The 43,966-nt window shown below is 70.8% G+C and carries 50 protein-coding genes, 3 tRNA genes and 1 pseudogene (1 of these 54 cut by a window edge); 26 read left to right on the top strand and 28 right to left on the bottom strand.

Going from position 1 to position 43,966, the window contains the following annotated elements:
• The first annotated feature begins 345 nt into the window (after positions 1-345).
• A pseudogene (locus Q7L73_RS15065) lies at positions 346-1,027 on the top strand (SDR family NAD(P)-dependent oxidoreductase).
• A gap of 600 nt (positions 1,028-1,627) precedes the next feature.
• The gene (locus tag Q7L73_RS15060; protein WP_304690551.1) at positions 1,628-1,870 is read left to right on the top strand and encodes a CDGSH iron-sulfur domain-containing protein; all 243 of its coding nucleotides are present in this window, start codon (positions 1,628-1,630) and stop codon (positions 1,868-1,870) included.
• Here Q7L73_RS15060 and Q7L73_RS15055 read toward each other — a convergent pair.
• Positions 1,862-2,905 (bottom strand): iron-containing redox enzyme family protein, encoded by a 1,044-nt coding sequence (locus Q7L73_RS15055; RefSeq protein ID WP_304690550.1) that lies wholly within the window; start codon positions 2,903-2,905, stop codon positions 1,862-1,864. The genes Q7L73_RS15060 and Q7L73_RS15055 overlap by 9 nt on opposite strands.
• Positions 2,906-2,987: 82 nt before the next feature.
• On the opposite strand from Q7L73_RS15055, the gene Q7L73_RS15050 reads away from it, so the two are divergent.
• From Q7L73_RS15050 to Q7L73_RS15035, 4 genes are all read left to right on the top strand, one after another.
• Complete coding sequence (locus Q7L73_RS15050) at positions 2,988-4,124, top strand: YbdK family carboxylate-amine ligase (protein WP_304690549.1); 1,137 nt, start codon at positions 2,988-2,990, stop codon at positions 4,122-4,124.
• 39 nt (positions 4,125-4,163) lie between these two features.
• Complete coding sequence (locus tag Q7L73_RS15045) at positions 4,164-5,702, top strand: FAD-dependent oxidoreductase (RefSeq protein ID WP_304690548.1); 1,539 nt, start codon at positions 4,164-4,166, stop codon at positions 5,700-5,702.
• Positions 5,703-5,769: 67 nt separating this feature from the next.
• On the top strand, positions 5,770-5,955 hold the full coding sequence (locus Q7L73_RS15040; RefSeq protein ID WP_304690547.1) for a hypothetical protein: 186 nt from the start codon (positions 5,770-5,772) through the stop codon (positions 5,953-5,955).
• A 281-nt stretch (positions 5,956-6,236) separates the two neighbouring features.
• Positions 6,237-7,274, top strand: a complete 1,038-nt coding sequence (locus Q7L73_RS15035; RefSeq protein WP_304690546.1) for an NAD-dependent epimerase/dehydratase family protein — start codon at positions 6,237-6,239, stop codon at positions 7,272-7,274.
• A gap of 540 nt (positions 7,275-7,814) precedes the next feature.
• On the opposite strand, the gene Q7L73_RS15030 is transcribed toward Q7L73_RS15035, so the two are convergent.
• The 4 genes from Q7L73_RS15030 to Q7L73_RS15015 all read right to left on the bottom strand — a co-directional run bounded on the left by Q7L73_RS15030 (position 7,815) and on the right by Q7L73_RS15015 (position 9,498).
• Positions 7,815-8,048, bottom strand: a complete 234-nt coding sequence (locus tag Q7L73_RS15030; protein ID WP_304690545.1) for a hypothetical protein — start codon at positions 8,046-8,048, stop codon at positions 7,815-7,817.
• Positions 8,049-8,385: 337 nt separating this feature from the next.
• Positions 8,386-8,892 (bottom strand): hypothetical protein, encoded by a 507-nt coding sequence (locus Q7L73_RS15025; protein ID WP_304690544.1) that lies wholly within the window; start codon positions 8,890-8,892, stop codon positions 8,386-8,388.
• Complete coding sequence (locus Q7L73_RS15020) at positions 8,889-9,167, bottom strand: DUF1778 domain-containing protein (RefSeq protein WP_304690543.1); 279 nt, start codon at positions 9,165-9,167, stop codon at positions 8,889-8,891. Before Q7L73_RS15020 ends, Q7L73_RS15025 begins: the two co-directional genes overlap by 4 nt.
• A 262-nt stretch (positions 9,168-9,429) precedes the next feature.
• A tRNA-OTHER gene (locus tag Q7L73_RS15015) sits at positions 9,430-9,498 on the bottom strand.
• A 147-nt stretch (positions 9,499-9,645) separates the two neighbouring features.
• On the opposite strand from Q7L73_RS15015, the gene Q7L73_RS15010 reads away from it, so the two are divergent.
• The 7 genes from Q7L73_RS15010 to Q7L73_RS14980 all read left to right on the top strand — a co-directional run bounded on the left by Q7L73_RS15010 (position 9,646) and on the right by Q7L73_RS14980 (position 15,573).
• Positions 9,646-10,980 carry a tyrosine-type recombinase/integrase gene (locus Q7L73_RS15010; protein ID WP_304690542.1) on the top strand — a complete coding sequence of 445 codons (1,335 nt, stop codon included), beginning with the start codon at positions 9,646-9,648 and terminating at the stop codon, positions 10,978-10,980.
• 72 nt (positions 10,981-11,052) lie between these two features.
• On the top strand, positions 11,053-11,496 hold the full coding sequence (locus tag Q7L73_RS15005; protein WP_304690541.1) for a hypothetical protein: 444 nt from the start codon (positions 11,053-11,055) through the stop codon (positions 11,494-11,496).
• A gap of 109 nt (positions 11,497-11,605) precedes the next feature.
• The gene (locus tag Q7L73_RS15000; protein ID WP_304690540.1) at positions 11,606-12,148 is read left to right on the top strand and encodes a hypothetical protein; all 543 of its coding nucleotides are present in this window, start codon (positions 11,606-11,608) and stop codon (positions 12,146-12,148) included.
• 74 nt (positions 12,149-12,222) lie between these two features.
• Complete coding sequence (locus Q7L73_RS14995) at positions 12,223-13,215, top strand: hypothetical protein (protein ID WP_304690539.1); 993 nt, start codon at positions 12,223-12,225, stop codon at positions 13,213-13,215.
• Complete coding sequence (locus Q7L73_RS14990) at positions 13,206-14,813, top strand: ThiF family adenylyltransferase (protein ID WP_304690538.1); 1,608 nt, start codon at positions 13,206-13,208, stop codon at positions 14,811-14,813. The genes Q7L73_RS14995 and Q7L73_RS14990 overlap by 10 nt, the downstream gene beginning before the upstream one ends.
• An 8-nt stretch (positions 14,814-14,821) precedes the next feature.
• Positions 14,822-15,289: a Mov34/MPN/PAD-1 family protein gene (locus tag Q7L73_RS14985; protein WP_304690537.1), complete on the top strand. Its 468-nt coding sequence runs from the start codon at positions 14,822-14,824 to the stop codon at positions 15,287-15,289.
• A 59-nt stretch (positions 15,290-15,348) separates the two neighbouring features.
• Entirely contained in the window at positions 15,349-15,573 is a 225-nt protein-coding gene (locus Q7L73_RS14980) for a helix-turn-helix domain-containing protein (protein ID WP_304690536.1), read from the top strand.
• Positions 15,574-15,583: 10 nt separating this feature from the next.
• On the opposite strand, the gene Q7L73_RS14975 is transcribed toward Q7L73_RS14980, so the two are convergent.
• Both Q7L73_RS14975 and Q7L73_RS14970 read right to left on the bottom strand, forming a co-directional pair.
• Positions 15,584-15,997, bottom strand: coding sequence for a hypothetical protein (locus tag Q7L73_RS14975; protein WP_304690535.1), 414 nt, complete (start codon positions 15,995-15,997; stop codon positions 15,584-15,586).
• Positions 15,994-16,251 (bottom strand): helix-turn-helix domain-containing protein, encoded by a 258-nt coding sequence (locus tag Q7L73_RS14970; RefSeq protein ID WP_304690534.1) that lies wholly within the window; start codon positions 16,249-16,251, stop codon positions 15,994-15,996. The genes Q7L73_RS14975 and Q7L73_RS14970 overlap by 4 nt, the downstream gene beginning before the upstream one ends.
• Before the next feature lie 98 nt (positions 16,252-16,349).
• On the opposite strand from Q7L73_RS14970, the gene Q7L73_RS14965 reads away from it, so the two are divergent.
• From Q7L73_RS14965 to Q7L73_RS14955, 3 genes are all read left to right on the top strand, one after another.
• Complete coding sequence (locus Q7L73_RS14965; protein WP_304690533.1) at positions 16,350-16,571, top strand: helix-turn-helix domain-containing protein; 222 nt, start codon at positions 16,350-16,352, stop codon at positions 16,569-16,571.
• Between the two features lie 238 nt (positions 16,572-16,809).
• Positions 16,810-17,091 (top strand): hypothetical protein, encoded by a 282-nt coding sequence (locus tag Q7L73_RS14960; protein ID WP_304690532.1) that lies wholly within the window; start codon positions 16,810-16,812, stop codon positions 17,089-17,091.
• On the top strand, positions 17,088-17,525 hold the full coding sequence (locus tag Q7L73_RS14955; protein ID WP_304690531.1) for a helix-turn-helix transcriptional regulator: 438 nt from the start codon (positions 17,088-17,090) through the stop codon (positions 17,523-17,525). The genes Q7L73_RS14960 and Q7L73_RS14955 overlap by 4 nt, the downstream gene beginning before the upstream one ends.
• A 28-nt stretch (positions 17,526-17,553) precedes the next feature.
• On the opposite strand, the gene Q7L73_RS28750 is transcribed toward Q7L73_RS14955, so the two are convergent.
• Together Q7L73_RS28750 and Q7L73_RS14950 are read right to left on the bottom strand one after the other, a co-directional pair.
• Positions 17,554-17,703 (bottom strand): helix-turn-helix domain-containing protein, encoded by a 150-nt coding sequence (locus tag Q7L73_RS28750; RefSeq protein ID WP_370552391.1) that lies wholly within the window; start codon positions 17,701-17,703, stop codon positions 17,554-17,556.
• A gap of 853 nt (positions 17,704-18,556) precedes the next feature.
• Positions 18,557-18,630: transfer RNA gene (locus Q7L73_RS14950), tRNA-Met, on the bottom strand.
• Positions 18,631-18,732: 102 nt separating this feature from the next.
• On the opposite strand from Q7L73_RS14950, the gene Q7L73_RS14945 reads away from it, so the two are divergent.
• Both Q7L73_RS14945 and Q7L73_RS14940 read left to right on the top strand, forming a co-directional pair.
• A complete protein-coding gene (locus Q7L73_RS14945) occupies positions 18,733-19,686 on the top strand; it encodes a D-glycerate dehydrogenase (protein ID WP_304690530.1) in 954 nt (317 codons plus the stop codon).
• Between the two features lie 7 nt (positions 19,687-19,693).
• Positions 19,694-20,629, top strand: a complete 936-nt coding sequence (locus tag Q7L73_RS14940; protein ID WP_304690529.1) for a Ppx/GppA phosphatase family protein — start codon at positions 19,694-19,696, stop codon at positions 20,627-20,629.
• Positions 20,630-21,051: 422 nt separating this feature from the next.
• Here the strand turns inward: Q7L73_RS14940 and Q7L73_RS14935 are convergent, their stop codons facing one another.
• The 3 genes from Q7L73_RS14935 to Q7L73_RS14925 form a co-directional block, all read right to left on the bottom strand.
• Positions 21,052-22,701 (bottom strand): acetolactate synthase, encoded by a 1,650-nt coding sequence (locus Q7L73_RS14935; RefSeq protein ID WP_304690528.1) that lies wholly within the window; start codon positions 22,699-22,701, stop codon positions 21,052-21,054.
• 348 nt (positions 22,702-23,049) lie between these two features.
• Positions 23,050-24,672: an adenylate/guanylate cyclase domain-containing protein gene (locus Q7L73_RS14930; protein WP_304690527.1), complete on the bottom strand. Its 1,623-nt coding sequence runs from the start codon at positions 24,670-24,672 to the stop codon at positions 23,050-23,052.
• Positions 24,673-24,770: 98 nt separating this feature from the next.
• Complete coding sequence (locus Q7L73_RS14925) at positions 24,771-25,421, bottom strand: DsbA family protein (protein ID WP_304690526.1); 651 nt, start codon at positions 25,419-25,421, stop codon at positions 24,771-24,773.
• A 233-nt stretch (positions 25,422-25,654) separates the two neighbouring features.
• On the opposite strand from Q7L73_RS14925, the gene Q7L73_RS14920 reads away from it, so the two are divergent.
• Positions 25,655-26,347, top strand: coding sequence for a helix-turn-helix domain-containing protein (locus tag Q7L73_RS14920; protein ID WP_304690554.1), 693 nt, complete (start codon positions 25,655-25,657; stop codon positions 26,345-26,347).
• Between the two features lie 123 nt (positions 26,348-26,470).
• Here the strand turns inward: Q7L73_RS14920 and Q7L73_RS14915 are convergent, their stop codons facing one another.
• The 4 genes from Q7L73_RS14915 to Q7L73_RS14900 all read right to left on the bottom strand — a co-directional run bounded on the left by Q7L73_RS14915 (position 26,471) and on the right by Q7L73_RS14900 (position 28,917).
• The gene (locus Q7L73_RS14915; protein WP_304690525.1) at positions 26,471-26,737 is read right to left on the bottom strand and encodes a DUF167 domain-containing protein; all 267 of its coding nucleotides are present in this window, start codon (positions 26,735-26,737) and stop codon (positions 26,471-26,473) included.
• 13 nt (positions 26,738-26,750) lie between these two features.
• A tRNA-Leu gene (locus Q7L73_RS14910) sits at positions 26,751-26,834 on the bottom strand.
• A gap of 47 nt (positions 26,835-26,881) precedes the next feature.
• Positions 26,882-27,913, bottom strand: a complete 1,032-nt coding sequence (locus Q7L73_RS14905; RefSeq protein WP_304690524.1) for an alpha-ketoacid dehydrogenase subunit beta — start codon at positions 27,911-27,913, stop codon at positions 26,882-26,884.
• On the bottom strand, positions 27,910-28,917 hold the full coding sequence (locus Q7L73_RS14900; protein ID WP_304690523.1) for a thiamine pyrophosphate-dependent dehydrogenase E1 component subunit alpha: 1,008 nt from the start codon (positions 28,915-28,917) through the stop codon (positions 27,910-27,912). The genes Q7L73_RS14905 and Q7L73_RS14900 overlap by 4 nt, the downstream gene beginning before the upstream one ends.
• A gap of 240 nt (positions 28,918-29,157) precedes the next feature.
• Between Q7L73_RS14900 and Q7L73_RS14895 the strand changes: the two genes are divergently transcribed.
• Complete coding sequence (locus Q7L73_RS14895) at positions 29,158-29,985, top strand: hypothetical protein (protein WP_304690522.1); 828 nt, start codon at positions 29,158-29,160, stop codon at positions 29,983-29,985.
• Positions 29,986-30,058: 73 nt separating this feature from the next.
• On the top strand, positions 30,059-31,681 hold the full coding sequence (locus tag Q7L73_RS14890) for an RNA polymerase sigma factor (protein WP_304690521.1): 1,623 nt from the start codon (positions 30,059-30,061) through the stop codon (positions 31,679-31,681).
• A 77-nt stretch (positions 31,682-31,758) separates the two neighbouring features.
• Here Q7L73_RS14890 and Q7L73_RS14885 read toward each other — a convergent pair whose 3' ends face one another.
• Entirely contained in the window at positions 31,759-32,307 is a 549-nt protein-coding gene (locus tag Q7L73_RS14885; protein ID WP_304690520.1) for a hypothetical protein, read from the bottom strand.
• 114 nt (positions 32,308-32,421) lie between these two features.
• A complete protein-coding gene (locus Q7L73_RS14880; protein ID WP_304690519.1) occupies positions 32,422-33,561 on the bottom strand; it encodes a glycosyltransferase family 4 protein in 1,140 nt (379 codons plus the stop codon).
• A gap of 30 nt (positions 33,562-33,591) precedes the next feature.
• On the opposite strand from Q7L73_RS14880, the gene Q7L73_RS14875 reads away from it, so the two are divergent.
• Positions 33,592-34,701: a glycosyltransferase family 4 protein gene (locus Q7L73_RS14875; RefSeq protein ID WP_304690518.1), complete on the top strand. Its 1,110-nt coding sequence runs from the start codon at positions 33,592-33,594 to the stop codon at positions 34,699-34,701.
• Positions 34,702-34,770: 69 nt separating this feature from the next.
• On the opposite strand, the gene Q7L73_RS14870 is transcribed toward Q7L73_RS14875, so the two are convergent.
• The 5 genes from Q7L73_RS14870 to Q7L73_RS14850 are packed head-to-tail and all read right to left on the bottom strand — an operon-like array spanning position 34,771 to position 38,061.
• Positions 34,771-35,046, bottom strand: a complete 276-nt coding sequence (locus Q7L73_RS14870; protein ID WP_304690517.1) for an Lrp/AsnC family transcriptional regulator — start codon at positions 35,044-35,046, stop codon at positions 34,771-34,773.
• Entirely contained in the window at positions 35,047-35,721 is a 675-nt protein-coding gene (locus Q7L73_RS14865; protein ID WP_304690516.1) for a metal-dependent hydrolase, read from the bottom strand.
• A 1-nt stretch (position 35,722) separates the two neighbouring features.
• Entirely contained in the window at positions 35,723-36,064 is a 342-nt protein-coding gene (locus Q7L73_RS14860; protein ID WP_304690515.1) for a hypothetical protein, read from the bottom strand.
• Between the two features lie 32 nt (positions 36,065-36,096).
• On the bottom strand, positions 36,097-36,867 hold the full coding sequence (locus tag Q7L73_RS14855; protein ID WP_304690514.1) for a rhomboid family intramembrane serine protease: 771 nt from the start codon (positions 36,865-36,867) through the stop codon (positions 36,097-36,099).
• A 48-nt stretch (positions 36,868-36,915) separates the two neighbouring features.
• The gene (locus tag Q7L73_RS14850; RefSeq protein ID WP_304690513.1) at positions 36,916-38,061 is read right to left on the bottom strand and encodes a carboxylate-amine ligase; all 1,146 of its coding nucleotides are present in this window, start codon (positions 38,059-38,061) and stop codon (positions 36,916-36,918) included.
• Between Q7L73_RS14850 and Q7L73_RS14845 the strand changes: the two genes are divergently transcribed.
• The 3 genes from Q7L73_RS14845 (at position 38,060) to Q7L73_RS14835 (ending at position 40,014) form a co-directional block, all read left to right on the top strand.
• Positions 38,060-38,980, top strand: a complete 921-nt coding sequence (locus tag Q7L73_RS14845; RefSeq protein ID WP_304690512.1) for a 2-deoxy-5-keto-D-gluconate 6-phosphate aldolase domain-containing protein — start codon at positions 38,060-38,062, stop codon at positions 38,978-38,980. The genes Q7L73_RS14850 and Q7L73_RS14845 overlap by 2 nt on opposite strands.
• A gap of 204 nt (positions 38,981-39,184) precedes the next feature.
• On the top strand, positions 39,185-39,727 hold the full coding sequence (locus tag Q7L73_RS14840) for a thermonuclease family protein (RefSeq protein ID WP_304690511.1): 543 nt from the start codon (positions 39,185-39,187) through the stop codon (positions 39,725-39,727).
• 47 nt (positions 39,728-39,774) lie between these two features.
• The gene (locus Q7L73_RS14835; RefSeq protein ID WP_304690510.1) at positions 39,775-40,014 is read left to right on the top strand and encodes a hypothetical protein; all 240 of its coding nucleotides are present in this window, start codon (positions 39,775-39,777) and stop codon (positions 40,012-40,014) included.
• A 38-nt stretch (positions 40,015-40,052) separates the two neighbouring features.
• Here Q7L73_RS14835 and csrA read toward each other — a convergent pair whose 3' ends face one another.
• Positions 40,053-40,292: a carbon storage regulator CsrA gene (gene csrA, locus Q7L73_RS14830; RefSeq protein ID WP_304690509.1), complete on the bottom strand. Its 240-nt coding sequence runs from the start codon at positions 40,290-40,292 to the stop codon at positions 40,053-40,055.
• 181 nt (positions 40,293-40,473) lie between these two features.
• Here csrA and Q7L73_RS14825 point away from each other — a divergent pair, with 181 nt between their 5' ends.
• Positions 40,474-41,070: a hypothetical protein gene (locus Q7L73_RS14825; RefSeq protein ID WP_304690508.1), complete on the top strand. Its 597-nt coding sequence runs from the start codon at positions 40,474-40,476 to the stop codon at positions 41,068-41,070.
• Between the two features lie 75 nt (positions 41,071-41,145).
• Here Q7L73_RS14825 and Q7L73_RS14820 read toward each other — a convergent pair whose 3' ends face one another.
• From Q7L73_RS14820 to mazG, 4 genes are all read right to left on the bottom strand, one after another.
• Positions 41,146-41,502: a hypothetical protein gene (locus tag Q7L73_RS14820; RefSeq protein WP_304690507.1), complete on the bottom strand. Its 357-nt coding sequence runs from the start codon at positions 41,500-41,502 to the stop codon at positions 41,146-41,148.
• A gap of 75 nt (positions 41,503-41,577) precedes the next feature.
• Positions 41,578-41,976 carry a septum formation initiator family protein gene (locus tag Q7L73_RS14815; RefSeq protein WP_304690506.1) on the bottom strand — a complete coding sequence of 133 codons (399 nt, stop codon included), beginning with the start codon at positions 41,974-41,976 and terminating at the stop codon, positions 41,578-41,580.
• Between the two features lie 176 nt (positions 41,977-42,152).
• Positions 42,153-43,430: a phosphopyruvate hydratase gene (gene eno, locus Q7L73_RS14810; RefSeq protein WP_304690505.1), complete on the bottom strand. Its 1,278-nt coding sequence runs from the start codon at positions 43,428-43,430 to the stop codon at positions 42,153-42,155.
• Positions 43,427-43,966, bottom strand: partial view of a nucleoside triphosphate pyrophosphohydrolase gene (gene mazG / locus Q7L73_RS14805; protein ID WP_304690504.1) — the 3' portion only. Its footprint extends 318 nt past the window's final position; 540 of the gene's 858 nt are visible here — the last part of the coding sequence; the start codon falls outside the window, past its right edge; it ends in the stop codon at positions 43,427-43,429. Before mazG ends, eno begins: the two co-directional genes overlap by 4 nt.

The following is a 43,966-nucleotide window of genomic DNA, read 5'->3' as shown; positions in this document are numbered from 1 at the left end:
GCGGAACAAGTCGGCGCGCGTGTCGCCGGCGACCGCAGCCTCCTGCTCGCGCAACGCGCCGTCACTGTCGAGCGTCTCCAACGAGATCAAATCGGTCAAAGCGTCCTTCACACTAACCCCCTGCGGTTGTGGTTGGAATCCATTTCCGAGAGAGTCGACTGCCCGCGTCACGCGAATTCAGACCAAAAATCTGCCTTTCTAGTTTTTCCGGGCGTGTTGACGCTCGCGACTGCGCAGCTGCGCTCTGCTGACCTGCTGCGCTGCGGATCGTTGCGGACGCGGATGCTGACCCGCGGGTCGACCGCCTGCTGTTTTCGCCGATCGGCGTCGGGCAGTTGAGCGAGCATGGAGACCTCTACTGCAGAACCTCGACCGCTGGCGCTCGTCACGGGCGCATCGAGCGGCATCGGGCGCGAGTTGGCAAAGCAGTTCGCGGCCCATGACTTTGACCTCGTGATCGCCGCCGAGAATGGCCGCCTGGCCGACGCGAAGCGCGAGCTGGAAGCGCTCGGCGCGAGCGTCGACGCTGTCGTCGTCGACCTCACCAGAGATTGTGGACCTCAACGTGCGCTCGACGGTCCATCTCGCAAAGCACGTCGTGCAGTCGATGGAGCCACGCGGCGAGGGGCGGATCCTCTTCACCTCTTCGATCGCCTCGACGATGCCGGGCGCTTTCCAGGCCGTCTACAACGCCTCGAAGTCGTTCGTGCAGTCATTCGCGCTGGCGCTGCGCAACGAGCTGAAGGACAGCGGCGTGACCGTCACCGCGCTGATGCCGGGCCCGACCGACACCGAGTTCTTCGAGCGCGCCCAGATGCTCGACACGAAGGTCGGCTCAGGCGACAAGGACGATCCCGCCGACGTCGCGCGTGACGGCTTCGAGGCACTGATGAACGGCGACGAGCGCGTTGTCAGCGCGTCGCTCAGGACAAAAGCGCAGGCGGCCGCGAGCCGCGTCCTGCCCGACGGTGCGAAGGCGCAGATGCACCGCGGCATGGCCAAGCCCGGCTCCGGTCGCGACGACTGACCTGGCTCAGGCGCAACTGCCGAGCGCGGTCGGCCCCCGCAGCGCGCGCCGCGGTCGACGTGCCGGCGCGCATCGGCGGCGTGGGTGCGGGATCGTCTTCAGACGGCGCTCGGCGGCTCGTGGGTACCTTCCGACGTCGCTGCTCGTCGTTCGGCAAGTGCGAAATGATCGCGCTCCAGTGTCGCCGCAGTCTGCTCCTGTCTCGCGTGTCGGCGTTCGAGTTCCGCGCGCTCGCTGTCGCCTCTCGATTCCCAGAAATCTGCCGCCTGCGCATGCCGTTCGGCAGCGCGCTCGTGAGTCTCCTGCGCGCGTCGGTGTCGCTCGGGGTCAGTCGGCACGCCAACCAGCCTCCCTGACGAGCCCCCGCAGCCCCGCGAGGCTTCCGCGAGCAGCGGCTCGGACCGATCGGGACGAGTGGGGCCATCGTCGTTCTGCGGCGGTCTGCATGTTCGAGCACGTTCCCGTCTCCGCGCCAACATATGCATACGCCTTGGGCGCCGATGTTCCCCGCTGCGGCGTCCTGGCAGGCGCTGCAGACCGTTGGCGGCCAAGGGTTCGCCGCTTGCGTCGAGCTGGGCCGATGCGGGTAGCGAGGCGGGCATGCCGAGGAGAGCGCGCCTCACTCCCTATCGCGACGGTCCGTATCTGCTGCGTGGCGACTTCGAGCTGACCGACCAGGACGGTACGCCGATCGCCGCCGGGCGCAGAACGGTCGCGCTCTGCCGCTGCGGCAAGTCCCAGATCCGGCCGTTCTGCGACGGCACTCATAAGCTGATCGGCTTCAGAGCGGCAGGCGCGGCGGAGCATGGCGACCTGCCGCCGTCGGTCTCGCGCTCAGGGTGAGGCCGGTCGCAGCGAGCTGCCGTCGCGCTCCCAGGCGCCGAGCAGGTGGCGAGCCCACTGCGCCTCCAGCGCGAGCAGGGCGCGCGCGCCCGTCAGGATCTCGGGCGCGAGGTGCGGCTCGGCGGCGGCGAGACCGCCGGCGAGGTCCCAGGCGGCGATGTTCTCGTGGACCGCGTCGGCGGCGACGTGCTCGTCGAAGAAGTCGGTCGCGTCCGCGTCGAAGCCGAGCCGTCGCAGCGCGTTGCCGTAGCGGCGGTTGGGGAGCGAGGAGGTCATCTCGAACGCGGCGAGGTGGCCGACGATCATGCCGCGCAGGCGCCGGTGCAGGCCGCAGAGGGACATCAGGTTGACGGTCGCGAGCGTGATCGCGGGCAGTCGTTCGAGGTAGGCGCCGTACGTCGCGTCGAGGCCGAGGGCGGCCGTCGCCTTCGCGAACAGGACGGCATGGACGCGGGCAGGATCTCCGCCGCCGTACTCGTCGGTCTGGATTTCGACCAGCGCCGCCTTCGGCGCGCCGGACAGGCGCGGGATCGCCCACGAGTGCGGATCCGCTTCCTTGAGCTGGTAGGCGGAGCGGTGGGTCATGAACTCGCGCATCTGCTCGCGGTCGGCGCGCGTCTCGATCCAGCGCGAGAGGGGCGGTCCCTCGTCGGCGGCGACGAGCTCCTGCAGCGCGGCGCCGACCTGCGCCGGGTCGACCGCGCCGTTCCCGCGTCCCGCCGCCGCGCAGACGGCCGCCTCGAACGGGTGCTCGAGCTGGGTGCGGAAGGCGAGCAGAGCGGGATCCCACTCCCAGCCGGGATCGACGCCGCGGATGCCGCTGTAGTGCAGCTCGTAACTGACGTAGAGCGCGAGCTGGACGTCCTCGTCGGTCAGCGGCTGGGCGGAGCAGACGAGCAGCTCGCCGGCGTGTCGCAGCAGCGGCGTCCCCGGCGGTTCGAGCAGCGTGTTGAAGAGGCGTTCGCTGAGCGGGCCGCGCGGTGTCGGCAGCGCGATCTCGCGGGGACCCGGTGGACGCGTGACGGTCGTCGCCATAGTCGGCCAGCTACACGTTCGTCGCACAGCCCAAACCGGCTCGTCGGGTTGAGGCTCGACTGCAACGGTCAGTTCAACGGCGATGACGGCCGACCTCTCCACGCCTCTGGATGCTTTCGCGCTGCGCCGCCGCTTCGACGCAGCCGCCGGGCTCACCGTCGGGGTCGAGGAGGAGACGATGCTGCTCGACCCGGCGACGCACGACCTCGCACCGGTCGCTGGCGCAGTGCTCGCGCGGCTTGGGGGCGATGCGCGCTTCAAGCCGGAGCTGCCCGCCTCCCAGCTCGAAATCGTGACCGTGCCGGTCGCGACCGCCGCCGAGGCGGTCGACCAGCTCGCAGCCGCCCGCCGCGACCTCGTCGCGGCCGCCGACGGTCTCGCGCTGCCGGCTGCCGCGGGCGTCCATCCGACCGCGGCCGTCGAAGGGATCCTCAACTGCGGCGCGCGCTACGAGCTGCTGCAGGCGCAGTACCGCACGATTGCGCGACGCCAGCTCGTCGCCGGCCTCCAGATCCACGTAGCGGTCGGCGGCGCCGACCGCACCCTCGCCGTCCACGACGCGCTGCGCAGCCACCTGCCCGAGCTCGCCGCGCTCGCCGCCAACGCGCCCTTCCACGCCGGCATCGACACCGGCTTGGCGTCGATCCGCCCGACGATCTCGGCGCAGCTGCCGCGGCAGGGCGTGCCGCCGCCGCTGGAGAGCTGGGAGCGGTTCGCGTCCGAGCTGCGCTGGGGCAGCGCCGCAGGCGGCGTGCCGCAGGCGCGCATGTGGTGGTGGGAGCTGCGCCCGCACCCGGCCTTCGGCACGCTCGAGCTGCGGGTGCCGGACGCGCAGACGACGGTCGCCGAGGCCGCCGGCGTGATCGCGCTCACGCAAGCGCTGGTCGCGACCCTCGCCGACCGCTTCGACGCCGGCCAGCCGCTGCCGGTCGCGCCGACGTGGCGGATCGAGGAGAACCGCTGGGCGGCGCTGCGCGACGGCCTCGACGCGACCTTCGCCGACCTCGCGACAGGCGCGCCGGCTCCGGCGCGCGAGCGGATCGCGGCGCTGATCGACGCCGTCGCTCCAGCGGCCGCGCGGCTCGGATCGGCCGCGCAGCTGGAGCAGGCTCGCGCGCTGCTGCGCGACGGCGGCGCCGCCCGTCAGCGCACGATCGCACACGAGCGCGGGGGGATCGTCGCCGTGCCGGGGTGGCTGGCGGAGCGCTTCCTCGCCTGAGCTGCGTCGAGTCCTCAGCAGACGGGTAGCGGGCGGGTCATGGAGACCGCCCACGACTCGATCTGGCTCGCCGACAGCGCCGCCGACCAACTTCCCGCCGCGGTGGAGCCGCCGCAGGAGCTGACCGTCGACGTCGCGGTGATCGGCGGTGGGATCGCGGGGATCACGACCGCGCTGCTGTGCAAGCGCGACGGGGCGCGCGTCGCCGTGATCGAGCGCGGCCGGATCGCCGGCGGCGCGACCGGATTCACGACCGCGAAGGCCAGCGCGCTGCAGCAGACGAAGCTGTCGCAGATCCGCAGGCGTCACGATGCGGATGCGGTCGCCGCCTACGCGACCGCGTCGATCGCCGCGCTCGACTGGATCGAGCGCGAGGTCCGTGAGCGCGCGATCGACTGCGGCTGGGAGCGGCTGCCGGACGTCACATACGCGCTCGACGAACGACAGGTCGAGGCGGTCGAGCAGACCGCTGAGGCCGCGCGCGCTGCCGGGCTGCCGGTGCGCACGACGACCGCGCGCACGGCGCTGCCGCTTCCGTTCGACGTGCCGGCCGCGGTCGTGCTCGACGGTCAGGCGCAGTTTCATCCCGTCCGCTACGTGCGCGCGCTCGCCGCGCAGATCCCCGGCGACGACTGCCACCTGTTCGAGCAGTCCGCGGTCGTCGGGGTCGAGGAGGGCGCGCCGTGCACGGTCACGACCGACGACGGGCGCACGATTCGCGCGAGCGACGTCGTCGTCTGCACCAACTATCCGCTGCTCGACCGCGGGCTCTTCTTCGCGCGCACGGAAGCGGCCCGCTCCTACCTCGTCGCCGCGCGGCTGCGCGACACCGCCGACCTGCCGCGCGCGATGGCGATCAGCGCCGGCGAGCCGACTCGCTCGATCCGCGCGTACCGAGACCAGGACGGAAGCCCGTGGCTGCTGGTCGGCGGCGAAGGGCACCTCGTCGGCGCCGACGAAGCGAGCCCTGCGCGTTACCAGGCGCTGGAGCGGTTTGCGCGCCACCACTGGGATGTCGCCGAGATCCCGTACCGCTGGTCGACGCAAGACGGGATGCCGGTCGACAGCCTGCCGTACGCCGGCCGCTACGCGCCGCGCTCACGCCACCTGTGGGTCAACGCCGGCCACCAGAAGTGGGGGATGACGAACGCGACCGCCGGCGCCCGCGTCGTCGCCGATCTGATCGCCGGCCGCCAGAGCCGCTTCGCCGACCTGCTCGACCCCAACCGCGTCACGGTCAGCGCCGCGCCGAGGCTGGCGAGAGCGCAGCTGTGGGTCGGCGCCCACCTGATCGGCGACCGTCTCACGCCGGCGGAGTCGTCGTCAGCCGAGGAGGTCCCGCCCGGCCAGGCTCGCGTCGTCCGCGCCGGCCTCGGCAAGGCCGGCGTCTACCGCGACGACGCGGGCGAGCCGCACGCCGTCTCGCTGCGCTGCACCCACCTCGGCTGCCTCGTCCACTGGAACGCCGCCGAGCGCAGCTGGGACTGCCCCTGCCACGGCTCCCGCTTCAGCATCGACGGCGAGGTGCTCGCCGGCCCGGCAACGCGCCCGTTGCCGCGACGCGACGACATGGGGTGAGTTCCCACCGGGTAGCGGTCGAAGGGCAGCAACGACATCGACCCGCGACCGGAAAGGGGACCTCGACATGGCATCCACGTCTTCCAAGCGCGTCAAGCACGCGACGACGATCACGAACGGCCGCGTGCGCGGCTACCTGCGCGCGCTCGGCAATCCGATCGCGGACGAGGTCCCCCCGGCCCGTCGCCGTGCTGCAACCGGCACGACGACCGCCGTCCGCGACGCGCTGCGAAAGCAGGCACGGAGCGCTTGAGCGGCGCTCGGTCGGCTCGTCGGCCGCGTCGCTCGCCAGGCCTCGGCTGGTCTGCTCGTTCCCGCGACAGCTCGACCAGGCCCCGCACGCCTACGAGATCTTCCAGCAGAAGCAGGACGGCTGCTTCAAGGTCGTGCTCGAGCCCTGGCGTCAGGCTCGCCGCGGAGCCAGCGGTCGTCGCGCTCGTCGGCCGGCGCGGCGCGCTCATGCTGACGCAGGCCGTCGGCGGGAAGGGCTGGGGGTCGTGTTTCGCCCCCTGTGTGCCGGGCAGCTTGCCGCGCATGCGAATCGCCATCACCGGAGCGACCGGCAACGTCGGCACGAGCGTGCTCGCCGCACTCGCGCAAGAGCCGGCGATCGACGAGATCGTCGCGATCGCGCGACGGCCGGCGCAGCAGCTCGATCCGCGCGTGCGGTTCCACGTCGCCGACGTCTCGCGCGACGACCTGACTCCCGTGCTGCGCGGCGTCGACGCGGTGATCCACCTCGCCTGGCAGATCCAGCCCGGCCGTGACGAGGACGTCACACGCGCCACCAACGTCGACGGCACGCGCAGACTGCTCGAGGCGATCGCCGCCGCCGGCGTCGACACGCTCGTCTACGCCTCCTCCGTCGGCGCGTACTCGCCTGGACCGAAGGATCGCCGCGTCAGCGAATCATGGCCGACCGACGGCATCCAGAGCTCCTTCTACTCGCGGCACAAGGCGGCGGTCGAGCGGCTGCTGGACCGCTTCGAGCAGGAGCAGCCGCAGGTGCGCGTCGTTCGGCTGCGACCCGGCCTGATCTTCAAGCGCGCTGCGGCGACGGGAATCCGGCGGCTGTTCATCGGGCCGTTGCTGCCGCCGCAACTGATCCGCAGAGAGCTGATCCCGGTCGTGCCCGACGTCGCCCGCCTGCGCTTCCAGGCGGTCCACTCGCGCGACGTCGGCGACGCCTACCGGCTGGCGCTGCTCGATGACGACGCGCGCGGCGCTTTCAACATCGCCGCCGAGCCGGCGATCGATCCGCCGCTGCTGGCGGAGCTGCTCGGCGCGCGGCTCGTCCCGCTGCGCGGCGGCGTGCTCCGGGCGCTCGCCGACGTCTCATGGCGGCTGCGGTTGCAGCCGTCGTCGCCCGGCTGGATCGACCTCGCGCTCGGCGTCCCGCTGCTCGACACGACGCGCGCCCGCGAGCAGCTCGGATGGACGCCCCGGCACACTGCGACCGAGGCGCTGATGGAGCTGCTCGACGGGCTGCGTACCCGTGCCGACGCACAGACGCCGCCGCTCGCACACAGCGGCTCGGCGCTGGGCGCGACGGCGACCGGCGCCGCCGCCTGAGCGCCTCACGCGCTCCCTGCATCGCGATTCCGTCTTCCATACCGGACAACGACGCGAGATCGACTGGTCGACGGCGACCGTCTCTGACGGCGAGCTGTCGGTCGACCGGACGGGCGCGTCGTCCAAGCGCTGGAGCGCCCGTGCAGAAGCGGTGCTGGTCCAGCTCCAGCATGCCGGCGGCGGCTGGGAGGGCGTCACGTTCAAAGAAGCACCGAATCGTCGTCGCGCGGGTCGACGCGGAGGCCTCGGGCGACCTGCGGCACTTCGTCGAGAGCATCGTGCAGGAGGCCAACGCGACGATCGCGTCATGGATCGCCGGCCAGCCGTCGCCCTCGCCCTGCGACTCGGAGGCGACCCCCTCCAGCACCTGCTCGTCGACGACGCGGAAGCTGACGGTCTCGACGCCGCCGCGCTCCAGCTCAGCGCGCACGACCGACAGCAGCAGCTCCGTGTTCGACGGCGCCGACTATCTTCTGAGCGTGCAGTTCAGCAGCGCCGCTCTCATCTGCGCTCGCCGGCCGAGCAGCCTTCAGGGGCGCGTCAGCTGGAGTGGCTCGCCTTCCCGCCCTTGCGTCCGGCAGCCGCCTTCTGCGCCTTGGTCCCACCCTGTCTCGTGGCGTTGCGTCTCATGCCGCTGCCCGACGCCTCGCCGCCGCGTCTCGATGCACCAGGCGAGTTCGCGATCCGCGCGGCCCGCGCCTTGCTCATGCCCTTTCTGCGCAAGCCCTCGTACTGCTCGTCGTTCTTCACGCTCGGTCCGTGATCTCTGGCCATCGCGCACGCTCCTCGGTCGATCGGGGCTACCGCCGCTGAGCTACCCGCAGTCATGCCTCCCGCAACTGGGCGCTGGCACTGACAATCGGCACCGTCGGCCGCATCTACGGCGTCGGCGGCGGCTCGCTGCTGGCACCGCTGCTGCTCGCACTCGGCTTCAGCGCCTACGAAACCGGCCTCATCGCCTGCCTCCTCGCCGCCCGCTACATCCAGCTCGCGACGACGGCCGATCGCAGCTCCTCGCGCGCCGTGATCACCGCGCCCGCCGTCGCGGTCACCGCAGCGACCTGACGGCGGCGAGCTGCTGCCGCTGACGTGCGTGGGCCAGGTCGAACCCTCACGGCCATTCCAGCTCGAGCGCGTTCGTGATCGAGCTGAGCTTTGCGACGAGGCGATGCGGGTTACGCGGCGTGGGGGTGAAGTCGTGTGCGGCGTAGAACGCGGCGGCGTCGTCGTCGATCGCGTCGACGATGACGAGCCGGCCGCCGGCGGAGCGAGCGGCGGTGACGATCGTGGTGAGCGCGTGGACGAGCAGCTCGGCGCCGAGGTCCTGGCCGTGGAGGCGGCGGTCGAGCGCGAGCTTGGCGAGCAGGATCGCCGGGATCCGCGCCGGCGCGCCGCGGCCGATCCGTCTCGGCGCCTCGTCGCGTGCGAGCAGGTGCGGCGCGATCGAGAAGAAGCCGATGACGGCGCCAGAGCCGGAGTCGAGCAGCAGGTAGGTGCGAGTGCCTTGGCCGGTCGCGGTGCGAGCGTGGGCGCGGAGCCAGTCGTCAAGGACGGGCTGGCCCGAGTCGAAGCCGTCGAGGTCGTGCTCGGCGGCGAGCGGCGTCAGCCGGTAGCTCACGCCGCCGAGATGCGCTTGCGGCCTCTGGCCGCTCTCGCCGCGCGTGCGAGTCGAGGCATCTCATCGACCTCGTCAAGCGACGCCGCGAGGCGATCGAAGTAGGCGGCCGGAACGACCGTCGTCACCTGCTCGACGACCACCGCCTCAGCACGCTCCAGCGCTGCGAGCACCAGAAACGACGAGACCGACTCGCCGGCAAGCGCGGCAGCCTGCTCGATCTGACGACGCTGCTCGCCGGTCAGCCGCGCCTCGACTCGCTCCACTTTGGTGGCCATGCATCGATCATACCGTACATTTGTACGGCGCCATGCACCCCTGTACGGCGCCATGCACCCCTGGTCGAACGAGACCGGGCTACGCGTCAAGCCGCGCGGCCAGCCGCGCAAGCTCGACACGGATCGCTCTGGCGTTCGACGTGAACGTCGCCTACGACAAGCCCAACCGGACGCTCACGCTTGCCGCCACGATCGCACCGGAGCTGACCCCAGAAAAACAAAAACCCCGACCATCGAAGGGACCGGTCGGGGAATTCGTATATAGCGGGGGCGGGATTCGAACCCGCGACCTTCGGGTTATGAGCCCGAAGCATCGCCGCTGAACCCCGCCTTCTCTGCGGTTCTCGAAGTGGCCATCGTCAGCAGTCATCGGCGATCTGCCTCGTTTGGTACTCGCGCTGGTACTCGCTGGCATGCTGGTACTCGTGGCTGATTCCCGTGGTACTCGCGGCGCTCGGGCGGTGTAGCCTGACGATCTATGAGCGCCGTCGTGCCAGCGATCGTGATCGCCTTCTCGCAGCAGAGCGAGACTGCCTTCTACGAGGCGAAGTGGCGCGACCGCGACGGCCGCCAGGTGAAGCGCCGGCTCGGGCGCGCGTGGGTCGAGAGGGGCGTGAACGGCGCCGGCTGGCGCAGACGTCGCGGCCGGACGCCGGCCGGCTGGCTCGATGAGCGCACTGTCCACGTCGCCGCGGCCGAGCTGGTCGAGCGCGTCGAGCAGGAGCGAGCCGAGGATGCTGCGGCGCGTGCGCGCGCCACCGCGGTCACTTTCCGCCGCGTCGCGCACGAGTGGCTCGAGTGGCGGCGGGAAGTCAAGGGCGGCGCGCCGTCGACGCTGCGCGACAACGAGGCGCTGCTGCGCGAGCCGGGCGCGCCGCACAAGCGCGGCGCCGGCGTCTCGCCGGGTCGGATCATGGCCCGCTTCGGCGACGTGCCGCCGGCGGCGGTCACGACCCGCGACGTGTCGAGATTCCTGCGCGAGCTGGACAGATCCGGGATCGCCCCGAAGACGGTCAACAAGTACCGCGAGCTGCTGCACGCGATCTTCAACTACGCGATGCGCTCCGACACCTACGGCGACCTCCTCAGACGCAACCCGGTGACTGAGACCGACAAGCGCCGCCAGCCGCCGCCGGCCCCGCTCGACCACTACGAGCGCGACGAGATCGAGGCGCTCGTGCGCGTGTGCGAGCAAGGTCGCCATCGCGCCCCGCGCCACTACAGAGGTCGTCCCGTCGTCGAGAGCCCGGACGAGCAGGCAGCCCAGGCCGCCGAGGACCGCCAGGACGCGGCGGCGTTCGCGCTGATGTTCTACTCGGGCCTGCGCCTCGGCGAGCTGCTCGCGCTGCGCTGGAGAAGCGTCCGCTTCCTCGCCGATCTCAGCGGCGCGATCGTCACCGTCGACAGAGCCGTGAGCGCCGGCATCGAGAAGCCGCCCAAGTCCGGCCGCCCCCGCGACGTCCCCGTCGCCCGCCCTGCAGCTGAGGCAGTCGCCCGCCTCGGCCAGCGCCCGGAGTTCACCTCACCCGACGACTACGTCTTCTGCAACCGCTTCGGCGACCGGCTCGACGGCTCAGCCCTGCGCCGCGGCTACAAGCGCGCCGCCGCAGCCGCCGACCTCCGCCCCATCCGCCTCCACGGCCTCCGCCACGCCGCCGGCTCCGATCTCGCCCGCAACGGCGTCCCCCTCATCACCATCCGCGACTTCTACGGCCACGCCAGCCTGACGACCACCAACCGCTACCTCCACTCCAAGCTCGACGAGGACGCGGTCGCGGCGATGAATGCGGCACATGGCATCGGTTCCAGGTGAACGAGACAACCGTGCCGAAGGCCACTTTGCAGCATGTTTAGATCCGTCCGCCGCGCCAGAGAACATAACTCTGTGGATGACGCCGATCTCACGCTCACAGAGTCGCTGCGCCAAGAGTACGACCAGATGCTTCTCCGGCTCGAGCGGGGGCGCGAGCGCGCTACCCGGCTTCGGGTGCTGGCCGAACTCGCAGCTGACCAAGTCGAGTCCGACGAACGTCTCCTTCGATCGCTCGCGGAAGCGCTCGGCATCTCCCCCCAGGCCACGATCGACCACCTCGACGGCGCACTTCGTGGACAGCGGCTCCGAGAGATTGCCGTTGACGTCTTCGCCAAGCATCACCGCCCAGGCGACGCCATTCACTACCGCGACTGGTTCGAACTGCTTTTGCAGGAAAACTTCACCGTCGCCGGCCGAGACCCGCTCGCGACATTTCTCGCGCAGATCAGCCGCTCTGAGGCGGTAGAAGCCGTCGGCAGACGTACGGGCCGCTACCGGCTCCTCGCTGCGGCATAGTCGCAGTCTTCTGGCCAAGGGCCGCCCCACTCACTAATACGTCCCAAATGGGGTGGAGCTTTTCCGTCCGGAGCGTTGCCTATACCTACAGCCCGTGAGCTGTATGTACATGTTCTACGAGGCATTTCTGGCGATTCCTTCCCCCAGTGACTGGGCACCAGCCGTCGGTGCAGCGGCGATCGCCGGGACCGCGGCCGTCGCCAGCACCGTCGCCGCGACCATTCGCGGACCTCGTGAACGACGCCGGGCGCTGTACAGCGACGCATTTCGCGACGCCCTCGCGTGGCAGGAATGCCTGTATCGGATTCGTCGCCGCGACAACAGTGCCGAGCAGCAGAACGATCTGATCGAGCGGATGCACGATCTCCAAGAACGCATCAACCACCACCGTGCTTGGCTTGCCTCCGAGTCCGTCTACCTCGCCCGTAGCTACTGCACCCTTGTCGACCATGTGAAACGTGAATGCTTGCCTCTCATCAGTTCGGCGTGGCAGACGCCGGGTCAAGCGCCTTCGTCCGCCACACATGGCATCAAGGCTCATCCCAGAGACATCAACGCGGCGGCGTCGCGCTTCCTGACCGATGTGCGCCTCCACCTCCGGTCGTCCTTGGTCATCCCATCCATCGTCCTCTACTTCAGGAACAGGAAATGAAGGTCGCAATCACAGTTACGTCGATCAGCCTCAGACCCCCCGAGGGGTGGAGGTAACCCGAAAGGCTTTATCGCATGGTGTGCTCAGCACAATTCAGAACATTCGTTTCCAAGCTCCAACTTAGCGACAGACAAGTCGGACGCATCGAAAGTGCGGCGAGCGGTCTCACCTCTGCTCTCGCGAAGCACTTCGAGATTCCCGAGCGAAATATCTTTCTTCAAGGCTCCTTCGCCAACGGCTCGGCCGTCAAGCCCGCGCCGAGTCGCGGAGGCGAGTACGACGTAGACCTTGTCGTCAACGGACCTTTCCAGGACCTCACTCCCGCTGACGCCCTCAGCAAGATGCGCAGAGCACTGCGTTCGTGCGGGTACGGCGAACACATCAAGCGCGATCATTCGGGTGAGCGGCCGTGCGTCCGTCTCGAGTATGCCGCCGATAGCGAGACCGTCGCGTTCCACGTGGATGTCGTCCCAGCCCGCCCCTACTGGCTGCTGACCGTGGCGCCGCTCGAAGTTCCGAAGCCTGCGGCCGGCGACTGGAAGGCGACCGCGCCCGCCGAGTACACGAGATGGGCCAGAAGACAGGGTGCCGCGTACATCCGCGTCGTGCAGATCCTCAAGCGCTGGCGTGACGAGAACCAGAGTGCCCGTTCTGCGGTCAAGAGCATCACGCTGCAGGTGATGATCGCGAATCACATCAACGCCGAGACGACAGGCACCTACAGCAGCGACGCCGCCCGAGTCGTCGCAGCCCTCCGCGGCGTCAGCAACGACCTCGCTTTCTACCCGCTGAGCGCACCGACTGTTGGGAACCCGGTGCTAGAAGACGAGAACCTCGCGGCATCTTGGCCAGACGCGGACTATCAGCGTTTTCGGAGAGTCGTGGAGAACGCCGCTGAAGCTGCAGAGAAGGCCGAGGCGGAGAACACCACATCTGCCAGCACGAAGTTGTGGAGCAGACTGCTGGGGTCTGATTTCCCCGTTGTCGAGGAGCAGCAGGCAAGCCTTCCCGTGCCGGCGGTCGGTCCGCGTACGTCCCAAGAGGCACCACGCAGCCAGTGGGCCTGAACGACGTTCGAGACAGGCTCGAAGTGCGGCTCGCCGAGGAGCGAGCCGCACTCGCAGCTGCAGGAATCGAGATCCTGAGCGAACATGTCGCTGTCGGACTGACAGTCTGGACCTGCGAGATGGAGCACGATCTCGATCCAGTTGAGATCACGATCAGCATCGGGGACGGATTTCCTTGGCTCCCGCCCGAAATCAGCTCACCCGCGCCATTCCTGCAGCGTCATCAGGTTCCGAGCAGAGATGGCAGCTTCTGTCTCGATCGTACGGATGCGCCATGGTGGAGCCCCCAGCGCACAATAGTGGAGCTGCTCGAACACCTTCAAGGCCTCCTTGACGCAGATACCGCAGGAGCCTCGCGCGTCGATGAAGCGGATATGGCGGAGCCTGCGTCCGCGTACCTCTCTGAGCCCGGGTTTCCCGTCATGTTGCTTCCTGCGACGTTGCTTCGGGCAACGCTCGGAGCCGAAGCAGGCAGGTTGCGCTTGCACCACCTCAGCGGCAGACGTGATCGTTGGCTCGTCACCGCAGTCACAGCTAAGGGCGTGAAGCTGGATGTCGCCACAGAAGCCCGCCCCTCGTGGATTCACCTTGACAAGCAGAGCAGCGTCGATGTTGCATGGTCCGACCTGGGGACTGTCCGAGACCTGAACGGAATCCGGCGTGCGGAACGACATCTCCTTGCCGTTGCCTCCCGCCAGCGAGTGCCAAGAAAGCGTGACCGAGCGCGACAGCGTTGGCATGCGATCACATATCTCGAAGAGGGTCCGACGAGAAATCAGACCCGTCGCGCGTGGTCGTTCGCACGCCTTGATGGTGTCGCGTTGCAGTTCGCATCGACCCAGGCGCTCTCCATGGTGGAGCGCAGCGCTCGCCGGCGAGGGCTCGTCGAGCTGGGCGACGCCCGCGTGACGATCTTTGGAGCCGGGAGCGTCGGCTCCATGGTCGCGATGCAGCTGGCGCAGGCAGGTGTTCGACTCATGAACCTGGTTGACCACGATCGCTACGACGTCAACAATGGCGTCCGGCACGTTCTCCCCGCCGACTACTTCGGCGAGAAGAAAGCGAGCGCGACCGCGGCCTTCATCAATGCCCACCAGCCGTTCTGTAGCGCCAAGGCACATGAGATTCTGGTCGGAGGCGTTCCCGGATCAGTCGATGCAGCGGCTGACCTCATCCGCGAGTCAGACCTGGTTGTTGACTCGACCGGAGAAGTCCTTGTCGGCCGCCTTCTGGGCGATCTCTCGGCTCAGGTCGGCGTTCCGATCCTGCGCTGCGCGCTGCTCGAACAGGGCAGATACGGATACGTGTTCGTCCGCGGTCCGACGACCGGCGACCTTGATCAGTTTCTCGACCTTCCAGAGTTGCCCGACCGGAGCGAGGAGACCTCATCGAACTACACGCCATACTCGTGCTCTCATCCCGCTGTGTCGTGTGCACCCTTTCAGCCAGCAGAACTCGCGATCCGCGCAGTTCGCATCGCCGCCGGAGTGCTGTCGACGACGCCCTCTCAGCAGTTTGCCCATGACTGGCTTATCGTGAGACTCGATTACTCGGGCGATGTACAACTCGGATCCCTTCCGCGCGAGCACGACCTCTAGCTCACTCATTGCCAGTCTGGATACGGAGATCAGCGCGAGCAGCGATCTTGCGCGAAGCTCGGAGGCAACCTGCGCTGGAAACAGGCGGAGCGCTGTTCGGATACCTCGCGGCGGAAGGCGTGGTCGTTGTTCGTTGCGGTGTAGCGGCTGGAAGAAGCACTCGCAGAGCTTTTCGGTTCGTGCCCGATCCGTACGACTTGCAACGACAGATCGACCGCGTCATCGCAGAGAGCAGCGGCGAGAATTACCTGGTCGGCGAATGGCACACCCATCCCTCCGGGGCACCCCATCTCAGCGGAACGGACACGTCTAGCCTTCGAGACATAGCCCACAACCACGCGGTCGGTATCGAACGTCCGGCCGCAATTGTTGTCGCTCCGACACTCGTACGGCGCTCACGCCTGGGAATTGGCGCGTTCGTGTGGGATCCCGGAGTCAACAAACCGAAGGCGCAGCGGGTCATCGTCGTCGACTGACCAAGTGATGAGGCCTATCAGCTCTAGAGCTGATAAGCCTCATTCAGCAGGATCCGGCGATGTCTTCCCGCGAGCCGGTGCAGCTCCTTGCCGCGAACGTGCGCCGGCTGCGCGCCGAGCGCGGCCTGACACAGGAGCAGATCGCCAACGCTGCTGGCCTTGCGTTGTCCGATGTTGGGCGCATCGAGCGCGGCGAACGAGATCCCGGCGTGCGCGTATTGGCGAAGCTGGCGCACGGCCTTGGCGTCGAGGTCGAGGATCTCGTCCGACGCCAGCCCGACTAGACCCAGCCGGCTATCGCCATCTAGCGTCGGTGGCGTCTATCTGCTCGAACTCGTCGAGGAGTTCCTCGATCGCCGCGCCGCGCTGCTCGATCGACATCAGCATCAGCTTGCCGGCGTCCGCGCGAACGAGATCGGCACCGAGCGCGGCCGTCGCGCGCACCAGCGCGACGTAGGCCAGCCGCGCGAGAATCCACCCTGGGCCGACGACCGTGAACGTGTCGCCGATCGCGTCCCGCGGCGAGTCCAACTGCCTGATCGCGTCGTCAAGTTGCGCGGCCAGCAGTTCGTTGCACCGCACCATGACGGTTCCAGTACCGCCGGCTCTAACCCGCACCCCGATCGGGACCTCGACCTCGTAGAGCCAGTTCGCGTCTTCGAGACGTCGGCTGCGATCGACTGCCCGGACCGTAAGTCGCGACGTCATCGCCGCATCCGATCACGCGGGGGCGCCTTCTCATAGCGCGCCACGACTTCCGAGAGCGGCATCTCTAACCCGCCAGCGACCTTAAGCAGGACGCGAAACGTCGGGTTGATCTCCCCGCGCTCGATCGCCCCAACGTAGTTGCGATGCAGCCGAGCGGCGCGCCCGAGCTTCTCCTGGGACAGCTCGCGCTCGGCACGCAAGACGCGGACCGCCCATCCCAGTCTGGCGCTGTCCGGCCCTTTGGCGATGCCCATTCGTTCCCCCTTACATGGCGACCTTCGACCGATCACTCGGTCGGCGATAAGGCTTATTAGCTCTAGAGCCTATCGGCCTTATCGGCTGAGGTCGAGTCGTGCCCCGCCAAGGACCGGTCGAACGCCTCGCAACCAACGTCAGAACGACCCGCGCCGAGCGCGGCCTGACGCAGGAGCACGTCGCCAATGCGGCCGGCCTCTCGCTCTCCGATGTCGGACGCATCGAACGCGGCGAACGCGACCCAGGCATTCGCGTCCTCGCCAAGCTCGCCAGAGGACTTGGCGTGACCGTCGAAAAACTCGTGCGCGGGGTCAAGTAGAGGAGCGCACTCCAGCGGAGGAGATGAGACGCCTTGCTCCTTCTTCCCGGTTGTACCAACACAACGCTAGAATTGTGTTGTGATCCCTAACTTCGACACACGAGGGAACCTGCCTGCCGGAGTCCACGCCGCGAGCTGGCCGGAGATCACGGACCGCTTCGGCGTCACAAGCCATCGTCAGCGTCTCCTGGACGGCCTACTCGACGCACTCCGGTCGCTGAGAAGTGCCGGATGCCGTATGGCATATCTCGACGGGAGCTTCGTCACGTCCAAGGAGCACCCCGGCGACTTCGACGCCTGCTGGGAAGTCGCCGGCGTAGATGCCTCGCGCCTCGATCGCGAGCTGCTCGACTTCAGCGATCTCCGCGCCGCGCAAAAGCAGCGGTACGGAGGCGAGCTGTTCCCGGCGGAGACGGCCGCGGAGCCGGCAGGGACCACGTTCCTCGACTTCTTCCAACGCGACCGCGACAGCGGCCAGTCCAAGGGGATCATCGCCATCGACCTGGGAGACCTCCCGTGATCACGAACGAACGCCAGTACCGCATCACCAAGGCCGAACTCGAGCGCTTCGAGCGCGACGCCACCACTCACTCGACTCGCGAGCCCAGCACAGGGGTGGACCCGCTCATCCACGCCGCGATGGGCAACGCCCTCACCAGCCAGGCCGACGAGCTGCGCGCCCAACTCCATCGCTACGAGCAGCTTCGCGACGGACACGTCACTGGCCGCGACCTCGACTCGCTGCGCGACCTCCCGACCGCACTGATCGAAGCACGCATCGCCGCCCGACTCACTCAACGCGCGCTCGCCGAGCGCCTTGGCGTCGCGGAGCAGCAGATCCAGCGCTGGGAGGCGACCGCCTACACCAGCGTCGGCCTCGACCGCCTCCAAGACGTCGCCGACGCACTCGGCACCCAGATCCACGAGACGATCATCTACAGCAACGCCGCATAGCCCGGCGCGGCGTGCGCCCACGCGGCTCTCACGAGCCACGCAACCGTTCCTCGACGCTCGCGCGCAAGAACCGTACCGTCCGCCCCAGCCGCGCCGACGGCAGCTCGCGGCGGCGAGCCAACTCGTAGACCGTCGACACCGGCATCCCCAACACCTCAGCGACCTCCGCAGCCGTCATCACGTCCTCCCGTGTGATCGGCCGTCGACCTCGTCCGTCCCGTCCAACTTCGGGCGTCCAATCCATGCCGCCCACTCCTTGATATCCAGGCGCGCCCAGTACGCCCCTCTACCTGTCTATCCAGTTCAGACCCCCGATTGTGCGAACAACTTTTCGTCTAGATCCGACCGCCCGATGTGCTTTGGCCTCGCTTTCCACCCCATCCCCCTTGGCCTCCTCCTGACATCGCTCCTGCTGCTTGAGCCCAAACTGCTCCTGCTCCTGCACCCGTTCCGATCTTCCATGTCTCCGACTTGCTCCGTGCTCCCGACCTGTCTCCCGTCCCACCGAACCCACCTCATCTTCATGTGGTTGGTCGAGGAAGGACGGGCGATCTCGTCGGGGAGCACGGAGCAAGTCCCGAATCTCACAGCCGAATCTCTTGGATTCGGGTGCTGATTTGGGTCAGAGTTTCGGGTGCCGCCCACGGCGACTTGCTCGCTCCGCTTTCCTGATTCAAGATGCAGCATGCGCTCCGACCTGGCTGCGATCAACGCCGCTCTGCAACGCGAACTCCGGAGACGAAGACTCAGAGAAGTTGCCGCGGTCCCCGCAGCCAGATGGCTCGACGCCGCCGGGATCCTCAGAGACAGCAGATCCCGACCGGGACTGCCACTGCGCAACCGACTCCGTGCCGGACAGATCGACGGCTCCGACCAGCGGCCCCCTCGAAAGTACGGCCGCTGGTTCATACAGCGGACCCGCTCGTAGCCTGAGCCGTTTGGTACTCCCGGCTGGTACTCCCGCCCAACCGAGCCGCCAGCCAACCCGCCCCAGAACGACGAAAGCCGCCTGGCGAGAGGCGGCTTTCGTATAGCGGGGGCGGGATTCGAACCCGCGACCTTCGGGTTATGAGCCCGACGAGCTACCAGACTGCTCCACCCCGCGGCGGACTAGAGATTCTAGCGCAATCGGATTTGAGAAGCCGTGCGGTGGCGCGCGGGGCTCCGCGCGGTCAGACGCGCGCGTGCGCGCGTAGGATGCGGGCGCATGGGACAGGTCTTCGTCACGCGGCGCTTTCCGGGCGACGCGCTCCAGCGGCTCAGCGATGCCGGCCATGCGGTCGACGTGTGGGACGGGGCGGATCCGCCGACCGCGGAGCAGCTGGCGGAGCGGGCGGCGGAGGCTGACGCGCTCGGCTGCACGCTGACCGACCGGGTCGACGGCGCGCTGCTGGACCGCTGCCCGCGGCTGAGAACGGTCGCCAACTACGGGGTCGGCTACGACAACGTCGACGTCGCCGCCTGCAGTGCGCGCGGCGTGGCGGTGTCGAACACGCCGGACGTGCTCACCGACGCGACCGCAGACCTCGCCTTCGCGCTGCTGCTGGCGGCCGCGCGGCGGCTGCCGGAGACGCGGCAGGTCGTGCTCGACGGCAGATGGGGCACGTGGGAGCCGGGCGAGTACCTCGGCCATGACGTCGGCGGGGCGACGCTCGGTATCGTCGGCGCCGGGCGGATCGGCGAGGCGGTCGCGCGGCGCGGCGCGGGCTTCGGCATGACCGTGCTCAGAACGACCAGCCGCGGCGGCACGCCGCTGGAGGAGCTGCTCGAGCGCTCCGACTTCGTCTCGCTGCACGTGCCGCTCAACGACTCGACCCGCCACCTGATCGACAGAGACGCGCTCGCCCGCATGAAGCCGACGGCGATCCTCGTCAACACCGCGCGCGGCCCGGTCGTCGACACCGCGGCGCTGACGGCCGCGCTGCACGCCGGCGAGATCGGCGGCGCCGCGCTCGACGTCACCGACCCGGAGCCGCTGCCGGCCGACCATCCGCTGCTGCAGGCGCCGAACGTGCTGGTGCTGCCGCACATCGGCTCGGCCACCACGCGCACGCGCTCGCGGATGACCGCGATCGTCGCCGACAACCTGCTCGCGGGCCTCGCCGGCGAGCTGCTGCCGCAAGCCGTCCCGGCCCCGCGCGACGCGCCGGCCGCCCACTGACCACCCCATGCGGCTCGGCGTCGTCGACATCGGCACCAACTCGACGCGGCTGCTGATCGCCGACGTCGACCCTGCCAGCGGCCGCATCGCCGAGCGCGACCGCCGCTCGCAGGTGACCCATCTCGGCGCTGGCGTCGACGCCAGCGGCCGCCTCTCCGACGCGGCGATGGAGCGCGTCTTCGCGACGCTCGACGCGTACCGGGCGGCGCTCGACGCCGAGCAGGTGCCGGCCGACGGCCGCATCGCCGTCCTCACCAGCGCCGTCCGCGACGCCGCCAACGGCGCCGATTTCACGCAGGCGGTGCGCGACCGCTACGGCCTCGACGCGCACACGATCGCCGGCGAGCGCGAGGCGCGGCTGACCTTTCTCGGCGCGACCCACGGCCGCGACCCGCAGGACCGCACGCCGCTGCTCGTGTTCGACATCGGCGGCGGCTCGACCGAGCTGGTCGTCGGCCACCACGGCCAGGTCGACTTCTTCGTCTCGACGCAGCTCGGCGTCGTGCGCCAGAGCGAGCGCCACCTGCGCGGCGACCCGCCGCGGCCGAGCGAGCTGCAGGCGCTCGCCGACGACGTCCGCTCGATCCTGCACGCGCAGATCCCGGTCGCGGTGCGTGACGCGGCCAGGCACGCGATCGGCGTCGCCGGAACCGCGACCTCGCTGGCGGCGATCGCACAGCGGCTGGAGCCGTACGACCCGGCCCGCGTGCACGGCTACGTGATCTCATCCGGCGAGGCGGAGCTGCAGCTCGCGCGCCTCGCGCAGCTGCCGCTGGAACAGCGCCGTGCGGTGCCCGGCCTCCACCCCGATCGCGCCCCGACGATCGTCGCCGGCGTCGTGATCCTGATCGAAGTGCTTCGTTTCTTCGAAATCAGGCGGGTTGAAGTCTCAGAGCACGATATTCTGCATGGAGCGCTGCTTGAGCGGGCGCGTGCCAGCTGACGCGGGCATTCGGTTTCCCCTACCCGACAACGTCCAGCACAGAACTACGTATGGACGGATGTTCGATTGTTTGAGTGCAAACCACTCGGGCAATATCGGCCTGTCGGGCAACGGGTTCGTGCAAGCGAGTCGTTCGCCCGACCCATAGGTCCAGGCGAAGCCGTTTCTACGGCGCCTCCCGCCGTCTGGACCACCTAAAGGCCCTTTCAAGGCACGTACCCCTGCCCGTCCTGATGGGGCCACTTCGAGGAAACCGTCCGCACGATGCGGGCGGTTTCCTCTTTTTTGGGTACGCCTTCGTATCGCGTTTCTCAGAAAAACCCCAGCAAAACCGCCGAAAACGCGCTAAATCGATTCACCAGCAAGCCGGCGAGTCGCGTCCGCGCGTGGCGCCGAGCGCGAGCGCGGCGCCGAGCACGCGGCTACGCGAGGTTGCTCTTGCGCGGATAGACGACCGTCGGGTCGGTCAGCGCGTTGACGAGCGCCGGAACGCCAGCTGAGAAGGCCCGCTCCAGCGCCGGCTTCAGCTGCTCGGGCCGCTCGACCAGCTCGCCGTGGCCGCCGAGCGCTCTGACGACCTCGTCGTAGCGCGTCGCGGGCCGCAGCTCGGCCGCGACCGAGTAGCCGTAGAGGAACTCCATCGGGTGCTTCTCCAGCGCCCAGATGCCGTTGTTGCCCATCACGCCGACGACGTCGACGCCGTGGCGGGCGAGCGTGTCGAACTCCATCCCCGAGAAGCCGAAGGCGCCGTCGCCGAGCAGCAGCACGACCTGCTTCTCCGGTCTCGCCAGCTTCGCCGCGAGCGCGTAGCCGGGGCCGGTGCCGAGGCAGCCGAACGGCCCCGGATCGAGCCAGCAGCCGGGCTCGTAGGAGTCGACGACGCGGCCCGCGTAGGAGACGAAGTCGCCGCCGTCGCAGACGATGATCGCGTCGCGGTCGATCACGTCGGCGATGCCCTGGTAGACGCGCATCGGGTGCAGCGGCGCGCGCTCGTCGCCCAGCTCGGCCGCCTCGGCCGCGCGCTTCTCGACCTCGACCGCGCGCAGCTGCTCACGCCAGGCGGTCCGGTCCGGGCCGCCGGCGGCCGCGCTGCGCAGCGCGTCGAGCGTCGCCGGCAGCGCGCCGTACAGCTCCGCCGCGACCGTGCGCGGGTGCTCTCGTATCGGCTCCGCGACGTCGATCGCGATCAGCTCGGTGTCGGCGCCGAACGACTCGCCGAAGCCGAGCCGGAAGTCCATCGGCACGCCGATCACGAGCGCGACGTCGGCGCCCTTCAGCGCCGCCCCGCGCGCCCGCGAGAAGAACAGCTCGTGGTCGGCCGGCACGCAGCCGCGCGCGAGGCCGTTGAGGAAGACCGGGATCCCGAGCTGCTCGACGAGCGCTCTCAGCGACTCCTCGCCGTGGCCCCAGTAGAGGTTCGTGCCGGCCATGATCACCGGCCGCTCGGCCTGCGCCAGCAGCGCGCCGGCACGCTCGATCGCGTTCCCGTCGGCGCCGGCGCCGCGCCACGGCTGCGCCAGCGTCGCGCTGCTGTCCGGCTCTTCCGCCTCGCTGAAGACGTGGTCCATCGGGAAGTCGAGGAAGGTCGGCCCGGAGTGCGGCGCCATCGCGACGGCGAGCGCCTCGTCGACCAGGCCGGGGATCTCGGCGGTGCCGTCGGGCGTCGCGGCGAGCTTCGTCAACGGCCGCACGAACGGCACGTGGTCGATCTCCTGCAGCGAGCCGCGGCCCCAGCGCAGCGCCGGCGCGCGGCCGCCGAGCACGAGCACGGGCGAGTTGTTGGACTGCGCAGAGGCGATCGCGCTGATCGCGTTGGTGACGCCGGGGCCGGCGGTGACGGCGGCGACGCCGGGTGTGCGCGTCACCTTCGCCCAGCCCTCGGCGGCGAACGCCGCGGCCTGCTCGTGGCGCACGTCGACGATGTCGATGCCCTCGGCACGGCAGCCGTCGTAGATCGGGAAGATGTGGCCGCCCGAGAGCGTGAAGAGCTTCGTGACGCCATGGGCCTTGAGGCGGCGGGCGATCAGCCGGCCCCCGTGCAGCCGCGTCTCCTGCTGCGTGTCCGTTGACATGGAGCCGACTCTATTGCGACTGACGCCGCGATGTTCCGGTACGGAGGTATGTGCCGCTTTGGACAACTTTTGCAGGCTGTATGAGCAGCGTATGACACCGATCCCCGGGGTTGCACCTCGCAAGCGGAGCGCGCAATATCACACCAGGACGTAGGAGATGGCACGACCTCCCACGATCCCGACATATGGCCGGACGAGCCGACCGACCTCGGCGCCTCCCAACGTCCGGCCGCGCGACGCACCGCTCCGGACGGGCATGGACCCCCGACCTCGCCCGTCCCCCAAGGAGCCGTCGACAGGAAAGGGCCCGGAAGGATTCCGGGCTCTTTCCGCGTCTTCAGGCCGTCGTCACGTCCTCGGCGTCGTGAACTCTTCGGTCCGACCGGTTGAACCGGATGGCGCGGGCGGCTCCTCGGCGCCGCGCTCGGTGCCGTCGGGCGAGCCGCCCGCGGTCGCGCTGACCGCCTTCGGCGCCCACAGCTGAACTCTCTGCGTCTTGCCCTTGAGCGGGACCGCGGGGCGGTTCTCGAAGCGCCCGTGGTCGCGTCTCAGCAGCCGCCGCGTCGCCTCCGTCACGAGCACCGTGTCGCCGGTCAGGCGCGTCACCTGCTCGACCCGGTCGACCGTGTTGACCGCGTCGCCGATGACGGTGAACTCGACGTGGCCGCCGCCGCCGATCGTGCCGGCGATGACGGTGCCCGAGTTGACCCCGATGCCGACCTTCAGCTCGTCGCCGTAGCGGTCGCGGACCGCGACGGCGACCTGCAGCGCGGCGGCGACGCCGCGGTCGGCGTGGTCGGGCAGCGGCTCGGGCGCGCCGAAGATCGCCAGCAGGCCGTCGCCGACGTACTTGTCGGCACGGCCGCCGTGACGCTCGATGATCGGCACGACGACGCCGTAGAACTCGTTGAGGAAGTCGACGACGCGGCGCGGCGTCGATCCCTCGGCCTTCTGCGTGAAGTCGCGGATGTCGAGCGCGACGACGGTGACGACCTGCTCCTTGCCGTCGAGGTGGGTGCCGTCGCGCAGCACCATCTCGGCGACGTCGGGGCCGACGTAGGCGTCGAACGCCTCATGCAGCCGCTCGCGCTCGGAGAGGCCGGCGACCATGTCGTTGAAGGAGCGCGCGAGGCGGCCGGTCTCGTCGGTCGAGACGACCGGCACGCGCGTCGACAGGTCGCCGCGGCCGACCCGCTCGGTCGCCGCCCGCAGCTGGTCGATCGGGTCGAAGATCGAGCGCGACAGCAGGATCGTCAGCTCGACCGAGATGACGAAGGCGACCGTCACCGCGATCACGACCGCCGGGCCGAGGTCGTCGAGCCGCGCGCCGTGGCGGTTCATCTCGATGCCGGCGACGATCACGCCCGTGAGGATGTTGATCGCCGGCAGGCCGATCAGCAGCCGCCTGCGCAGCGAGACGCCGGCACGGCCGGGGTCGAAGTCGTCGGGCATGTGCAGCGCGACGTCCTCCAGCACCGGCCGCAGCAGCGACTCGAGGAAGAAGAAGCGCAGCACCGCGCCGTACAGCAGCGTCAGCAGCATCCCCATCAGGATCGCCAGCGCGGAATACGGCTTGAGGTCGAGCTGGAGCGTCGCGAAGACGGCGAACGGCACGATCACGAGCGCGATCGGGACGGTCGGCACGCGGCGCGTGTAGTCGGACGGCAGCGACGCGAGCGCGCGCCACGCAGCCGCCGTCGCGGTGCGGTCGCGCGCTCCGGCCAGCCAAGCTCCGACCGGCCGCAGCAGCCGCCGCGCGAGCATCGTCGAGCTCACGTTGTCGAGCGCCACCAGCAGCTCTGCGACCACCAGCAGCAGCAGGAAGGTGCTGTTGCTCATCGGCTGGTACAGCCGCAGCAGCACGATGCCGCCGAGCGCCAGCAGGTGGGCGATCTGGAACTGGAGGACGACGACAGTCAGCGGATAGCGCCGGCCGAGTCGGCGATAGGCGTATCGCAGTACCCGGTCCATCCCACCAGGGATTGTGACAGCGCGAGGCTCAGATCCGAACCCTCGGCGATGAGGAACCGCTCAGACGCAGGCCTCAGAACGCCGCCGCGCCACGTCGATCAGGACCCCGGTCCCGCGGTGACGACCGCCGGCAGCGCAAAGATGGCTGCTGTGACGCCATGTTCGCCGCAGAAGAGGCCACCGTCGTGACGGACCGCCGGCAGCGTCGTGCCGCCGTCGACCCAGAGCGCGCGGCCGGCCGTCTCGAGCTCGCGATCGCGGCGCGGATCGTCGGCCGCGTCGAGCGTGTCGTCGACGTCGAGCCCCGCCGCCGCGGCCGCCTCGGCGAGCATCCGCGGGTCCTCGACGTCGAAGCCGCCGCAGAAGGCGAGCCGGCCGACGGCGATCGCGAACGCCTGCGCCCGCCCGCGCTCGGCCGCGAAGGTCGCCGCCCGCATCGCATGCGGGACCTGCGCCGGGAAGCGCTCGGGCCACACCAGCGGCATGTGCAGCTCGCGTGCGCGCCGCTCGACGGCCCGCAGCGCGTGCAGGTCGACCTCGCCCGCGCCCGGCGCCTCCGCGAGCAGCGGGCTGACGGCCAGATGCCGCCCGCTCGTCGCCGGCCGCCAGCGCGCGTCGCAGAAGCGACGGTCGAGCCGCTCGGCCGCGAGGTAGGTGTACGGGCAGGCGAGATCGAAGAAGAACGTCACGCCCGCTGCCCGATCGCGTGCGCCCTGGCGTCGCCGCACGAACTGGATCACCTCGCCCATCTCACCGCACCTCCTGCTCCTGCCGGTCCCACTTTCGCCGCACCGTACGCCGTAAGGGCCGCCGGCACGAGCGCCGTATCGTCGCTCTCTTCCCCGGTAAATGCGACAGGAAGGTGCAAGATGGCGCATTTCTGGCGCTTTTCTCGCATTCCAACCCCTCGGCTACCCGTCAGTCGGTTAATCTGCATCACGGTAGGTAGGTCGCCCCGCTCTCGTCCCACCGGAGGTTCCCCATTTCACCCGCTCCCCCGCCCAAACGGCATCCGTATGACCAGTGGTCTCCCGATGCTCGGGCACTTGATCTCGTCGGCGACAAGTGGACGCTGCTGATCGTCCGTGATCTCGTCAGCGGTCCGCGGCGGTTCGTCGAGCTGCAGCGCACCCTGCCGGGCATCTCGACGGAGCAGCTCCGCTCCCGACTCAACCGCATGGTCGCTGACGGCCTGCTCACCCGCCAGCGGTACCGCGAGGTCCCGCCGCGCGTGGACTACGAGCTGACCGAGCGCGCTCGCGACCTGATCCCGGTCCTCGCCGCTCTCGCCCGCTGGGGCTACGAGTGGTCGTGGACCGAGCCGCGTCGCGGCGAGGCGATCGACATCGGCGCCGTCTTCCGGCTCGCGCCGGGCCTCCTGACGCTGCCGAAGTCGCTCAAGGGCTCGCTGGAGCTGAACGTCCAGCAGCGCTCCAAGGACGGCGAGGACAGGGTCTACCTGATCACCGTCAAGAGAGGCGAGGTCACGCTCGAGGAGCGTGCCGACGCCGACGCCACCGCCCGCATCGCGGGGACGGAGCGTGCCTGGGTCGACGCGCTCGTGCCGGAAGGCTCGCGCGACGGCCTCGAGATCAGCGGCGACGCCAGACTGACCGACGCCGTCCTGGACGGCCTCACCCCGGTCGTCACGCGCGCCGAAGCCGCGGCTGCCTGAGCCGCAGCACCAGTCGGATTGCCTGTGCAGCCGCCATGCGGCGGCTGCACAGCGTGCTCCGCTCACGCTGCTCACCCGTCCTACGCTACGCCCCCGCGTCAAGGATGGTCCGGAATCGGACGTTCACGCACTGCCAATAAGCCGGTGCAGCAGCTCCGAGGTCTCGATTCCGTCAATCCGCAGCAGCTTGTCGCGCGCCGACGAGCCACGTATGACGGCGACCGTCGAGGGCGCCACGCGCAGCTCCTTGGCCAGCAGCTTGCAGAGCGCGGCGTTCGCCTTGCCGTCGACCGGCGGGGCCGTCACGCGCACGAGCAGGACGCCGTCACGCGTGCCGACGACCTCGTTTCTCTTCGCCCGCGGCTGCAGGCGGACGCTCAGCTCGCCCATCGCGGCAGCGTAGTGCCCGGGGCGGGGATCGAACCCGCACGTCCGTGAGGACAGCCGATTTTAAGTCGGCGGCGTCTGCCAATTCCGCCACCCGGGCCGGGGCGCATCACGCGAGATGCTATCCCCGGCGGGCAACGGCGCGTTCTAGTACGAGAAGACGTCGGGCCCGAGGCCGAGCACGCTGAGCGCCGCCGCCTCGATCTTGTCGTCGTTGACGATCGCCGCTCTCTCGAGCTGCTTCGCGTACGGCATCGGCACCTCGGCGAGGCCGACGCGCTCGATCGGCGCGTCGAGGTCGTCGAAGCAGGCGCGCTGGATGCGGGCGGCGATCTCGGCGCTGATGCCGTAGGTCGCCCAGCCCTCGTCGACGCAGAGGGCGCGGTTGGTCTTCTGGATCGACTTCGAGACCGTCTCGACGTCGAGCGGGCGCAGCGAGCGCAGGTCGACGACCTCGGCGTTGACGCCGTGGTCGCGCTTCAGTCTCTCGGCGACTCTGAGCGCGCGCGTCGCCGCGAACGAGTGCGCGACGAGCGTGATGTCGCCGCCCTCGCGGGTGATCGCCGCCTTGCCGATCTCGACGACGTGGTCGGGGTCGTTGGGGACCTCGCCTCTGACCTTGTACGACTGCAGGTTCTCGACCACCAGGATCGGGTCGTCGTCGCGGATCGCGGCCTTCAGCAGGCCGTGGGCGTCCGCAGGCGTGCTCGGCGCGACGACCTTCATGCCCGGCGTGTGGGCGAAGAAGACCTCGAAGCTCTGCGAGTGCTGCGCCGTCAGCTGCGAGCCGCCGCCGTTGGGCGTGCGGATCACGAGCGGGCAGCCGACCTCGCCGCCGAACATGTAGCGGATCTTCGCCGCGTGGTTCACGACCTGGTCCATCGCGACGAGGATGAAGTTCAGCGTCATGATCTCGACGACCGGGCGCAGGCCCATCATCGCCGCGCCGATGCCGGCGCCGACGAAGCCCTCCTCCGAGATCGGCGTCTCGCGCACGCGGATCGGGCCGAACTCTCTGAAGAGGCCGGCGGTGACCTTGTAGGAGCCCTCGAAGACGCCGATCTCCTCGCCCATCAGGAAGACGTCCTCGTCGCGCAGCAGCTCCTCGCGCAGACCGAGACGGACCGCCTCGCGGTACGTCAGCGTCGTGGTGGACGGGGCGGGTGCGGTGGCGCTCATCGACCGAGTCCTTCCAGGACGAGCTCGCGCTCGCCGAACGGGCTGCCGGGGCTCATGCGCGAGAACTGCTCGCGGCTGGCGGGATCCCCGTAGAGGTGCTGGGAGAGGGAGCTGACGGGCGGCTCGGGGCTCGCCTCGGCGGCCTCGACCGCCTGCTCGACGCGCTTCTCGACCCGCGCCTGGATCGCGTCGATCTGCGCCTGCGTCGCGCGTCTCTCGTCAAGCAGCCGCTGTCTGTAGATCAGCAGCGGGTCGCGCTTCTTCCATTCGTCCATCTCCTCCTGCGTGCGGTACGCGGTGCCGGCGTCGGCGACGGAGTGGCCGCGGTAGCGGTAGGTGACGACCTCCAGGACGGCCGGCTTGCGCTCCTCGCGGGCGCGCGTGAGGAGACGGTCGGCGGCCGACAGCACGGCCTCGACGTCCTGGCCGTCGACGCGCTCGCCGTGCATGCGGAAGGCGGAGGCGCGCTTGTACAGCTCGGGCTCGCCGGAGGCCTTCTCGACGGTCGTGCCCATGCCGTATCTGTTGTTCAGCACCAGCGCGACGATCGGCAGGTCCCAGATCGCGGCGAGGTTGAGCGCCTCGTGCCACGCGCCCATGTTGGTCGCGGCGTCGCCCAGCTCGCACATGACGGCCGCTCGCTTGTCCTTGTAGGAGATCTCGAGCGCGGCACCGACGGCGAGCGGCAGCTGGCCGGCGACGATGCCCCAGCCGCCGAGGAAGCCTCTGGAGAAGTCGAGCAGGTGCATCGAGCCGCCGCGACCGTGCGCGGAGCCGCCCTCGCGGCCGAACAGCTCGCCCATCACGGCATCCGGGTCGACGCCCTTGGCGAGCGCGAGGCCGTGGGTGCGGTAGGAGGAGAACAGCAGGTCCTCGTCCTGCATCGAATGGACGGCGCCGACGGTGGCGCCCTCCTGGCCCGAGGCGAGGTGACAGTAGCCACCGATTCTCGCGCGCTTGTACTGCCGCTCGACCTCTTCCTCGAAGATGCGGATCAGCAGCATCTGCTCGTAGAGGTCGAGCCCGTGTCCGGACTCCGGCGCCCCGTCCCCGCCTCGTCGCCGCTCGCGACGATTCGTGGAGCGGGGCTTGGCTACGGAGCTGGATACGGAGGAGGACATAGGCGTGACCTTGAGGGTAGCGAGAGGGCGGAGGAAGGCCGGATTGTGTGACAACCGCCCGGTTGGGGGGGTCTCGACAGGGTGTGCGGGTGTGCGCGGAAACGGTCGTCCATCATTCGGAACGTGACGCGTGAGTTTCTCGCCTCCAACATCGTTCTGATCGGCGTCCAAGCGGGCGCCGTGGCGCTCCCGCGCGCGGGCTCCATACCGCTCCTGGAGCGGCTCGCCGAGCGCCTGCGCAATCCCTGGTGGGCGGCCGTGCCGCTCGCCTCGATCGCGCTCGTCGTGTGGGCGATCAACTTCCAGTCCGGCACCGCCGACGTGCTCACCTGGGTCGCGCTGATCTGCATCCCGCCGCTCGCCGCCGCCGCGCTCGGCTGGACGATGCACGGCGGCCGGCCGTGGCTGGCACCGTTGGCGGCCGTGCTCTTCCTGCTCGCCTGGCAGGCGCGCGAGTCGCTCGTCGGCGAGGGCGCCGCGACGCTGCTGAGCGGCCTCTCGTGCGTGACGCTGGGGGTGCTGCTGGTCGCCGTCGCGCCGCACGGCTGGCTGAAGGTCGGGATCGTGCTGATGGCCGTCTGCGACGCGATCCTGATCGGCGCCGAGACGCTGCAGCCGGCCGCGACGGTGCTCAACGGCGCGGCGCCGCCGGCCGAGCTGCCGCAGCTGCAGCGGGCGCTGTTCGGCCACGCCGTGATCGGCTACGGCGACTTCTTCATCGCCGGCGTCTTCGGCGCGCTGCTGGCGGCCGAGGGGCGGCGGCAGGGGCGGATCGCGCTGCTGACGTTCGCGCTGTCGCTGTCGTTCGACCTGCTGTTCCTCGTGCTCGACACGCTGCCGGCGACGGTGCCGGTCGCGACCGCGCTGCTGTTGTCCGAATGGGCGCAGCGGCGGGGCGGACTCCGCCCCGGTGTCACACGCGCGCGCGGACGCGCCAGTCAGGCGCCCTGACGGCATCGTTTCAGGGGCTTTTCCGCAACTTGCCCGCTGCTACGGTGTCCCAGCAGGCAAGGAACGTCACAGCGTGGAAGTCTCAGCCCTCAAACACGCCGGGGTCGCCGGCATCAACACTCGTTCGCCGCTGCTGCGGTTGCAGTCCGACGAGCGCCTGATCGCGCTCATCCGGCGCGGCAACCACGGCGCCTTCGAGACGCTGGTCGCCCGCTACCAGTCGCGCCTGCTCGCCTTCTGCCGCCACATGCTCGGCTCCAGAGAGGATGCCGAGGACGTGCTGCAGGAGGTCTTCGCGGCCGCCTTCAACGCGATCCTCGCCGACGACCGCCCGATCAACGCGCGGCCGTGGCTCTACCGCATCGCCCGCAACCGCTCGCTCAACCACCTCCGCCGCCAGCAGCCGATCGGCGTCGACTCGATGGACGTCCACCTCGCCGAGCACGGCACGACGACGGCGGACAAGGTCCACAAGCGCGAGGAGTTCCGCGAGCTGATCGCCGACGTCCAGGACCTGCCGGAGACGCAGCGCACGGCGCTGCTGCTGCGCGAGATCGACGCGCTCTCCTACGAGCAGATCGCCGAGGCGATGGAGACGACGATCCCGTCGGTCAAGTCGCTGCTGGTGCGCGCCCGCGTCTCGCTCGCCGAGGCCGCCGAGGCGCGCCAGCTCTCCTGCGACGAGGTCCGGCTCGAGCTGGGCGAGATCGCTGAGGGCCTCAAGCGCCGCACCTCGCCGCCGGTCCGCCGCCACCTGCGCACGTGCGCGGGCTGCGCCGGCTTCCGCCAGCAGCTGCGCTCGACCAACAAGGCGCTGGCGGCCGTGATGCCGGTCGGCTTCGCGCTCGCCTTCAAGAGAATGCTGCTCGCGCACCTCGGCATCTCGGCCAGCGCGGGCAGCGGCGCGAGCGCAGGCAGCGCGGCCGGCGCCGCCGCCGGCTCGGCCGTCGCCGGCTCCGCCACGGGCGGCCTGATCTCCGCCGGCATGTCGACCGTCGCGACGAAGGCCGCCGCCGGCCTCGCCGCCGCCGCGCTCGTGACCGCCGGCGCGGTCGAGATCGAGCACCGCGTCCCGCGCCAGGCGGCGCCGCCGTCGCCGGTCGTCGCGCAGGCGCCCGCCGACGTGCAGGCCCATCCGGCGCCGACCTACCGCGACGCGCCCGCCCAGGTGCAGCGCGCGCTCGACGCGCCCGGCAAGGCGATCAGTGCCGACAGAAAGGCCGCCGCGGCCGACCTGCGCGCCGCCAGAGCGGCCGTGCCGGCCGACGCCGCCGCCACCAGAGCGCCGGAGGAGCCGGCGACGACCACGACCGCCGCCGCCCCGCCGCCGGCCGCGACGACGCCCGCCGACGGCACGACGGTCGCCTCGACCGTGACGCCGACCCCGACCGGGCAGACGCAGGTCGAGTCGGGCACGACGGCGCTGCCGTCGGAGCTCCCGCCGAACCAGCCGCCGCAGACGGTCGCCGCCGCGACGCCGCCGACGGCGTCGGCCGCGACCCCGCCGCCGCCGACCGAGCCGGTCACGACGCTGCCGGCCGAGCCCTCGCCGCCGCCGACGACCACGACGCCGACCCCGACGACGCCCTCGGCGCCGCCGGAGACGACGCCCCAGACCCCGCCGGTCGACCAGAGCCCCGCGACGCCGCCGGCGGACGACGGCGTCTCGTCGGACGATCCGGCGCCGGCGCCCTAGCCTCGCGCCTCGCGCCTCGCGCCTCGCGCCTCGCGCCTCGCGCCTCGCGCCTCGCGCCTCGCCGGCGAGCGTGACCGTTACGGACCGACTTCGCCGCCGGCGATCAGCTCGCCCGCGGGTCTGCCGTCGAGCGTGATGTCGTAGCTGCCGGCTCTCAGGCCCGGCATCCGCAGCGACGCCTGGCCGCCGGCCGCGACTCTCAGCGTGCGCGGCTGCGGCGCTCTCAGCACCAGCACGTGCGCAGCGTCGTCGCCGCGCAGGGTCAGCTCGATCGCCAGCCGCGGCGGGACGCTGATCGTCGGCGGCGTCAGTCTGCCGCTGCGGATCACGAAGGTCGCCGGCACGCGCACGGCCTCCTCGCCCCCGCCGCCCTGCTCCTCGGCTCTCGTCGGCGTCGTGCTCGGCGGGTTCGGGACGGTCGTGGTCGGGACCGCGTCGGTCGCGGTCGGCGGCGCAGGCGGCGTCGCGTCCGGCGCCGAGGCGGTCGGCTCGGTCGCCGACGGCGGGGCCTGCGTCTGCTCGGCCGCCGCGGTCGTGGCGGCGCCGTCGTCGTCGCCGCAGCCGGCGGCGCCGGCGGCGAGCGCGGCGGCCGCGATCGCGGCGAGCGGAAGCTGGCGTGCACGCATGGCCAGGACCCTACCCGTCGGCGCTCCTGCCACGCGCCCGATGCCCGGTGACGCCCACTCGCGGCACGCCCCGCGCGCCGTGCGGCGCCGTTCCGCGCAGGACGCGGCGACGCGTCAGCGCGCCAGCGCCTCGTGGTAGATGGAGATGAGCCGCTCGTAGAAGACCTCCGGCGCGTGCTCGGCACGGGCGCGGGCGAGCGCGGCGGCGCCTGCGCGGGCACGCGCGGCGGGGTCCTCCCACAGCGCGCGCAGCGCCTCGCTCCAGGCGCCGGCGTCCTCCGCCGGCAGCGTCGCGCCGGGGCCGACCAGCTCCGGCACGCCGCCACGGTCGCCGCCGAGCACCGGCAGGCCGTCGGCGAGCGCTTCCACGACGCTCATCGGGCAGGGATCGTCCGAGCGCGACGGCGCCAGCATCACGGCAGCGCCGCGCCGCTCCCGCCCCAGCTCCTGCTGCGACAGGCGGCCGAGGAAGCGCACGTCGGCGCCGCCGGCGAGCGCGCGCAGGCGCTCCTCCTCCGGCCCGGAGCCGGCGACCCGCAGCGGCACGCCGGCCGTGACGGCCGCCCGCACGGCCACGTCGAAGCCCTTCACGTCGACGAGCCGCCCGGCGGCGAGCGCGTAGCTCCCCTCCCCCGCCAGCGACGCCTCCGCGATCGTCTCGACCGCGTTGAGCAGCACCCGCGCCTGCGGCAGCGCGACGCCGTAGCCGTCCCGCAGCAGCGCCAGCTGCGCCGCGCTGACGGCGACGACGGCGTCGGCGTGCTGCAGCAGCCGCGGCTGCTGCAGCGCCAGCCCGGCGCCGTAGACGAGCGCCTCCGGCAGCCCGCCGCGGCAGCGCAGCCGCACGCCGGGGCGCAGGTCGCGGCCGTGGCAGCGGGCGCACGGGGCGCCGTCGCGGAAGCCGACGCCGATCGCGCAGACGAGGCGGTAGTTGTGCAGGTGCAGGACGACCCGCGCGCCGGCCGCGCGCGCCGCCGCCAGCGCCCGCCAGCCGAACAGCGGGTGGACGTTGTGGGCGTGGACGATCTCGGCGCGATGGGCGCGGACGGCGTCGGCGACCTCGTGCTCGTCGAGCCCGCCGCGCAGCAGCCCGCGCGCGGCGGTCGCGGCGCCGGCCGCGGAGCTGTCGCGCTCCAGCCGCGCGACGGCGTGCCCGTGCGCGCGCAGGACCGTCTCGAGCTGGTCGACGACCCGCTCCTCGCCGCCGGCGGCGCGGTAGCGGTTGTGCAGCAGAAGGATGCGCGTCGAGGCCACTGGCGAGCGATTGTGCCAGGCTGCTGCGTCGTGGCGATCGCGCTGGTGACCAACGTCATAACGCCGTACCGCGCCCCGCTGTACGCGCTGCTGGCCGAGCGCTACGGCGTCGAGGTGCTGTGCTTCGGCGCCGGACAGAGCTACGTGCCGGAGTGGTTCGGCGACCTCGACGGGCAGCTGGCGGCGGCGCCCTTCCCCGCCCGCCGGCTCGACGGGCCGCGTGCCGCGCTGCGGCTCGGCGACCGCTACGCGGCCGCGATCGCGCCGGTCGCGGGCGGCGCGATGCTGCCGGCGACCTACGCCGCGATGCGGCTGCGACGGCGCAGATTCGTGCTGTGGGCGTCGGTCTGGGCCGATCCCCGCGGCGGCGCGAAGGCGGCCGTCGCGCTGCCGCTGCTGCACCACGTCTGCCGCCGCGCCGACGCGGTGCTCACCTACGGGCCGCACGTCAGCCGCTACGTCGCCGGCTTCCGCCACCGCGCCGACGACGTCTTCGTCGCGCCGCAGTCGGTCGACGGCGCGCTGTTCGGGCGCGCCGTGGGCGAGCAGGAGATCGCCGACTGGCGCGCCGCCCACGACCTCCCGGCCGATGCGCCGCTGCTCCTGTACGTCGGCCGGCTGGTGCCAGAGAAGGGGATCGCGACGCTGCTCGGCGCCTGGCGCACGCTCCACGCCGCCCGTCCGCAGGCGCGGCTGGTCGCGATCGGCGACGGCGAGCTGGCGCCGGCGCTGCGGGCTGCCGCGGGCGACGGCGTCGTGCTGCTGCCGCCGGTCGGCGCCGAGCAGCTGCCGGTCGCCTACGCGGCCGCGACGGCGGTGACGCTGCCGTCGATCCCGACGCCGCGCTTCCGCGAGCCGTGGGGCCTGGTCTGCAACGAGGCGCTCCACCAGGCGACGCCGGTCGTCGCGACCGGCGCCGTCGGCGCGGTCGCGGGCGGCCTCGTCCGCGACGGCGAGACCGGTCTCGTGGTGCCGGCCGGCGACGTGCCCGCGCTCGCCGCCGCGCTCGGCCGCCTGCTCGACGACGCGCCGCTGCGCGCCCGCCTCGGCGAGGCCGGCCGCGCCGCGCTCGCTGGCCACACGCACGCGCGCCAGGCCGACGCCTTCGGCGACGCGCTCCGCTCCGCCGGCGTCATCTAGACGACCCGCGAGTTCCCGCCGCGGCCACGCGCCCGCGCGCGCCGCCGTGGAACTCGCAAGGCGAAGCCCCTACTCCCCGACGCTGAAGAGCGCGTCGAGGTCGTGTCTCGAGTAGACCTCGAACGCGACCATCGTCTGCGTCTTCACGATGCCCGGCAGGCGCGACAGCTTCTCGGTCACGACGTGCGCGAGGTCGTCCTGCTCGCGCAGCCGCAACACGGCCGCGAAGTCCCATTCGCCGGTGACCGAGTAGGCCTCGGCGACGCCGTTGATCTCGGCCAGCTGGCCGCCGAGCTCGGCGAGCGAGGTCCGCTCGGCCTGGATCAGCACGATCGCATGGGTCATCTAGCTGCTCCAGCTCTCACCCGGCGCGAGCACGACGCAGGCCGACGAGGTCTGCGCCTCGACGTCGGCCTTGAACGCCTGCGCGTCGGTCTCGATCGGCGGGAAGGTGTCGTAGTGGATCGGGATCACGGTTCTGGCGCCGATCAGCTTGACCGCCTCGACGGCGTCGTGGCGGTCCATCGTGTAATGGCCGCCGATCGGCACGAGCGCGACGTCGATCTGCCGCGCGCGGCCCGGCAGCGCCAGGTCGCTGAAGAGGCAGGTGTCGCCGAGGTGGTAGATCGTCGTGCCCTTGAAGTCGATCACGAGGCCGGCGGCGATGTGCGGCGTGCCGGCCGGCGAGACGGCCGTGTGGAAGGCCGGCACGAGCTTGACCGAGCCCCACTCGAAGCCGACGGTGCCGCCGAGGTTGGGGTCGGCGACCTCGACGCCCTCTCTGGCCAGCTCGTGCGCCAGCTCGACGACCGCGACGACGGTCGCGCCGCTGCGCTTGGCGATCGCGACGGTGTCGCCGACGTGGTCGGCGTGCCCGTGCGACAGCAGGATCGTCTGCGGGTCGAACTCGTCGGCGGCGGTGACCGCTCTCGGGTTGCCGGTCAGGAACGGGTCGGTCAGGACGGTCGTGTCGCCGTCGCTGAGCGCGAACGCCGACTGGCCGAGGAATCGCAGCTCCATGTCACTCCTCCTTCGAGGGGAAGTCGTCGTTCGCTTCCAGCAGCCGGGCGAGCTCGAAGCCCACCGCGACGCCGACGAGCATGCCCAGCCGCGTCTCTTCCGCAACCAGGGTGCTGATCGCGACCTTGCGCTGCGCCAGCTCCGGCTCGCCGGCGGCGGCGTGCACCGCCTGGTCGTGGATGTCGCCGAACCAGCCGCCGCTGGAGAGGGCGCTGTTCAGCACTCTCTGCAGCTGCGGCGCGGCGCGCGAGACCAGTTCCTGCGCGCTGCGCAGCCGTTCGGAGTCCTCGAGCAGCGCGACCGCGGCTTCGAGCTGGGCGTCGGTGTAGGCAGGTTCGGCCACGGCGCCATCGTAGCGACGCCGCGCCGGGCGGCTCAGCGCCGTGCGGCGCGCGCCAGCGGCAGGCCGACGAGCAGACCGACGATCAGCCCGGTCGCACCGGCGATCGCGTTCGCGTCGTGGACCGCGAGCGGCATCGCCAGCAGCAGCACGGCGAAGAAGCCGACGCCGAGCAGGTCGCCGTCGATCTCGCGGCCGGCGCGCTCGTCGAGCAGATCGGGCACCGCCCACGCCGCCAGCAGCGCCAGCGCCGCGCCGTTGCCGCCCAGCGCCCAGACCGGGTCGGTCAGGCTGGCGAGCGCGATCCCCCCGACGCCGCCGAGCAGGAACAGGCCGAGCACGACGAACGGCCCGTGGCGGCGCTCCAGCAGCCAGCCGAAGATCGCGATCGCGAACAGCGTCACGAAGGCGTAGCCGCTGCTCATGTAGGCGAACGGCGCCGTGAAGACGTGCCACCACTCGTCGCCGGCGAACGTGCTGCCGACGCCGAACCAGTCGAGGTAGCGAGCCGGATCGGCTCTCAGATAGACGAGCAGCAGCAGGCTGACGGCGACCACGGTCGCGGTCGCGTACGGGTGCGCGTCGACCCTGATGCCGGGGATCTCGCCGCGCTTCAGCGGCCCCAGCGACGGCGTCGGAGGCTTGCGCGCCTTGCGCGGCTTCTCCCTTGGTTTCCCGCCTCTGTCGAGCCTTGGCGCCCTTTTGCGCAGCCGATTGCCGCAATACGGGCACTCGGTGATGTACGGGCTGACTTCAGACCCGCAGCTCTTGCAGATGACGAACAGGTCCGGACCGCCGCTGCTCACCACTCCAGTCTAGCCCTCGGAGGTCGTTCCGGGGCGCTCACATCGCGCTCACACCGCCGTCGCGGCGACGATTTCCGCCATCACCTCGTGCAGGTCGTGGTTGGCTTCGTGGACGACGCGCTGGCGGGCGGCGCCGTTTCCGCGCGCGAGCAGGTCCTCGACCGCCTCCAGCGCGCCGGCCGAGCCGAGGTCCTCGGCGTGGCCGCGCAGGCGGTCGAGCAGCCGCCGCGCGAGCGCCCGCGTCTGCACCCGCTCGATCCCCGGCAGGTCGACCAGCTCGCCGTCGAGGCCGTGGCGCGCGGCCAGCCACTTGTTCTCGTCGATCATCTGGTGCGGGTACTTCGACAGCCGCTTGCCGGCCTCGAAGTGCTCCGCCAGCTCCTTCACCATCGCCTGGATCAGCGCCGTCAGCCCGAGCGTGTGCTCGATCCTCGTCTGGCTGTCCATCACGCGCACCTCGACCGTGCCGAGGTTCGGATGCGGCCGCACGTCGTACCAGAGGTAGGTGTAGTCCTCGATCACGCCGCTGCGGACCATGAAGTCGATCTTCGCCGCGTAGTCGTCCCAGTCGGCGTACGTCGGCGGGATCCCGACGCGCGGGAAGGCGCGGAAGATCGGCGTGCGCGTCGATGCCAGCCCGGTCGCGTCGGCGCGCCAGAAGGGCGAGTTGGCCGACAGCGCCAGCAGCACCGGCAGGTGGATCCGCATCCCGTTGGCGACGTGGATCGCCTTGTCGGCGTCGTCGAGGCCGACGTGGACGTGCTGGCCGAAGATGATCTCCTGGCGGGCGACGAACTTGAGGTCGCTGACGAGGTCGCGGTAGCGGTCGCGGCCGACGATCCGCTGCTGCTCCCACATCGCGAACGGGTGCGTGCCGGCCGAGCCGATCGTCAGCCCTCTCGACGCCGCCGCCTCGATCACCTGGCGTCGCAGGCTGCGCAGCTCCGCGCCCGCCGCATCGGTGTCCGGCTGCGGCGTCGTGGCGATCTCCAGCACCGACTCCATCAGCTCCGGCTTGACGCAGTCGCTCGGCGCGGCCTCCAGCATCGCCTCGATCGAGTTCGACAGCTCGAGTGTCCGAGCATCGAGGATCATCAGCTCTTCCTCGATACCGACGGTGTAGTTCGGGCCGACGAAGTTAGACTTGACGGTCTCTTCGCGCAATTTCCCCCCAGACTCAGAGGACGGTTTCATGGCTCTCGGCTACGACGGCAGGCTCTACATCCTCGCGTTCGACCACCGCGGCTCGTTCCAGAAGAAGATGTTCGGCATCGAGGGAGACCCGACGCCGGAAGAGACCGCCGTGATCGCCGACGCCAAGCAGCTGATCTACGAGGGGATGGCGCTCGCGGCCGACCGCGGCGTCGACAACGCCTCCGTCGGCGTGCTCGTCGACGAGCAGTTCGGCGGCGACATCCCGGCTGAGGCGAAGGCGAAGGGCCTGAAGCTCGCGATGCCGGTCGAGAAGTCCGGGCAGAACGAGTTCGACTTCCAGTACGGCGACGACTTCGGCGCCCACATCGAGCAGTTCGACCCGAGCTTCTCGAAGGTGCTCGTCCGCTACAACCCGGACGACCCGGACGCGTCGGTCAACCCGCGCCAGAACGAGCGCCTCAAGCGCCTCGCCGACTGGCTTCACGCCAACGGCCGCAAGTTCCTCTACGAGCTGCTCGTGCCCGCGACGGACGCGCAGCTGGAGTCGGTCGGCGGCGACAGCGACCGCTACGACGCCGAGCTGCGCCCGGAGCTGATGCGCCGCGCGATCGAGGAGACGCAGGCGTACGGCATCGAGGTCGACATCTGGAAGATCGAGGGCGTCGACGCCCAGGCCGACGCCGAGATGCTCGCGCAGCAGACGCGCAAGGGCGAGGGCCGCGAGGGCGTCGTCTGCGTCCTGCTCGGCCGCGGCGCCAGCGACGCGAAGGTCGACCAGTGGCTGCGCGAGGCGGCGCCCGTGAAGGGCTTCGTCGGCTTCGCGATCGGCCGCTCGATCTGGTGGGACTCGCTCAGAGGCTATCTCGCCAGAACGGTCTCGCGTGAGGACGCGGCGTCGAAGATCGCGGACAACTACCTCCGCTTCATCGAGGTCTACCAGGCGCAGGAAGTCCACTAGGGCAGCAGTTCCCCGCCGACGGCCTCGCCACGCGCGGCGAGGCCGGACGCGGCTGCGGCGAGCGGCCCGCCCGCCCGCCGCGCTCGCCCTTCTGCGCCGTCGCTCCCGCGCTTTGCGCCCGCTCTGCGCAGGCGCCGCATCTTCTCTCGCGCGATTCGGGCCCGCCCGGCGGCGGCGCGCATTCGCGCCGCTACGCTCGGCCGCATGAGCTGGTCGCGCGCCCTCCCCTGGATCGTCCTGCTGCTGGCAGCGGGGCTGCTGCTGGGCGACGTGCGCCCGCCCGGCGGCTGGCCGAGCTGGCTCGGCGGCGGCGACAGCGCGCTGCGAGCGGGCGGTCGGGCGCAGGCGCAGGTCGAGCGGGTCGTCGACGGCGACACGATCGCGGTCACCGTCGCGGGCGCGGCCGAGCGGGTCCGCTACATCGGCGTCGACACGCCTGAGACGGTCAAGCCGAACGCGCCGGTCGAGTGCTTCGGACCGGCCGCGAGCGCCTTCAACAGAGAGCTGGTGCGCGCCGGCGAGCGCGTGACGCTGCGGTTCGACCGCGAGCTGCGCGATCGCTACGGGCGTCTGCTCGCGTACGTCTACCGCGATCGCGACGCGCTGTTCGTGAACGCGCGGCTGGTCGGCGCCGGCGCCGCGCGCACGCTGGAGATCTCGCCGAACACCGCGCACGCCGCGGAGTTGGCGCGTCTGCAGGCGCAGGCGCGTGCCGCCGGCCGCGGCCTCTGGAGCGCCTGCCTGTGATCAGCTTGTGACGCGGGCGTCATAACGGGTGGTAGTCTTGGCGCTTCATGAGAATGCGTCAGAGTCTCGCCCAGTTCGAGCAGGCCTTCTACGAAGAGTCCGCGCTCGACCGCTCGCGCCGCGAGCACCTGGCGACCAAGGCCCAGCAGCGCACTCGCAGACGCGAGCTGGAGAAGATCCACAAGCACGGATCGATCCGCTACGCGCTGCTCGTCTTGACGCTCATCGCCACCGCCGTGATCGTCACGGTCGCGATGTTCAAGACGCTCTACCTCGTGATGGGCTGAGGCCGGCTCGCCGCGCCCGCTCGCAGCGGGCGCAGCGTCTATGCCGTGCCGCCGCCTCCCAGCTTGCGCAGAGCGGCGTCGACCTCTTCCTTCGCGCCCTCTCCAGCAGCCAGGTTCTCCTGCTGGATCTCCAGGTAGACCTCCTTGCGGAAGACGGGCACGTCACGCGGCGCCTGGATCCCGATGCGGACCTTCTCCCCCATGATCGCGAGCACAGAGACCTCTATCTCGTCCCCGATCATGATGCTCTGGTTTGACTTTCGCGTCAGAACCAACATTGCTTGCCTCCCTGCTGCCTGGTGGCCGGTGACGACCGGGGAGGGCAAGTCGCAGTGACAGCCGGTCGCTCAAAAAGCAAGCATAACGAGCGCGGACAGGCTTCTTCGCATTTCCTCCCGCATTCCTCCATGTTGGCCGGCGGGTCGTAGCAACCGCACTTTCCGCTAGTGTCCGCGCGCGATGGCACGACGTTCACTTCGTCCCCAGCTCAACCAGATCCGCCAGTGGGTCCGTCAGGGCCGCACTGATGCCTGGATCGCGCATCAGCTCGAAGTCACGACGGCGCAGATCGCGTCCTTCAAGCGCGAGAACGACCTCGTCGCCGACGACGTCGACACCGACACCGGTGCCGACTTCGACGACGAGATCGATCTCCGCGCGGAGGACGACGCTCTGATCGCCGCCGAACTGGAAGCAGCGCAGGCCGCCAAGGCCAAGGCCGAGGCGGATGCCGCCGAAGCCAAGGCCAAGGAAGAGGCCGCGCGGGCCAAGGCCCGCAAGCAGGACGCGGAGTCCGACGACGACGAGGACGGCGACAAGCCCTCTCGACGCCGCGGTCGCCGTGGTGGCCGCGGGCGCCGCAAGGTCTCCGCCGGTCCGCTCGAGGGTTCGTTCGACCACGGCGAGGAGGGCTACGGTCTGTGGCTCGACCCCGCGGTGCAGGACGACCCGATCTACGCCGAGCATTGGGCGGGTCACCGCCCGATCGAGATCACGATCGAGGAAGACCAGATCGTGATCCGTCGCATCGGCGAAGACGACGACAACGACGAGTAGTCCCGCCGCCGGCTGAGCCGGCCGCGGACGTAGGAACCGTAGAGCGGTGCAATCGGTCTGGGGCCGGTTGCACCGTCACCGGTCCAGCGGCTGCTCCTGCTCCTCCAGCTCGCGCCGCGTGCGCTGACGACCGCCGGACCAGTCGCTCGCCTCGCGCACGTAGCGCGCGAATGCGACGCCGCCGACGGTCGCGGCGTCCCACGCCTCGGGATCGTTCGGGACGGTCGCCATCGCGACGTCGAGCACCCAGTCGCCGCTGTCGGAGTAGAGGGCGACCAGCTCCTCGGTCGTGAAGGCGCCGCCCAAGCGGCGGCGCAGCTCGTCGACGGCGGCGTCGGCGGCCCGTTCGAGCCGCTCGCGCAGCGGCGGCGGCGTGGCGCGCAGGCGGCGCTCGCCGTCCTGCCAGAGGTGGATCGCGGTCTCGGTCTGCACTCGTCCGAGAGTAGCGGCGCGCGGCCTCGCGCCGGCGCCTCGCGAGGCGCCGACGGGCACCGCGCGTGCCGGCGCTCAGGGCGTGGCGGTCGCGTTGTCGGCGTCGTCGCTGGGCTCGGGCAGCCCGCTGACGACGTACGGCCGCTCGCCGGGGCGGACCATCCCGAGCCGGCGCGCCTCGGTCTCGACCGTGCGCGGCTCTCTCAGCGATCTCGAGCGCGCCTCCAGCGCATCGTGCTCCCGCTGCAGCTCCGAGACCTGCTGCTGCTTCGCGTTCGAGTCGCGCCACGTGGAGACGTAGGAGCGGGCCGGCTGCACGTACAGCGCGACGACCCCCGCCAGCAGCAGCAACAGCGCTATCCGGCCGACGCGATCCCAGCGGACGCGCATCGCCGCCGCGCCGAAGGCGGTCTGCGCCGGCGGGCGCTGCGCGGGTCGGCGACGGTCACGGCGGGGCGGCTCGGCAGACGGCATGCGAACCCCTTCGCCCGTCCGCCGTCAACTCCTCCCGCCCCTGGACGATGCAACGACACACCCGCAAGGGTGCTTAGCGTGCCGGATCGTGGATGCCACGCGCGGCCCGGGCGAGCCGATCGGGACGGAGTCCCTTGAGGCTCGTCGGGTCGTGCGTGGCGCCGCGAGGCGGTGCGCTAAGCGCTCTTGAAGACGCTCTTGCCGGGATAGACGGCGTCGTTGCCGAGCGCCTCCTCGATGCGGAGGAGCTGGTTGTACTTCGCGACGCGGTCCGAGCGCGCGGGGGCGCCGGTCTTGATCTGACCGCAGCCGGTGGCGACGGCGAGGTCGGCGATCGTGACGTCCTCGGTCTCGCCGGAGCGGTGCGACATGACGGCGGTGTAGCCGTTCTCGCGCGCCAGCTTGATCGCGTCGAGCGTCTCGGTCAGGGTGCCGATCTGGTTGACCTTGATGAGGATCGAGTTGGCGACGCCGGCCTCGATGCCGCGTCTCAGGCGCGCGCTGTTGGTGACGAAGAGGTCGTCGCCGACGAGCTGGATCTTGCTGCCGAGCCGGTCGGTCAGCGTCGACCAGCCGCCCCAGTCGCCCTCGTCCATGCCGTCCTCGATCGAGACGATCGGGTAGCGGCCGGCCATCTCGGCCCAGTAGGCGGCCATCTCCTCGGCGGTCAGCGAGCGGTTCTCGTGCTCGAGCACGTAGCGGCCGTTCTCGTAGATCTCGCTGGTGGCCGGGTCGAGCGCGATCGCGATCTGGTCGCCGGGCGTGTAGCCGGCGGCCTCGATGCCGCGCACGAGCACCTGCAGCGCCTCCTCGTTGGAGCCGAGGTCGGGCGCGAAGCCGCCTTCGTCGCCGACCGCCGTCGAGAGGCCGCGGTCATGCAGGTTCTTCTTCAGCTGGTGGTAGATCTCCGCGCCCCAGCGCAGCGCCTCCGAGAACGACGACGCGCCCCACGGGACGATCATGAACTCCTGGAAGTCGATCTTGTTGTCGGCGTGGGCGCCGCCGTTGAGGACGTTCATCATCGGCACCGGCAGGATGTGCGCCGCGTCGCCGCCGAGGTAGCGCCACAGCGGCTGGCGCTCCTCCGCCGCGGCCGCGTGGGCGGCGGCGAGCGAGACGGCGAGCGTGGCGTTCGCGCCGAGGCGGGACTTGCTGGGCGTGCCGTCGAGATCGATCAGCAGGCGGTCGACGCCGGCCTGGTTGGTCGCGTCCTTGCCGCGGACGGCGGTCGCGATCTCGCCGTTGACGTTGGCGACGGCCTTCGCCACGCCCTTGCCGAGGTAGGCGTCGCCGCCGTCACGCAGCTCGGTCGCCTCGTACTCGCCGGTGGAGGCGCCGGACGGGACGGCCGCGCGCCCCCAGGCGCCCGAGCGGAGGCTCAGCTCGACCTCGACCGTCGGGTTGCCGCGGCTGTCGAGGATCTGGCGAGCGTGAACGTGCTCGATCTGGCTCATGCGTCTCGGTCTCCTGGTTCTGGTTCGTTCATCCGCGCTCGGACGTAGTAGCCGAGCTGCTCGTCGGTGCTGAGCTGGTCCCACGTGCGGTCGTCGCGCGCGGCGAAGGCCGCCGCCTGCTCGACGCGGCCGCGGAAGCGCTCGCCGGAGGCGCGCAGCGCCAGCTCGGGATCGACCTTCAGCTTGCGCGCGACGTTGACGGCCGCGAACAGCACGTCGCCGAGCTCGTGGAAGCGCGCGTCTGCACCGGCCTCGCCGTCGGCCTCTGCGACCTCGATCAGCTCGTCGAGCTCGTCGCGGACCGACTGCAACGGCCCCTCGACGCCGGGGAAGTCGAAGCCGCTGGAGGCGGCGCGGCGCTGCACCTTGCGCGCGTACAGCAGCGACGGCAGGTTCTCCGGCACCTCGGCGAAGATGCCGCGCTCGCGGCCCTCCTCGCCCTGCTTGATCTTGTCCCAGTTGGCGAGCACCTCGCCGGAGGTCTCGACCGCGTCGGCGGCGACTGCGAGCGCCGCGTCGGTCTCCGGGCTGTCGGG

This window comes from Conexibacter sp. CPCC 205762, from assembly GCF_030646155.1.
In the GTDB taxonomy this organism is placed as follows: Bacteria; Actinomycetota; Thermoleophilia; order Solirubrobacterales; family Solirubrobacteraceae; genus Conexibacter.
This window is presented reverse-complemented; position numbering and strand designations above follow the sequence as displayed.

Excerpts from the sequence above, each read along its gene's own strand:
- Q7L73_RS15040 (WP_304690547.1), top strand. The coding sequence starts at position 5,770 with ATGGCATCCACGTCTTCCAAGCGCGTCAAGCACGCGACGACGATCACG.
- Q7L73_RS15000 (WP_304690540.1), top strand. The coding sequence starts at position 11,606 with ATGTTCTACGAGGCATTTCTGGCGATTCCTTCCCCCAGTGACTGGGCA.
- Q7L73_RS15050 (WP_304690549.1), top strand. The coding sequence starts at position 2,988 with ATGACGGCCGACCTCTCCACGCCTCTGGATGCTTTCGCGCTGCGCCGC.
- Q7L73_RS15010 (WP_304690542.1), top strand. The coding sequence starts at position 9,646 with ATGAGCGCCGTCGTGCCAGCGATCGTGATCGCCTTCTCGCAGCAGAGC.
- Q7L73_RS14905 (WP_304690524.1), bottom strand. The coding sequence starts at position 27,913 with ATGAGCGCCACCGCACCCGCCCCGTCCACCACGACGCTGACGTACCGC.
- Q7L73_RS28750 (WP_370552391.1), bottom strand. The coding sequence starts at position 17,703 with ATGACGGCTGCGGAGGTCGCTGAGGTGTTGGGGATGCCGGTGTCGACG.
- Q7L73_RS14935 (WP_304690528.1), bottom strand. The coding sequence starts at position 22,701 with ATGTCAACGGACACGCAGCAGGAGACGCGGCTGCACGGGGGCCGGCTG.
- Q7L73_RS14900 (WP_304690523.1), bottom strand. The coding sequence starts at position 28,917 with ATGCTGCTGATCCGCATCTTCGAGGAAGAGGTCGAGCGGCAGTACAAG.
- Q7L73_RS14915 (WP_304690525.1), bottom strand. The coding sequence starts at position 26,737 with ATGGGCGAGCTGAGCGTCCGCCTGCAGCCGCGGGCGAAGAGAAACGAG.
- Q7L73_RS14960 (WP_304690532.1), top strand. The coding sequence starts at position 16,810 with ATGGCATATCTCGACGGGAGCTTCGTCACGTCCAAGGAGCACCCCGGC.
- Q7L73_RS14970 (WP_304690534.1), bottom strand. The coding sequence starts at position 16,251 with ATGGGCATCGCCAAAGGGCCGGACAGCGCCAGACTGGGATGGGCGGTC.
- csrA (WP_304690509.1), bottom strand. The coding sequence starts at position 40,292 with ATGTTGGTTCTGACGCGAAAGTCAAACCAGAGCATCATGATCGGGGAC.
- Q7L73_RS14815 (WP_304690506.1), bottom strand. The coding sequence starts at position 41,976 with ATGCCGTCTGCCGAGCCGCCCCGCCGTGACCGTCGCCGACCCGCGCAG.
- eno (WP_304690505.1), bottom strand. The coding sequence starts at position 43,430 with ATGAGCCAGATCGAGCACGTTCACGCTCGCCAGATCCTCGACAGCCGC.
- Q7L73_RS14925 (WP_304690526.1), bottom strand. The coding sequence starts at position 25,421 with ATGGGCGAGGTGATCCAGTTCGTGCGGCGACGCCAGGGCGCACGCGAT.
- Q7L73_RS14975 (WP_304690535.1), bottom strand. The coding sequence starts at position 15,997 with ATGACGTCGCGACTTACGGTCCGGGCAGTCGATCGCAGCCGACGTCTC.
- Q7L73_RS14930 (WP_304690527.1), bottom strand. The coding sequence starts at position 24,672 with ATGGACCGGGTACTGCGATACGCCTATCGCCGACTCGGCCGGCGCTAT.
- Q7L73_RS14945 (WP_304690530.1), top strand. The coding sequence starts at position 18,733 with ATGGGACAGGTCTTCGTCACGCGGCGCTTTCCGGGCGACGCGCTCCAG.
- Q7L73_RS14835 (WP_304690510.1), top strand. The coding sequence starts at position 39,775 with ATGAGAATGCGTCAGAGTCTCGCCCAGTTCGAGCAGGCCTTCTACGAA.
- Q7L73_RS14825 (WP_304690508.1), top strand. The coding sequence starts at position 40,474 with ATGGCACGACGTTCACTTCGTCCCCAGCTCAACCAGATCCGCCAGTGG.
- Q7L73_RS15060 (WP_304690551.1), top strand. The coding sequence starts at position 1,628 with ATGCCGAGGAGAGCGCGCCTCACTCCCTATCGCGACGGTCCGTATCTG.
- Q7L73_RS15045 (WP_304690548.1), top strand. The coding sequence starts at position 4,164 with ATGGAGACCGCCCACGACTCGATCTGGCTCGCCGACAGCGCCGCCGAC.
- Q7L73_RS14995 (WP_304690539.1), top strand. The coding sequence starts at position 12,223 with ATGGTGTGCTCAGCACAATTCAGAACATTCGTTTCCAAGCTCCAACTT.
- Q7L73_RS15020 (WP_304690543.1), bottom strand. The coding sequence starts at position 9,167 with ATGGCCACCAAAGTGGAGCGAGTCGAGGCGCGGCTGACCGGCGAGCAG.
- Q7L73_RS14870 (WP_304690517.1), bottom strand. The coding sequence starts at position 35,046 with ATGACCCATGCGATCGTGCTGATCCAGGCCGAGCGGACCTCGCTCGCC.
- Q7L73_RS14840 (WP_304690511.1), top strand. The coding sequence starts at position 39,185 with ATGAGCTGGTCGCGCGCCCTCCCCTGGATCGTCCTGCTGCTGGCAGCG.
- Q7L73_RS15030 (WP_304690545.1), bottom strand. The coding sequence starts at position 8,048 with ATGGCCAGAGATCACGGACCGAGCGTGAAGAACGACGAGCAGTACGAG.
- Q7L73_RS15055 (WP_304690550.1), bottom strand. The coding sequence starts at position 2,905 with ATGGCGACGACCGTCACGCGTCCACCGGGTCCCCGCGAGATCGCGCTG.
- Q7L73_RS14885 (WP_304690520.1), bottom strand. The coding sequence starts at position 32,307 with ATGCGTGCACGCCAGCTTCCGCTCGCCGCGATCGCGGCCGCCGCGCTC.
- Q7L73_RS14980 (WP_304690536.1), top strand. The coding sequence starts at position 15,349 with ATGTCTTCCCGCGAGCCGGTGCAGCTCCTTGCCGCGAACGTGCGCCGG.
- Q7L73_RS14865 (WP_304690516.1), bottom strand. The coding sequence starts at position 35,721 with ATGGAGCTGCGATTCCTCGGCCAGTCGGCGTTCGCGCTCAGCGACGGC.
- Q7L73_RS14845 (WP_304690512.1), top strand. The coding sequence starts at position 38,060 with ATGGCTCTCGGCTACGACGGCAGGCTCTACATCCTCGCGTTCGACCAC.
- Q7L73_RS14940 (WP_304690529.1), top strand. The coding sequence starts at position 19,694 with ATGCGGCTCGGCGTCGTCGACATCGGCACCAACTCGACGCGGCTGCTG.
- Q7L73_RS14850 (WP_304690513.1), bottom strand. The coding sequence starts at position 38,061 with ATGAAACCGTCCTCTGAGTCTGGGGGGAAATTGCGCGAAGAGACCGTC.
- Q7L73_RS15035 (WP_304690546.1), top strand. The coding sequence starts at position 6,237 with ATGCGAATCGCCATCACCGGAGCGACCGGCAACGTCGGCACGAGCGTG.